The 55,355-nt window shown below is 61.9% G+C and carries 61 protein-coding genes and 1 tRNA gene (1 of these 62 cut by a window edge); 38 read left to right on the top strand and 24 right to left on the bottom strand.

The features are described 5' to 3' along the window. Positions 1-2,201, bottom strand: the 5' portion of a protein-coding gene (uvrA, locus tag NLY43_RS02035; RefSeq protein WP_023706186.1) for an excinuclease ABC subunit UvrA. The gene continues 721 nt to the left of window position 1, outside the view; 2,201 of the gene's 2,922 nt are visible here — the first part of the coding sequence; its start codon is at positions 2,199-2,201; its stop codon lies beyond the left edge, outside the window. Between uvrA and NLY43_RS02030 the strand changes: the two genes are divergently transcribed. Further along, positions 2,190-2,528, top strand: a complete 339-nt coding sequence (locus NLY43_RS02030) for a hypothetical protein (protein WP_155923317.1) — start codon at positions 2,190-2,192, stop codon at positions 2,526-2,528. The genes uvrA and NLY43_RS02030 overlap by 12 nt on opposite strands. A gap of 457 nt (positions 2,529-2,985) precedes the next feature. Here NLY43_RS02030 and NLY43_RS02025 read toward each other — a convergent pair whose 3' ends face one another. From NLY43_RS02025 to NLY43_RS02010, 4 genes are all read right to left on the bottom strand, one after another. Continuing rightward, positions 2,986-3,267: a hypothetical protein gene (locus NLY43_RS02025; RefSeq protein ID WP_031199587.1), complete on the bottom strand. Its 282-nt coding sequence runs from the start codon at positions 3,265-3,267 to the stop codon at positions 2,986-2,988. 85 nt (positions 3,268-3,352) lie between these two features. Beyond that, positions 3,353-3,961: an ATP-dependent Clp protease proteolytic subunit gene (locus NLY43_RS02020; RefSeq protein ID WP_023712389.1), complete on the bottom strand. Its 609-nt coding sequence runs from the start codon at positions 3,959-3,961 to the stop codon at positions 3,353-3,355. A gap of 29 nt (positions 3,962-3,990) precedes the next feature. After that, positions 3,991-4,464: an SRPBCC family protein gene (locus NLY43_RS02015; RefSeq protein WP_023712388.1), complete on the bottom strand. Its 474-nt coding sequence runs from the start codon at positions 4,462-4,464 to the stop codon at positions 3,991-3,993. Beyond that, a complete protein-coding gene (locus NLY43_RS02010; RefSeq protein WP_023712387.1) occupies positions 4,461-4,775 on the bottom strand; it encodes an ArsR/SmtB family transcription factor in 315 nt (104 codons plus the stop codon). Before NLY43_RS02010 ends, NLY43_RS02015 begins: the two co-directional genes overlap by 4 nt. A 134-nt stretch (positions 4,776-4,909) precedes the next feature. On the opposite strand from NLY43_RS02010, the gene NLY43_RS02005 reads away from it, so the two are divergent. From NLY43_RS02005 to NLY43_RS01990, 4 genes are all read left to right on the top strand, one after another. Continuing rightward, entirely contained in the window at positions 4,910-5,311 is a 402-nt protein-coding gene (locus tag NLY43_RS02005) for a hypothetical protein (RefSeq protein ID WP_023670945.1), read from the top strand. A gap of 210 nt (positions 5,312-5,521) precedes the next feature. After that, on the top strand, positions 5,522-6,055 hold the full coding sequence (gene ssb, locus NLY43_RS02000) for a single-stranded DNA-binding protein (RefSeq protein WP_023670946.1): 534 nt from the start codon (positions 5,522-5,524) through the stop codon (positions 6,053-6,055). A 37-nt stretch (positions 6,056-6,092) separates the two neighbouring features. Continuing rightward, positions 6,093-6,518 carry a DUF2306 domain-containing protein gene (locus NLY43_RS01995; RefSeq protein WP_023712386.1) on the top strand — a complete coding sequence of 142 codons (426 nt, stop codon included), beginning with the start codon at positions 6,093-6,095 and terminating at the stop codon, positions 6,516-6,518. Further along, entirely contained in the window at positions 6,515-6,994 is a 480-nt protein-coding gene (locus NLY43_RS01990) for an OsmC family protein (protein ID WP_023712385.1), read from the top strand. The genes NLY43_RS01995 and NLY43_RS01990 overlap by 4 nt, the downstream gene beginning before the upstream one ends. Here NLY43_RS01990 and NLY43_RS01985 read toward each other — a convergent pair. From NLY43_RS01985 to NLY43_RS01975, 3 genes are all read right to left on the bottom strand, one after another. Beyond that, entirely contained in the window at positions 6,972-7,601 is a 630-nt protein-coding gene (locus NLY43_RS01985; RefSeq protein WP_023670949.1) for a MarC family protein, read from the bottom strand. The genes NLY43_RS01990 and NLY43_RS01985 overlap by 23 nt on opposite strands. A 106-nt stretch (positions 7,602-7,707) precedes the next feature. Next, positions 7,708-8,085: a VOC family protein gene (locus NLY43_RS01980; protein ID WP_023712384.1), complete on the bottom strand. Its 378-nt coding sequence runs from the start codon at positions 8,083-8,085 to the stop codon at positions 7,708-7,710. Positions 8,086-8,119: 34 nt separating this feature from the next. Then, complete coding sequence (locus NLY43_RS01975; protein ID WP_023712383.1) at positions 8,120-8,656, bottom strand: hypothetical protein; 537 nt, start codon at positions 8,654-8,656, stop codon at positions 8,120-8,122. Positions 8,657-8,743: 87 nt separating this feature from the next. Between NLY43_RS01975 and NLY43_RS01970 the strand changes: the two genes are divergently transcribed. Beyond that, positions 8,744-9,595 (top strand): helix-turn-helix transcriptional regulator, encoded by an 852-nt coding sequence (locus tag NLY43_RS01970; protein ID WP_023712382.1) that lies wholly within the window; start codon positions 8,744-8,746, stop codon positions 9,593-9,595. Positions 9,596-9,818: 223 nt separating this feature from the next. Beyond that, the gene (gene gyrA, locus NLY43_RS01965; RefSeq protein ID WP_023696506.1) at positions 9,819-12,608 is read left to right on the top strand and encodes a DNA gyrase subunit A; all 2,790 of its coding nucleotides are present in this window, start codon (positions 9,819-9,821) and stop codon (positions 12,606-12,608) included. 56 nt (positions 12,609-12,664) lie between these two features. Here the strand turns inward: gyrA and NLY43_RS01960 are convergent, their stop codons facing one another. Continuing rightward, positions 12,665-12,811 carry a hypothetical protein gene (locus NLY43_RS01960; RefSeq protein ID WP_023712381.1) on the bottom strand — a complete coding sequence of 49 codons (147 nt, stop codon included), beginning with the start codon at positions 12,809-12,811 and terminating at the stop codon, positions 12,665-12,667. Between the two features lie 194 nt (positions 12,812-13,005). On the opposite strand from NLY43_RS01960, the gene coaD reads away from it, so the two are divergent. From coaD to tgt, 7 genes are all read left to right on the top strand, one after another. Then, positions 13,006-13,506 carry a pantetheine-phosphate adenylyltransferase gene (coaD, locus tag NLY43_RS01955; RefSeq protein WP_023696507.1) on the top strand — a complete coding sequence of 167 codons (501 nt, stop codon included), beginning with the start codon at positions 13,006-13,008 and terminating at the stop codon, positions 13,504-13,506. 168 nt (positions 13,507-13,674) lie between these two features. After that, on the top strand, positions 13,675-14,169 hold the full coding sequence (locus tag NLY43_RS01950; protein WP_245260490.1) for a peptidylprolyl isomerase: 495 nt from the start codon (positions 13,675-13,677) through the stop codon (positions 14,167-14,169). A gap of 43 nt (positions 14,170-14,212) precedes the next feature. Next, positions 14,213-14,725 (top strand): peptidylprolyl isomerase, encoded by a 513-nt coding sequence (locus NLY43_RS01945; protein WP_023670956.1) that lies wholly within the window; start codon positions 14,213-14,215, stop codon positions 14,723-14,725. Between the two features lie 12 nt (positions 14,726-14,737). Next, the gene (locus NLY43_RS01940) at positions 14,738-15,187 is read left to right on the top strand and encodes a DMT family transporter (RefSeq protein ID WP_023684639.1); all 450 of its coding nucleotides are present in this window, start codon (positions 14,738-14,740) and stop codon (positions 15,185-15,187) included. Further along, positions 15,187-16,275, top strand: coding sequence for a tRNA preQ1(34) S-adenosylmethionine ribosyltransferase-isomerase QueA (gene queA / locus NLY43_RS01935; protein ID WP_023712379.1), 1,089 nt, complete (start codon positions 15,187-15,189; stop codon positions 16,273-16,275). Before NLY43_RS01940 ends, queA begins: the two co-directional genes overlap by 1 nt. Continuing rightward, on the top strand, positions 16,265-16,534 hold the full coding sequence (locus NLY43_RS01930; RefSeq protein ID WP_023684641.1) for a hypothetical protein: 270 nt from the start codon (positions 16,265-16,267) through the stop codon (positions 16,532-16,534). Before queA ends, NLY43_RS01930 begins: the two co-directional genes overlap by 11 nt. Next, positions 16,527-17,657, top strand: a complete 1,131-nt coding sequence (gene tgt / locus NLY43_RS01925; protein WP_023712378.1) for a tRNA guanosine(34) transglycosylase Tgt — start codon at positions 16,527-16,529, stop codon at positions 17,655-17,657. Before NLY43_RS01930 ends, tgt begins: the two co-directional genes overlap by 8 nt. A gap of 7 nt (positions 17,658-17,664) precedes the next feature. Here tgt and NLY43_RS01920 read toward each other — a convergent pair whose 3' ends face one another. After that, positions 17,665-18,087: a DUF4864 domain-containing protein gene (locus NLY43_RS01920; RefSeq protein WP_023670961.1), complete on the bottom strand. Its 423-nt coding sequence runs from the start codon at positions 18,085-18,087 to the stop codon at positions 17,665-17,667. Between the two features lie 192 nt (positions 18,088-18,279). Between NLY43_RS01920 and NLY43_RS01915 the strand changes: the two genes are divergently transcribed. The 18 genes from NLY43_RS01915 to NLY43_RS01830 all read left to right on the top strand — a co-directional run bounded on the left by NLY43_RS01915 (position 18,280) and on the right by NLY43_RS01830 (position 36,343). Continuing rightward, positions 18,280-18,891 (top strand): DsbA family protein, encoded by a 612-nt coding sequence (locus NLY43_RS01915; protein ID WP_023693402.1) that lies wholly within the window; start codon positions 18,280-18,282, stop codon positions 18,889-18,891. A 68-nt stretch (positions 18,892-18,959) separates the two neighbouring features. Continuing rightward, positions 18,960-19,196, top strand: a complete 237-nt coding sequence (locus NLY43_RS01910; RefSeq protein WP_023670963.1) for an Lrp/AsnC family transcriptional regulator — start codon at positions 18,960-18,962, stop codon at positions 19,194-19,196. Positions 19,197-19,469: 273 nt separating this feature from the next. Further along, on the top strand, positions 19,470-20,882 hold the full coding sequence (locus NLY43_RS01905; RefSeq protein WP_023670964.1) for a circularly permuted type 2 ATP-grasp protein: 1,413 nt from the start codon (positions 19,470-19,472) through the stop codon (positions 20,880-20,882). Positions 20,883-21,025: 143 nt separating this feature from the next. Next, complete coding sequence (locus NLY43_RS01900) at positions 21,026-21,967, top strand: alpha-E domain-containing protein (RefSeq protein WP_023693403.1); 942 nt, start codon at positions 21,026-21,028, stop codon at positions 21,965-21,967. An 85-nt stretch (positions 21,968-22,052) separates the two neighbouring features. Continuing rightward, positions 22,053-22,847: a transglutaminase family protein gene (locus tag NLY43_RS01895; protein ID WP_023670966.1), complete on the top strand. Its 795-nt coding sequence runs from the start codon at positions 22,053-22,055 to the stop codon at positions 22,845-22,847. Positions 22,848-22,879: 32 nt separating this feature from the next. Beyond that, positions 22,880-23,611 (top strand): proteasome-type protease, encoded by a 732-nt coding sequence (locus NLY43_RS01890; RefSeq protein WP_023712377.1) that lies wholly within the window; start codon positions 22,880-22,882, stop codon positions 23,609-23,611. 89 nt (positions 23,612-23,700) lie between these two features. Beyond that, on the top strand, positions 23,701-25,116 hold the full coding sequence (locus NLY43_RS01885; RefSeq protein ID WP_023688617.1) for a pyridoxal phosphate-dependent decarboxylase family protein: 1,416 nt from the start codon (positions 23,701-23,703) through the stop codon (positions 25,114-25,116). A 14-nt stretch (positions 25,117-25,130) separates the two neighbouring features. Next, a complete protein-coding gene (locus tag NLY43_RS01880) occupies positions 25,131-25,577 on the top strand; it encodes a hypothetical protein (protein ID WP_023696515.1) in 447 nt (148 codons plus the stop codon). A gap of 115 nt (positions 25,578-25,692) precedes the next feature. Then, a complete protein-coding gene (locus tag NLY43_RS01875; RefSeq protein ID WP_023670971.1) occupies positions 25,693-26,460 on the top strand; it encodes a DeoR/GlpR family DNA-binding transcription regulator in 768 nt (255 codons plus the stop codon). A gap of 117 nt (positions 26,461-26,577) precedes the next feature. Then, positions 26,578-28,098 (top strand): glycerol-3-phosphate dehydrogenase, encoded by a 1,521-nt coding sequence (glpD, locus tag NLY43_RS01870; protein WP_023712375.1) that lies wholly within the window; start codon positions 26,578-26,580, stop codon positions 28,096-28,098. A gap of 38 nt (positions 28,099-28,136) precedes the next feature. Next, positions 28,137-29,216, top strand: coding sequence for an ABC transporter ATP-binding protein (locus NLY43_RS01865; RefSeq protein ID WP_023670973.1), 1,080 nt, complete (start codon positions 28,137-28,139; stop codon positions 29,214-29,216). Positions 29,217-29,226: 10 nt separating this feature from the next. Further along, entirely contained in the window at positions 29,227-30,318 is a 1,092-nt protein-coding gene (locus NLY43_RS01860; RefSeq protein WP_023684651.1) for an ABC transporter ATP-binding protein, read from the top strand. After that, positions 30,319-31,185, top strand: a complete 867-nt coding sequence (locus NLY43_RS01855) for a carbohydrate ABC transporter permease (protein WP_023723402.1) — start codon at positions 30,319-30,321, stop codon at positions 31,183-31,185. A 1-nt stretch (position 31,186) separates the two neighbouring features. After that, positions 31,187-32,101 (top strand): carbohydrate ABC transporter permease, encoded by a 915-nt coding sequence (locus tag NLY43_RS01850; protein ID WP_023670976.1) that lies wholly within the window; start codon positions 31,187-31,189, stop codon positions 32,099-32,101. A gap of 67 nt (positions 32,102-32,168) precedes the next feature. After that, a complete protein-coding gene (locus NLY43_RS01845) occupies positions 32,169-32,456 on the top strand; it encodes a DUF2160 domain-containing protein (protein ID WP_023670977.1) in 288 nt (95 codons plus the stop codon). A 77-nt stretch (positions 32,457-32,533) separates the two neighbouring features. Beyond that, entirely contained in the window at positions 32,534-34,261 is a 1,728-nt protein-coding gene (locus tag NLY43_RS01840; RefSeq protein ID WP_023670978.1) for an ABC transporter substrate-binding protein, read from the top strand. A gap of 89 nt (positions 34,262-34,350) precedes the next feature. Beyond that, positions 34,351-35,844 (top strand): glycerol kinase GlpK, encoded by a 1,494-nt coding sequence (gene glpK / locus NLY43_RS01835; RefSeq protein ID WP_023706204.1) that lies wholly within the window; start codon positions 34,351-34,353, stop codon positions 35,842-35,844. A gap of 22 nt (positions 35,845-35,866) precedes the next feature. Further along, positions 35,867-36,343, top strand: coding sequence for a DUF6882 domain-containing protein (locus NLY43_RS01830; RefSeq protein WP_023712373.1), 477 nt, complete (start codon positions 35,867-35,869; stop codon positions 36,341-36,343). Between the two features lie 90 nt (positions 36,344-36,433). Here NLY43_RS01830 and NLY43_RS01825 read toward each other — a convergent pair whose 3' ends face one another. After that, positions 36,434-36,925 carry a BA14K family protein gene (locus NLY43_RS01825; RefSeq protein WP_023706205.1) on the bottom strand — a complete coding sequence of 164 codons (492 nt, stop codon included), beginning with the start codon at positions 36,923-36,925 and terminating at the stop codon, positions 36,434-36,436. 322 nt (positions 36,926-37,247) lie between these two features. On the opposite strand from NLY43_RS01825, the gene NLY43_RS01820 reads away from it, so the two are divergent. Then, positions 37,248-37,323, top strand: a tRNA-Lys gene (locus NLY43_RS01820). Positions 37,324-37,370: 47 nt separating this feature from the next. Here NLY43_RS01820 and NLY43_RS01815 read toward each other — a convergent pair. The 6 genes from NLY43_RS01815 to NLY43_RS01790 all read right to left on the bottom strand — a co-directional run bounded on the left by NLY43_RS01815 (position 37,371) and on the right by NLY43_RS01790 (position 43,200). After that, the gene (locus NLY43_RS01815) at positions 37,371-38,432 is read right to left on the bottom strand and encodes an ABC transporter ATP-binding protein (RefSeq protein ID WP_023706206.1); all 1,062 of its coding nucleotides are present in this window, start codon (positions 38,430-38,432) and stop codon (positions 37,371-37,373) included. Positions 38,433-38,471: 39 nt separating this feature from the next. Continuing rightward, the gene (locus NLY43_RS01810) at positions 38,472-39,293 is read right to left on the bottom strand and encodes a carbohydrate ABC transporter permease (RefSeq protein ID WP_023684659.1); all 822 of its coding nucleotides are present in this window, start codon (positions 39,291-39,293) and stop codon (positions 38,472-38,474) included. Further along, positions 39,294-40,232: a carbohydrate ABC transporter permease gene (locus NLY43_RS01805; RefSeq protein WP_023712372.1), complete on the bottom strand. Its 939-nt coding sequence runs from the start codon at positions 40,230-40,232 to the stop codon at positions 39,294-39,296. Next, complete coding sequence (locus NLY43_RS01800) at positions 40,232-41,569, bottom strand: ABC transporter substrate-binding protein (protein ID WP_023706208.1); 1,338 nt, start codon at positions 41,567-41,569, stop codon at positions 40,232-40,234. Before NLY43_RS01800 ends, NLY43_RS01805 begins: the two co-directional genes overlap by 1 nt. A 63-nt stretch (positions 41,570-41,632) precedes the next feature. After that, on the bottom strand, positions 41,633-42,292 hold the full coding sequence (locus NLY43_RS01795) for a GntR family transcriptional regulator (RefSeq protein ID WP_023706209.1): 660 nt from the start codon (positions 42,290-42,292) through the stop codon (positions 41,633-41,635). A gap of 23 nt (positions 42,293-42,315) precedes the next feature. Continuing rightward, complete coding sequence (locus NLY43_RS01790) at positions 42,316-43,200, bottom strand: dihydrodipicolinate synthase family protein (RefSeq protein WP_023712371.1); 885 nt, start codon at positions 43,198-43,200, stop codon at positions 42,316-42,318. A 237-nt stretch (positions 43,201-43,437) separates the two neighbouring features. Between NLY43_RS01790 and NLY43_RS01785 the strand changes: the two genes are divergently transcribed. From NLY43_RS01785 to NLY43_RS01770, 4 genes are all read left to right on the top strand, one after another. Beyond that, positions 43,438-44,580 carry a hypothetical protein gene (locus NLY43_RS01785; RefSeq protein WP_023712370.1) on the top strand — a complete coding sequence of 381 codons (1,143 nt, stop codon included), beginning with the start codon at positions 43,438-43,440 and terminating at the stop codon, positions 44,578-44,580. Positions 44,581-44,756: 176 nt separating this feature from the next. Further along, a complete protein-coding gene (locus NLY43_RS01780) occupies positions 44,757-44,996 on the top strand; it encodes a class I SAM-dependent methyltransferase (protein WP_023713238.1) in 240 nt (79 codons plus the stop codon). Positions 44,997-45,234: 238 nt separating this feature from the next. Beyond that, positions 45,235-46,017, top strand: a complete 783-nt coding sequence (locus NLY43_RS01775; RefSeq protein ID WP_198020860.1) for a glycosyltransferase family 2 protein — start codon at positions 45,235-45,237, stop codon at positions 46,015-46,017. Between the two features lie 17 nt (positions 46,018-46,034). Beyond that, positions 46,035-46,691, top strand: coding sequence for a TVP38/TMEM64 family protein (locus NLY43_RS01770; protein WP_023712368.1), 657 nt, complete (start codon positions 46,035-46,037; stop codon positions 46,689-46,691). An 8-nt stretch (positions 46,692-46,699) separates the two neighbouring features. Here NLY43_RS01770 and NLY43_RS01765 read toward each other — a convergent pair whose 3' ends face one another. The 3 genes from NLY43_RS01765 to NLY43_RS01755 form a co-directional block, all read right to left on the bottom strand. Continuing rightward, positions 46,700-48,025, bottom strand: coding sequence for a hypothetical protein (locus tag NLY43_RS01765; protein ID WP_156933248.1), 1,326 nt, complete (start codon positions 48,023-48,025; stop codon positions 46,700-46,702). Between the two features lie 135 nt (positions 48,026-48,160). Then, on the bottom strand, positions 48,161-48,880 hold the full coding sequence (locus tag NLY43_RS01760; RefSeq protein ID WP_023688604.1) for a Stf0 family sulfotransferase: 720 nt from the start codon (positions 48,878-48,880) through the stop codon (positions 48,161-48,163). Continuing rightward, positions 48,877-50,190 carry a glycosyltransferase gene (locus NLY43_RS01755; protein ID WP_023712366.1) on the bottom strand — a complete coding sequence of 438 codons (1,314 nt, stop codon included), beginning with the start codon at positions 50,188-50,190 and terminating at the stop codon, positions 48,877-48,879. The genes NLY43_RS01760 and NLY43_RS01755 overlap by 4 nt, the downstream gene beginning before the upstream one ends. A gap of 50 nt (positions 50,191-50,240) precedes the next feature. Between NLY43_RS01755 and NLY43_RS01750 the strand changes: the two genes are divergently transcribed. Beyond that, entirely contained in the window at positions 50,241-51,149 is a 909-nt protein-coding gene (locus NLY43_RS01750; protein WP_245263954.1) for a hypothetical protein, read from the top strand. Positions 51,150-51,160: 11 nt separating this feature from the next. Here the strand turns inward: NLY43_RS01750 and dprA are convergent, their stop codons facing one another. From dprA to NLY43_RS01730, 4 genes are read right to left on the bottom strand one after another with little or no spacing between them, the layout of a single operon-like run. Beyond that, positions 51,161-52,288: a DNA-processing protein DprA gene (gene dprA / locus NLY43_RS01745; protein ID WP_031199582.1), complete on the bottom strand. Its 1,128-nt coding sequence runs from the start codon at positions 52,286-52,288 to the stop codon at positions 51,161-51,163. Beyond that, a complete protein-coding gene (gene plsY, locus NLY43_RS01740; protein ID WP_023696534.1) occupies positions 52,285-52,890 on the bottom strand; it encodes a glycerol-3-phosphate 1-O-acyltransferase PlsY in 606 nt (201 codons plus the stop codon). Before plsY ends, dprA begins: the two co-directional genes overlap by 4 nt. Positions 52,891-52,945: 55 nt before the next feature. Further along, a complete protein-coding gene (locus tag NLY43_RS01735; protein WP_023712364.1) occupies positions 52,946-54,232 on the bottom strand; it encodes a dihydroorotase in 1,287 nt (428 codons plus the stop codon). Beyond that, complete coding sequence (locus tag NLY43_RS01730) at positions 54,229-55,191, bottom strand: aspartate carbamoyltransferase catalytic subunit (RefSeq protein WP_023712363.1); 963 nt, start codon at positions 55,189-55,191, stop codon at positions 54,229-54,231. The genes NLY43_RS01735 and NLY43_RS01730 overlap by 4 nt, the downstream gene beginning before the upstream one ends. Positions 55,192-55,355 lie beyond the last annotated feature (164 nt).

Below are 55,355 nucleotides of genomic sequence, written 5' to 3'. Positions count from 1 at the left end.
TCGCGGATCGGTGTGAAGGCGCCGGTGTAGGTGGCCGGGTTCGAACGCGGTGTGCGGCCGATCGGCGACTGGTCGATGTCGATGACCTTGTCGAGGAATTCGAGGCCCTCGATGCGGTCGTGATCGGCCGGATGCTCGCGCGAGCCCATGATGCGGCGCGACGCCGCCTTGAACAAAGTCTCGATCAGGAAGGTCGATTTGCCGCCGCCAGACACGCCGGTGACGGCGGTGAAGGTGCCGAGCGGGATTTCGGCAGTGACGTTCTTGAGATTGTTGCCGCGCGCGCCGACGATCTTCAGCCGGCGGTTCTTCTTGGCCTCGCGCCTGACACCGGGCGTGGCGACTTCGAGCGCGCCCGACAGATATTTACCGGTGATCGAATTAGGATTGGCCATCACCTGCTGCGGCGTGCCCTGGGCGATGATCTCGCCGCCATGGATGCCGGCGGCCGGACCCATGTCGACGACGTAGTCGGCATGCAGGATGGCGTCTTCGTCATGCTCGACGACGATCACCGTGTTGCCGATGTCGCGCAGATGCTTCAGCGTGTCGAGCAGGCGGGCATTGTCGCGCTGGTGCAAGCCGATCGACGGCTCGTCCAGCACATAGAGCACGCCGGTGAGGCCGGAGCCGATCTGCGACGCCAGCCTTATGCGCTGGCTCTCGCCGCCCGACAGCGTGCCGGAATTGCGCGACAGCGTCAGATAGTCGAGGCCGACATCGTTGAGGAAGCGCAGCCGGTCGCGGATCTCCTTGAGAACGCGCACCGCGATCTCGTTCTGCTGGTCGTTGAGATGTGGCGGCAGTTCGGTGAACCATTTGTCGGCGTTGCGGATCGACTGCTCGGTGACCTCGCCAATGTGTTTTCCGGCGATTTTGACCGCCAGCGCTTCCGGCTTCAGCCGGTAACCCTTGCAGACCGGGCAGGGCGTCGCCGACATGAAGCGCTCGATCTCCTCGCGCATCCAGGCGGATTCGGTTTCCTTCCACCGCCGTTCGAGATTGGGAATGACGCCCTCGAACGTCTTGGTGGTCTTGTAGGAGCGCAGGCCGTCATCATATTGGAAGGTGACCTCGCGCTCGCCGGTGCCGCGCAGGACGGCTTCCTTGGCCTCTTCGGTCAGGTCTTTGAACTTGTCGCCGAGCTTGAAGCCGTATGCCTTGCCCAGCGCTTCCAGCGTCTGGGCGTAATAGGGTGAGGTCGACTTCGCCCACGGGCTGACGGCGCCGTCGCGCAGCGAGACGTTTTCGTCCGGCACGATCAGGCTGGCGTCGATGGCGCGCTGGTTGCCGAGGCCGTCGCAGGTCGGGCAGGCGCCGAACGGGTTGTTGAACGAGAACAGCCTGGGCTCGATCTCCGGAATGGTGAAGCCGGAAACCGGGCAGGCGAATTTTTCCGAGAACAGGATGCGCTCATGCGTCTCGTTCTTCGATTTGTTGACCGAGTCCTCGCCGGTCTGGCTGGCGTCGAGCGGCCGGTCGGCGAACTCGGCCACCGCCAGCCCTTCCGCCAGCTTGAGCGCCGTTTCGATGGAATCGGCAAGCCGTGTCGCCAGGTCGCCGCGCACGACGATGCGGTCGACGACGACATCGATGTCGTGCTTGTACTTCTTGTCCAACGCCGGCACATCGGCGATCTCATAGAAGACGCCGTCGACCTTGACGCGCTGAAAGCCCTTCTTCTGCAGCTCCAGCAGTTCCTTGCGATACTCACCCTTGCGGCCGCGCACGATCGGCGCCAGCAGGAAAAGGCGCGTGCCTTCCTCGACCGCCAGCACCCGGTCGACCATCTGTGAAACCGTCTGGCTCTCGATCGGCAGGCCGGTCGCCGGCGAATAGGGGATGCCGACGCGCGCGAACAGCAAGCGCATGTAGTCGTAGATCTCGGTGACGGTGCCGACTGTCGAGCGTGGGTTCTTCGACGTGGTCTTCTGCTCGATCGAGATGGCCGGCGACAGCCCGTCGATCTGGTCGACATCCGGCTTCTGCATCATTTCGAGGAACTGGCGCGCATAAGCCGACAGGCTCTCGACGTAACGGCGCTGGCCCTCGGCATAGATGGTGTCGAAAGCAAGCGACGATTTGCCGGAGCCCGACAGGCCGGTCATGACGATCAGGCTGTCACGCGGCAGGTCGAGATCGACATTCTTCAGGTTGTGTTCGCGTGCCCCGCGAATGGAAAGGTATTTATGGTCGGCCATCGCCGGTCGCCGCCTCAGGTCTGGTGTCAGTGGGATCGGCGGGTTTTCCCGGCCATTCCCTATGTAGGTATTTTTGCCGCCACGTCGAGAGACGCCACACTTCTCGACCAAGGCCGTTTAACCGTCTTTCGCGCGAAGGGGCAAGCGGAAAGAACAAAGGCCGAACACGCTCCTGACAAAGCTGTGCAGAAACTGACAAGGGTGTTTCAGAAACTGACCGTGACGCAAGCTCCCGGCGATCACATTTTCCGTAACCGGCTATTCAAGGTTGACGTCGTCGAATCGGGGGCGCACTCTGCCGGAGTCAACGGAGCCGGCCGTCTTTGATGGCCTCGCCGCCCATAGCGGCCTGCGAGACGCCGCAGGTTTTTGCGATTTGTGCTTCGGATTGACACCTGTCGCAACGGACATAGGAGCGGAGCATGACGCCACCGGATAGTCCCTTGAGGCTCCACCTGCTAGTGGAGCCGCGGCGGGCATAAGTGCCAGGTAGTTTCGAGGCATTGAAGTGTATGTGTCCAAATGGACGCATCGCGACAATCCAACAAACCACCCGACAAACCGTGACCTGCCGAATCCCACAAAAATCAGAGACGGCTAGTCGGATCGTCGGCTGAACGCCGCGAAGCATCCGAAATCAAAGTCGGTATAACACTACCGGCCAGTTTGGATTTGGAATCCAAAAAAAGCCCCGACCGTTAGCGGAAGCAACGGCGGGGCTGTTCTTTTGTGAGGAAGTCGTCGGCGCAGGGTTTCTCTCCCGTATAATAACTGGGAGAAGGGGCTACCGGTGCGGCGGCTTGATCCCACCCGTGCCGACATCGACAGTGATGTTGCCGGAAATCCTGACATCGGTGTCGCCGATCTTGAACGTGCCGTTCTCGCCGGCAGGCAGCGCGTCGTCCGGCTCCGGCTGCGGCGCGGGCTTGGCGATGCGGTAGTCGCCGGCCACGCCGGGCAGGGCGCCTTTCGGCGACGTGCTGCTGCTGTCCCCGGCAAATGCCATGCTCGATGTCGCCGCCGTGATGGCAATGGCTATGGTCAGTCTGTTCAGGTGGTAGCGCATGGCAAGACTATAGTGCCGCGCTCAAGGCGAGGCCAGACCAGCGGTGTTGAAATGAGGGAACACCGGCCTGCATTCAATCCGCCGATCAGGCCGCCGCCTTTTTGCGGGTGTCGAACACATGGTCGACGAGGCCCCACTCCTTGGCCTCCTTGGCGGTCATGAAGAAATCACGGTCGAGCGTGCGTTCGACCTCTTCATAGGTGCGGCCGCAATGCTGCGCATACAGTTCCGTCATGTGCCGTTTGGTGCGCAAAATGCCTTCGGCATGGCGCTGGATGTCGGAGGCCTGGCCCTGGAAGCCGCCCAAAGGCTGGTGCAGCACGATGCTGGCGTTGGGGAGCGCGATGCGCCGCCCCGGCGTTCCCGCCATCAGCAGGAAGGAGGCCATCGACGCGGCAAAGCCCATGCACACGGTCGACACCGGGCAGCTGACATATTGCATCGTGTCGTAGATGGCGAAACCGCTGGTCACCACGCCGCCCGGCGAGTTGATGTAGAGCGAGATCTCCTTGTCGGGATTGTCCGATTCCAGCGACAGGAGCTGGGCGCAGACCAGCGCCGACATGCCGTCATTGATCTCGCCATTGACGAAGATGATGCGCTCGCGCAGCAGCCGCGAGAAAATGTCGAAGGCGCGTTCGCCGCGGCTCGATTGCTCGATCACCATCGGCACCAGATTGGCAAAGCCGCTCATCTCATTGTCTCCGTTTTGATTTTTCCGGTTCAGGCAGCGCGCAGCAACAGGCGCGGCGCGTTGGCGGCGACTGGCGGCTTGGGCTTGTATGCGCGCAGCGAGAGCCGGCAGGCGGCGCCCGCCATCGCCACCGCAGGCGTTGCCGCCGCGGCAAACCCGTCATGAACAATGCGCAAATGCGTGCCACCGGAAACAGTGCGGGCAAGCGTGAAGGTCACGATACTGTCCAGCCCATTGGCATCGCCGGTTTCAGAACGCTCGCGCCAGGAATAGCGCAGCAGGCGCCCCGGTTCGGCATCGAGCACTTCGCACTCGATCGGCTTCTCAGGCCCGGCAAAGGCAAAGCGGCTGCCGGTTTCCGGCTTGATGTCGTTCGGCATCATCCATTCCGCCAAAAGCTCCGGCACGGTCAGCGCCCGCCACACTTTTTCCGGTGCGTCCGACAGATCGCATTCGAAGGCGAGGGCATCCTTGGCGGTCTGCGTCTGCTTTTCGTCGGTCATTGGTCCATGTCCTTCAAAACGGCCTTCAGTCTTTCGATGCGCTCCGGCCAGAATGCGCGGTAGCGTTCGATCCAGCCGAGCAGCGGCTCGAGCCCTTGCGGATCGGCGCGATAGTAGGCGTTGCGGCCGGCCCGCCTTTCGCTGACCAGGCCGGCGCCGCGCAGCACGGCAAGGTGCTGCGACACCGCCGGCTGCGACACGCTCATGCCGGTGCGCAACTCCGAAACGCTCATCTCGCCGGAAGTCAGCCGCTCATAGACGGCGCGTCGCGTCGGGTCGGCCAGGGCGCGAAAAATCTGTGCTTCGATCATGGCAAAAGCATAAGTAAATACTTATCGATTTGGCAAGGGGTGTTTTGAATGCCCCGTATTGATTGGATCCTGCCGGGCCTCTAATCCATGGGGAACAAGATGGGCCGATCATCGCGAGGCAGGAGTAGTAATTTATGAATTCCAACGTCGATCTTTCGTCCGCCGAGAACCTCAACGAGGCTCTGAGGCTCTATCGCCGCCTCGTCCTCGGTATAGGCGCCATAGCCGTCATCGGTTTCGTGGCCGTGATCTTGTTGGCCAAGCTGGGTACGGCGCTATCGCCGCCATACGGGATTTACATCTTCGGCGAAGGATTGGGGACCTGGGGCCTGATCGCGGTGGTAGCGGCGCTCGTCGCTCAGGTCTGGTGGCACGGGCGCGCGATCGGGAAATTGCTGAATGACCCGGCTCTGAAATCTGAACCTGCAGTCGGGCTGATGTCGGCACCAACCGTGATCGCACAGCGCGCCCATGCCATGGGCATGGAGTGGAGCGGCTTTTTCGGTCCGTTGCGACCAGCGAAAAAACGGCGCTGACGACACCGCTTCTCGCCGCTGCGTGTCAGCTAAATCCACGCGCCCGCGTCGGCGATTGCGGCCATTCCTTGACAATCCGTGGTTAACAGTATAGGAACGAAAAGGGAACAAAAACCTTGTGGGAAAAGCCAGCCGCGGCAAGCCAGGATTGTGCGCGGCCTGTAAGGTGAACGACTTGAAATTTGTTTCGGATGAGCACGGAGAAGTGTCATGGCGGGTAGCGTCAACAAGGTCATTCTGGTCGGTAACCTCGGCGCGGACCCTGAAATCCGCCGCCTGAATTCCGGTGATCCGGTCGTCAACATCCGCATCGCCACGTCGGAAAGCTGGCGCGACAAGAACTCCGGCGAGCGCAAGGAAAAGACCGAATGGCACAACGTGGTCATTTTCAATGACCAGATCGCCAAGGTCGCCGAGCAGTACCTGAAGAAGGGCATGAAGGTTTACGTCGAAGGCCAGCTGCAGACACGCAAATGGCAAGACCAGACCGGCGCCGACAAGTACACGACCGAAGTCGTGCTGCAGAAATTCCGCGGCGAGCTGCAGATGCTCGATTCTCGCGGCGAGGGCGGCGGTCAAGTCGGCAACTATGCCGGCGGCGGCGGCGCGAGCCGTGGCTCGGATTTCGGCCAGTCTGGCCCCAATGAGAGCTTCAACCGCGGCGGCAATAGCGGTGGCGGCGGTTCCAAGGGCGGCGGTGGCGGCGGCTCGTCGCGCGAACTGGACGACGAAATCCCGTTCTGAGCTGACGATAGTCAGCGATATCTGAGGAGAGGGTGCGGTGTCGCTCGGACCGCTTCTGTCGGCGAGCCCTCCCATTCCATGGCACGCCTTCGCGGCCCTTGCCGCGCTGGCCGTTGGCGCTACGCAACTGGCGCTGCCGAAAGGCACGACGTGTCATCGTGTCGTCGGCTATACTTGGGCGGCGCTGATGCTGGTCGTCGCCATCTCCAGTTTCTGGATCCAGCAGATACGCCTCGTCGGTCCGTTCAGCCCGATCCATCTCTTGTCGATTTTAGTGTTGATCGCCGTGCCGCTGGCGGTCTGGCACGCGCATATGCATCGGGTCGCCAAACATCGCAGGGTCATGATATCGCTGTATGTTTTCGCCCTGATCGGCGCCGGCGTGTTCACGCTGCTGCCGGGGCGGATCATGCACACGGTCGTCTTCGGCCAGTGGCGCTTTCTGAAAGGAAGATTGCCGTGAAAGCACGGATTAAATGGGTCGAGGAGCGCACCTTCGTCGGCGAGTCCGGCAGCGGCCACAAACTGGTGCTGGGGACCGCCCCCGGGCCGGAAGGCAAGACGCCAGGTCCGAGCCCGATGGAGCTGGTGCTGATCGGCACCGGCGGCTGCTCGGCCTATGATGTCGTCCACATCCTCGAAAAAGGCCGCGAGGCGATCGAGGACTGTTTTGTCGAACTCGACGCCGACCGGGCCGAAACCGACCCGAAAGTCTTCACCCGCATCCACATGCATTTCATCGTCACGGGCCACGCGCTGTCGCACGACAAGGTCCAGCGCGCCATCAACCTGTCGATCGAGAAATACTGCTCGGCCTCGGCCATGCTGGCCAAGACGGCTGTCATCACCCACGATTTCGAGGTCGTCGATACGGCGGTGGAGCAGGGAGCAGGGAGCAGGGAGCAGGGGCTGCCGTTTACCCCGCCATCAGCGCCTTGATGCCATCCGCGACGAACTGAACCGCAAGCGCGGCCAGGATGACGCCGAGCAGGCGGGTGAGGATCGAGCGGCCGGTCTGGCCGAGGATGCGGTCGATGCGCTCCGACAGCACGAACACCAGATAGGTGATGGCAAGGCAGACGAAGATGATGCCGACCAGCGCCGCTTGTGCTGCAAAACCCTGAAACGAGCCCGACAGTAGCACGGTCGCCGAAATCGCACCGGGGCCGGCGATCAGCGGGATCGCCAGCGGGAAGGCCGCGATGTTGTGGATCATGTCCTTGGTGATGGCGACGTCGCCGATCTTCTCCTTGCGGTCCTGGCGGCGCTCGAACACCATTTCGAACGCGATGAAGAACAGCAAAAACCCGCCGGCGACGCGGAAAGCCGGCAGCGTGATGCCGAACACCGACAGGATGGAGGCCCCGGCCACCGCAAACAGCGCCATCACCAGGAAGCCGATGATCGAGGCGCGCACCGAAACCTGCTGACGTTCCTCGCGGTTCATGCCGCGTGTCACCGCGAGGAAGAGCGGCGCGAGACCTGGCGGGTCGATGGTCACCAGAATGGTGACGAAGGCGTTGAACAGGCTGTCGAAACTCGGCATCGCTGACCCCTCCCGCCGGGCCGGACCCCTGCGCCACGATAGTGGTAGAGCAAAGCCTGGCCGGTGGGAACCGTCTGAGATGGCGATACCGGAGACGCCGGCAGTGTTAGGCGGCAGCGTTGCAACAGGCCTCCAGGCGATAGCCGTCGGGATCGACGATGAAGGCAGCGTAATAGTTCTCGCCATAGTCGGCGCGCAGCCCCGGCGCGCCATTGTCGCTGCCGCCTGCACGCAAGGCGTCGGCGTGAAAGGCGTCGACGCTCCGCCTGGTCGGCGCGGTAAAGCAGAAATGCAGACCGGACTTCTCGTCCGACGGCACTGGCTGCTCCGCGTCGTTCACCCACAGCCCGACGGCTTGCGCACCATAACCCAATGAGCCTGGCGACTGGCTGAGGCAGGAATAACCGAGCGGCTTTAGCGCGGCATCGTAGAAGGGGTTCGAAAAGTTGGTGTCGCGGACACCGATCGAGACATGGTCAAGCATGTTTTTTCAACCTTTTTTGCAATATGTTGCGTCATCAGTCCTGGGCGACGCGGCGCGCCAGGAACTCGACTTCGAGACGCCATGTCTTGCGATCGTCGTGCGAACGCTCGCCGAGCCAGCGGAAGCTGTCTTTGGTGATGCGTGAAAAGCTCCAGCGGACCGAGGAACCAGTGCCGTCGGCGCCGACCTGCACAATCGTGTCGCCTTCGGCGCGACCAAGCTGGCGGCTGTAGTATTGGTTGCGCGGGTCGCTCCAGAAGATGTGCCAGGCATCCGAGCCGGGATCATAGGCCCGCAGCGTTGTGCCATAGAAAGTCCATTTGCCGAGAGAAGGCGAGGGGCCGGCATCCCGCGCGGGCAGGATCCATACATCCTGGATCGCCCTGCCTTCCAGGACCCAGCCGAAATGCACCTCGCCGCGTCCGGTGAGAACCGTGCCGTCCTCGAGATGGCGCGTGGCATCGAATGTCCAGGCGCCGACGAAGCGGCCGTAGAGATCCAGCTTTTCAGCCAGGCCGGGATTGGGGCCGTCGCTGTGGAGCGCTTCGGCAAAGGAGGATGCACCGATCATACTTGCTGCCTTCGTTGTGTCAGGAGGCTGCAAGCGATAGGCCCCGGCAGGGTGTCGCGCTTGGGAAAAATTGCTATCTTTCAAGCCATGACGACGAGCCAACAAAACCTGGCATCGGGGCAGGGTTGGTATGTCTGTGACGTGCTGTGCACGGCCGGCGCCGGCGACCGCCCATTCGAGGAGGCGCACGACACCTTCTGCGTTGCCGCTGTCACCAGCGGCACCTTCCGCTACCGCACCAGGCAAGGCGCCGCCATGCTGGCGCCGGGCGCGATCCTGCTCGGCAATGTCGGCGCCTGCTATGAATGCGGGCATGAGCATGGCGCCGGCGACCGTTGCCTGTCCTTCCACTTCGCACCGGCCTATCTCGACCGCATCGCCAGCGACGTGCCCGGCGCGAGCAAGCCCGCCTTCGGCGTGCCGCATCTGCCGCCTTTGCCGGCGCTCGCATCGCTGCTGGCCGAGGCGGAAGCGGCGCGCGAGATGGTCGACATCGACGCCTTTGAAGAGCTTGGCCTGCGAATTGCCGGCGCAGCACTGGCTGTTGCCGGCGCAGCACTGCCTGTGGCCAGCGATGCGGTGCCTGGCGTTCGACCGCCGAGCCGCCGCGACCAGAAACGGGTTGCCGAGGCGGTGCGGCAGATCGAGCTCAATGCCGACAGGCCGGTCTCGCTTTCCGAGCTTGCCTGCGCGACGGCGACCAGCCCGTATCATTTCCTGCGCACCTTCCGGCAGGTCGCCGGCATGACGCCCTATCAGTTTCTGCTGAGAACCCGGCTGCACCGCGCGGCGGTGCGGCTGCGCATGTCAGGCGATGCCATCTCGGCAATCGCCTTCGAGGCCGGTTTCAACGATTTGTCGACGTTCAACCGCCGTTTCCGGCGCGTCATGGGTGAGACGCCTGGCCACTATCGCTCCCGGCGGGTGGCTACCCGCTGACGCGTCTGTCTGCCTCCAGATACGCTCTTGACTTGGAAAACTGTCCTTCGCAGGCTTTTGCCCCTGGCGGCGGCGAATGCGTTATGGCCAAATCGTCGCAATCAGAGGTATCCATTTGAATTTACCACTGAAATTGTCGTTGGAAAAGCAGCACGAATATTGGAGTTTCGGCCGTGCTTCCTATATAAGCGGTCAATGATTCCTGATTAGATTGTGATCCGATTTGACCGACCAAAAACCCCCGCGCGGCGCCGACGGCGGCCCCACCGGCATCGAGCCCATCTCCATCATCGAGGAGATGCAGAGCTCCTACCTCTCTTATGCCATGAGCGTGATCGTCAGCCGTGCGCTGCCCGATGTGCGCGACGGCCTGAAGCCGGTGCACCGCCGCATTCTCTATGCGGCGCATGAGAGCGGTTACCACTGGAACCGCAAATATGTGAAGTCGGCCCGCCCGGTCGCCGACGTGATGGGTAAATACCATCCGCATGGCGACGCCTCGATCTACGACGCCTTGGTGCGCATGGCGCAGGACTGGTCGCTGCGCGTTCCGCTGATCGACGGGCAGGGTAATTTCGGCTCCATCGACGGCGATCCGCCGGCGGCGATGCGCTACACCGAATCGCGGCTGACCAAGGTCGCACATGAGCTGCTGGAGGACATCGACAAGGAAACCGTCGATTTCCAGGAGACTTATGACGCCTCCGACACCGAGCCGAAGGTGCTGCCGGCTCGCTTCCCCAACCTTCTGGTCAACGGTTCCGGCGGCATTGCCGTCGGCATGGCCACCAATATCCCGCCGCATAATCTGGCCGAGATCTGCAACGGCGCCATCGCCATCATCGACAATCCGGCGATCGATTTGCCGGCGCTGATGGAGATCATTCCGGGTCCCGATTTCCCGACCGGCGGCATCGTGCTCGGCCGTTCCGGCATCTACAGCGCCTATGCGACGGGTCGTGGCTCCATCGTCATGCGCGGCAAGGTCAATGTCGAGCAGCGCGGCAACGACCGTGAATCGATCATCATCACGGAAGTCCCGTACCAGGTGAACAAGGCCTCGATGATCGAGAAAATGGCCGAGCTGGTGCGCGACAAGCGCATCGAAGGCATTTCCGACATTCGCGACGAAAGCGACCGCCAGGGCTACCGCGTCGTCATCGAGCTGAAGCGCGACGCTGTCGCCGACGTCATTCTCAACCAGCTTTACCGCTTCACGCCGCTGCAAACCTCCTTCGGCGCCAATATGGTGGCGCTGAACGGCGGCAAGCCGGAAGTGATGAACCTGACCGACATGCTGAAGGCGTTTGTCAGCTTCCGCGAAGAGGTGATTAGCCGGCGCACGAAATTCCTGCTGCGCAAGGCGCGCGACCGCGCCCACGTGCTGGTCGGCCTCGCCATCGCCGTCGCCAACATCGACGAAGTGATCAAGCTGATCCGCACCGCGCCCGATCCGCAGACGGCGCGCGAGCAGTTGATGGAGCGGCGCTGGCCCTCCGGGGACGTGGAGTCATTGATTCTGCTTATCGACGATCCGCGCCATCGCATCAATGAGGATGGCACCTACAACCTCTCCGAGGAACAGGCGCGCGCAATCCTCGAACTGCGCCTGCAGCGCCTGACCGCGCTCGGCCGTGACGAAATCGCCGACGAGCTGAACACGATCGGCGACGAGATCAAGGATTACCTCGACATTCTGTCGTCCCGCGCCCGCATCCAGCAGATCGTCAAGGACGAGCTTGCCGCCGTGCGCGACGAGTTCGGCACGCCGCGCCGCACCGAGCTCACCGACGGCGGCGCCGACATGGAAGACGAGGACCTGATCCAGCGCGAGGACATGGTCGTCACCGTCAGCCATTCCGGCTACATCAAGCGCGTGCCGCTGTCGCTCTACCGGGCGCAACGCCGCGGCGGCAAGGGCCGCTCCGGTATGTCGACCAAGGAAGAGGATTTCGTCACCCGGCTGTTTGTGGCCAACACGCATACGCCGGTGCTGTTCTTCTCCTCGCGCGGCATCGTCTACAAGGAAAAGGTCTGGCGGCTGCCAATCGGCAATCCGCAGTCGCGCGGCAAGGCGCTGATCAACATGCTGCCGCTGGAGCAGGGCGAGCGCATCACCACCATCATGCCGCTGCCCGAGGACGAGACCAGCTGGGGCGAACTCGACGTCATGTTCGCCACCACGCGCGGCACCGTGCGCCGCAACAAGCTGTCCGAATTCGTCCAGGTCAACCGCAATGGCAAGATCGCCATGAAGCTGGAGGAGGAGGGCGACGAGATTCTCGGCGTCGAGACCTGCACAGACAATGACGATGTGCTTTTGACCGCCAGCTCCGGCCAGTGCATCCGCTTCCGCGTTGGCGATGTGCGCGTCTTCCAGAGCCGCAATTCGGTCGGCGTGCGCGGCATAAGCATGGCCGAGACCGACCGCATCATCTCCATGTCGGTGATCGAGCATGTCGATGCTTCACCGGCGGAACGCTCCGCCTACCTCAAGCGGGCAGCACTGGAGCGGCGGCTTGCCGCCGAGGTGACCGGCGAGGAAGAAGAGATTGCACTCACCAATGAGGAGATTGGCGAGGAGACTGAGCTTTCCGACAGCCGTTACGAAGAGCTCAAGGCGCATGAGCAGTATGTGCTGACGGTGACCGAATATGGCTACGGCAAGCGCTCGTCATCCTACGATTTCCGCCTGACCGGACGCGGCGGCAAAGGCATCCGCGCCACCGACGTGTCGAAGGTGGCCGAGATCGGCCAGCTGGTGGCGACTTTCCCGGTCGGCAATGACGACCAGATCATGCTGGTTTCGGATGGCGGCACGGTCATCCGGGTGCCGGTCAACGGTATCCGTTTCGCCAGCCGCGCGACCAAGGGCGTGACCATCTTCAACACCGCCGAAGGCGAGAAGGTGGTTTCGGTCGAACGGATTTCGGAGCCGCAGGCCGACGAGGATGTCGAAGAGGGTGTCATTGAGGCCGGCGCCGGAGATGCCGTACCGGACAGCACCGAATAGGTTTGAGCAACAACGCCGGCCCGATGGGCCGGCGCAAACAAGAAACTAGCAATAAATCAGGGGCGATGGTGGGGCCAGCGAGCGCCGAAACCTTCGAACCGCTTTGTGCGGACACGGACGCGCTCTGCCTCGCTATGCAATCCGAATGCGGTGGCGATCAGCATGGCGACGGTCATTGCGGTGGCGAGCATGTAGATCAGCATGTGCGTGTTCTCCTGCGCCTATCCAACGGTTAGATCGGGTTTTGGTTTCATCTTCCGAAGTGCAAACTAGCGAACGCGGCGTGAAGTCTTCGTGATCAAGGCATTCATCTGTCGTTCATGTCTGCGAAAAGGTTCACGCAGATGTTCCCAATCGCATTTGCCTTCCGCCCAATGCCCCGCTAGAAGCACCTCCCATGACCGATCGCATCGCCCTTTATGCCGGCTCCTTCGACCCGCTGACCAACGGCCATCTCGATGTGCTGAAGGCATCGCTGGCTGTCGCCGACACGGTATATGCGGCGATCGGCACCCATCCCGGCAAGACGCCGCTGTTTTCCTTCGACGAACGGGTGAAGCTGATCGAGGCCGCGACGAACGCCGAATTCGGCCGCGACGGAGCCCGGATCAAGGTCGTCGCCTTTGACGGGCTGGTCATCGACGCGGCCCGCAAGCATGGCGCCTCGATCATGATCCGCGGCCTGCGCGACGGCACCGATCTCGATTACGAGATGCAGATGGCCGGCATGAACGAGACCATGGCGCCGGAACTGCAGACGGTTTTTCTGCCCGCCAGTCCATCGGTACGCACCATTACCGCCACACTTGTGCGCCAGATAGCCTCGATGGGCGGAGACATCCGTCCCTTCGTACCGGCCGCCGTTGCCGGCGCGCTCACCGCCAAATTCGCGAAATAGTGCATGTCGCCCAAAAGTGGATGCCGGTTTTGGGGCAACGACATGCACCCTAACAAAGACCTTCGGAGATCCCTTATGCAGCTGAAAAAGCTCGCCTCGTTCCTCGTCGTGCTTGCCGGTCTCGTGACCGCATCCGTTTCGGCCTTCGCCGCCGAACCGGAAAACACCATGGTCATCACCTTGAAGAACGGCGACGTCACCGTCGCGCTACGCCCCGACCTGGCACCCAAGCATGTCGCCCAGATCAAGAAGCTGGTGCGCGAAGGCGCTTATAACGATGTCGCATTCCACCGCGTCATCAACGGCTTTATGGCGCAGACCGGCGACGTCAAGTTCGGCAACATGAAGAAGGGGTTCAGCCCCGAGGCCGTCGGCACCGGCGGTTCAGACCTGCCCGACCTGCCGGCGGAATTCTCGCAGAGCGAACATTTTAAGCGCGGCACGCTCGGTATGGCCCGTTCGCAGGACCCGAACTCCGCCAATTCGCAGTTCTTCATCATGTTCGCGCCGGCGCCGAACCTCGATGGCCAGTACACCATCGTCGGCAATGTCGTCAGCGGCATAGAGCTGGTGGACAACATCAAGAAGGGCAACGAGGCGGACAACGGCACGGTCAGTGAGCCCGACCGCATGATCAAGGTACGCATCGCCGCCGACAAGTAAACCTATCAAATCATTCTGTTTTCTGAGATAAAGGATATCCGACATGGCTGAGATCAAGGACCGCGAAAACGCGCTCATCCTGGAAACGACCAAGGGCAAGGTCGTCATTGAACTGTTCCCCGACCTGGCCCCGGGCCACGTCGCCCGGATCAAGGAACTGGCCCGCGAAGGCGCCTATGACGGCGTGGTTTTCCACCGCGTCATCGAAGGCTTCATGGCGCAGACCGGTGACGTCAAGTTCGGCAATTCGACCAAGCCCACTTTTGCCCCCTCCCGCGCGGGCATGGGCGGCTCGGAAAAGCCGGACCTGAAGGCTGAGTTCTCCAACGCCAACCATGGTCGCGGCACCTGCTCGATGGCCCGTTCGCAGAACCCGAACTCGGCCAATTCGCAGTTCTTCATCTGCTTCGACGATGCCGCTTTCCTCAACCGCCAGTACACGGTCTGGGGCCAGGTCATCGAAGGCATGGACAATGTCGACAAGATCAAGCGCGGCGAGCCGGTGGTCGATCCCGACAAGATCGTGTCGCTGAAGGTCGCGGCCGACGTCAGGTAAGGACAAACGAAGATGATGGGCTTGGTCTGGTCGCTGCTCGGCATCCTGTCAGGCGCCTTCATCGCCGTCCAGGCGCCGATCAACTCGCAGCTGGCGCGCGGCCTGGGGCTCCCGGTCGCGGCTGCTGCGTTTTCGTTCCTGTCGGGCGCGATCGTGCTTGGTATCATCTCCATTGCCGTTGTGCGGCTGCAGGACATCTCGCTCGACTGGAAGGCGCCGGCGCCTTGGCTGTTCATCGCCGGCGGCATGCTCGGCGGTTTCTATGTTACCCTGTCAACCATTCTTACGCCGCGCATTGGTGCAGCCGCGTTGATGGCGTTCCTGGTTGCCGGCCAGTTGCTGGCCGGCATGCTGATCGATCGCGTCGGCTTTCTCGGCGTGGCGGTGCGCGAGATTTCGCTCGGCCGCATCGCCGGCGCGGTGCTGCTGTTGGCCGGAGCGCTGCTCGTCCGGCTCTACTGATGCGCGTCGATCTCTTCGACTTCGACCTGCCGGAGGAGCGCATCGCGCTGCGCCCGGCCGAGCCGCGCGACAGCGCCAGAATGCTGGTGGTCAGGCCAGGCGAAGACTTTGCGGACCGCGCGGTGCGCGACCTTCCGTCCTTGCTCAGAACGGGCGACGTGCTGGTCTTCAACGACACCAAGGTCATTCCTGCCCAGTTGAGAGGCATCAGGCGGCGCGGCGAAGCGCAGGCGCAGGTCGACGCCACGCTGCATATGCGCATGGCGCCGGACCGCTGGCTGGCCTTCATGCGGCCGGGCAAGCGCATCGCCGCCGGCGACCGCATCCATTTCGGCCATGACGGCAATTCCTGTTTTCTCGGCCAACTCGACGCCACGGTCATCGAGAAGGGCGACGCCGGCGAGGCGTTGCTCGGCTTCGACCTCTCCGGCCCATTTCTCGACGAAGCGCTGCGCGCCGTCGGCCACATCCCGCTGCCCCCCTATATCGCCTCCAAGCGCGACGACGACGCACGCGACCTGACGGATTACCAGACAATCTATGCCAAGGAGGAGGGCGCAGTCGCTGCCCCCACCGCAGGCCTGCATTTTACGCCGGAGCTGTTTGCCGCGCTGGATGCAAAAGGCATCGAACGCCGCTTCGTCACCTTGCATGTCGGCGCCGGCACCTTCCTGCCGGTCAAGGCGGACGACACCGCTGACCACAAGATGCATGCCGAGACCGGCTCGGTCAGCGAAGCAACAGCCGACGCTCTGAATGGCGCCAAGGCGCGGGGCGGGCGCATCATCGCTGTCGGCACGACCTCGCTGCGCCTGCTGGAGAGCGCGGCACGGCCTGATGGCTCGCTGACCGCCTGGTCCGGCCCGACCGACATCTTCATCACGCCGGGCTATCGCTTCCGCACCGCCGATCTGCTGATGACCAATTTCCATCTGCCGCGTTCGACGCTGTTCATGCTGGTTTCGGCCTTCAGCGGCCTAGATACGATGCGTGCGGCCTATGCTCATGCCATCGGGAACAATTACAGGTTCTATTCCTACGGAGATGCAAGCCTGCTTTATCGAGCGGAGATGAGCGATGGACGATGATCTGCAAGCCTTTGATCGCGAGAGCCTGATCGCCGAAGTGAAGAAACTCCGTGCCGGCATACGCCAGCATCGAGATTCTACCGGCCATGATTTATGCTGGCATCATCCCAACCTGTGGGACCTGCTGCCGGAAAAGACCGATCCATCGATTGCCGTGCCGCCATGGCCGAAATTCATGCGCGGCTGCATCCAATACCGCCAGTCGCTCGACAGGCAGGCGCCAGGCGCGCCTGTCCATGACAAGGAATTCAATGGCTGAGACATTCACCTTCAAGATCCTCGCCACCGACGGCAAGGCGCGGCGCGGTTCCATCACCATGCCGCGCGGCGAAATCCGCACGCCGGCCTTCATGCCGGTCGGCACCGGCGGCACGGTCAAGGCCATGTATATGGACCAGGTGCGCGGCGTCGGCGCCGACATCATCCTGGGCAATACCTATCATCTGATGCTGCGCCCCGGCGCCGAGCGCGTGGCGCGGCTTGGTGGGTTGCATGAATTCGCCCGCTGGCCGCAGCCGATCCTGACCGACAGTGGCGGTTTTCAGGTCATGTCGCTGTCGAAGCTCAGAAAATTGACCGAGAAGGGCGTCACCTTTCGCTCGCACATTGACGGCGCTGCCTACGAGATGTCGCCGGAGCGCTCGATCGAGATCCAGGGCCTGCTCGATTCCGACATCCAGATGCAGCTCGACGAATGCACAGCGCTGCCGGCCGACCTCAAGCAGATCGAGCGCGCGATGGAGCTGTCGCTGCGCTGGGCCGAGCGCTGCAAGACAGCGTTCGGCGATCAGCCCGGCAAGGCGATGTTCGGCATCGTCCAGGGTGGCGACAACGCAGCTCTCAGGGTGCGTTCGGCGCAGGCGCTGAGCGCGATGGAGCTGAAGGGCTATGCGGTCGGCGGCCTGGCCGTCGGCGAACCGCAAGCGGTGATGCTGGATATGCTGGAGATCACCTGTCCGGAATTGCCTGACAACAAGCCTCGATATCTCATGGGCGTCGGCACGCCGGACGACATCGTGAAATCGGTGGCGCGCGGCATCGACATGTTCGACTGCGTGATGCCGACCCGCGCCGGCCGCCATGGCCTGGCCTATACCAGGCGCGGCAAGGTCAATCTCAGGAATGCCCGCCACGCGGACGATCCGCGGCCGCTGGATGAGGAGAGCGACTGCCCGGCCGCGCGCGACTACTCACGCGCCTATCTGCACCATCTCGTGCGCTCGCAAGAGGCGCTGGGGGCGATGCTTCTGACCTGGAACAACCTGTCCTACTATCAGAAGCTGATGCAGGACATTCGCGCCGCGATCGAGGCCCGGGCCTTTGAGGCGCGCACGGCTGAGATTTCCGAGGCATGGGCGAGGGGTGATAGTCCGGTGCTGTAGCCGGGCCTCAGGTACTGAGCGAATTCGCTGCGCGCAAGCTGCAGCCGGTGATCTGAAAGCTGCCGTCGGGCTGCTGTTCCAGCGTGTAGACCGCCTCATAGTCCTTGCCGTCGGGTCCGACGATCAGCACTTGCTGGATTAGCGAAGTTGGCCCCATCTGCTCGACCTTGCCGAAGGAATAGCTCTGCGGCTGGCGCACCGGCGGATAGCCGTTGGTCACCATGTTCATGAAGGTGTCGACGGTCGGAAAGATGCGCTTCACATTCGGAGCGGCGAAACTGTACGCCTTGGCGCCATCATTGGCGATGAGTGCCTTCAACTGACCATCGATGACGGCCTGGCCGGCCTTGACTTCCGCATCACCGGCAAGGGCTGCCGAGACGAACAACGCGAACAGCAATGAAACGACTGCGAATGCGATGCGGCGCATGGCCTGTCTCCATTGTCCTCAACAAAACCTGTCCCAGGACGCATCATACCATACGCTTGGCGGAGCCTCACGGTTTCAGCAACCGCAATATTTGCCACGCAAGTGCCACAAGATCATGCTTAAGCCTCCTTTAACGCGAGGCGCGCATCGTAGGGACGGGTGGGGACCCGTTCGCGCAACCAGGGGACGACCATGTTCAAGCAGCCGATCGACCGGCGCCTTTTGCTGAAGGGCGCGGCAAGCCTCGCAGTTTTGGCTCCCTTGCCCGCCTGGGCAAGCACCGGGCCGACTGTCACGGAAGTCGCCTTCGATCCCGCCATTCCAGCGCTCGGCAACCCCGATGGCGACGTCACCATCGCCGAATTCGTCGACTATCAATGCCCGATCTGCAAGCTCGTCTTCGTCGAACTGAAGAAGTTGATGGAAGAGGACAACGGCGTCCGGCTTGTGATGAAGGACTGGCCGATCTTCGGCGACGTGTCGCGCGACGCGGCGCGGGTGACGCTGCTGAGCGGCGAACACTATGGCGCGGCGGTCGATGCGCTGATGACCAACCAGCGCGGCCTTTCGGAACGCCGCACCAACGACATCCTTTCTTCCGTCGGTGTCGATGTGGCGATGGTGCGTGCCGACCTCGCCATCCGTGAACCCGACATCGACGCTGCCCTTGTCCGCACCGAAGCCCAGGCGACGGCTTTCAAGCTGCGCGGCACGCCAGCCCTGGTCATCGGCGGCAACTTGTATCGGCGCGGCATGCCGGTGTCCGAACTGAGACAAGCCGTCGCCAAGGCGCGCTCGGCCTGATGCTTGAAAGCCGGGCGGCAGTCTGCCACAAGGGCCGCTTGTGTGCTGAAGCTTGATCGGGACCGGCAATGAAGACGTTTTTCATGCAGATAAAGTGCGATCTGGGCAAGTCCTATGAGGTCGCCAGCGCGCTCGCCGATGCCGAAATCGCCTCGGAAATCTACTCGACCGCCGGCAATTACGACCTGCTTGCCAAATTCTACGTCGACGACGAGGAAGATGTCGGCCACTTCGTCAACGAGAAGGTGCAGATTATTCCCGGAATCAAGGACACCTTCACGGTCGTCACTTTCCGCGCATTCTAAAGCAATTCCAGGAAAAGTGTGAAGCGGTTTTCCGTCCGGAATTGCGGCAAAGCAAAAAGCCATGGCAGGTCGCCGTTTCCATGAAACGGTGAACTGCTATGGCCGCATCAGGCACTTGCCCGGCGACAAGGCAGAGCCTGATTAAGGTCCTGTTCCGACTGCCCGAATTTTGGGCAGTCGGAACATACTGATCGCCGATATCCTCCAAATCACCGATTGCGCTTGATTTTCTCCCGCGACGCCAGTGAAATGGCGTCACAGGGGAGTATGCGATTGGCAGCGTTCGATGAAATGCTTCCGGAAGTTTCCGGGCTTAGACAACCGTATACGGCTTACGACCGCTGGCTGAAGGAGCAGGACCCGGCCAGGCTTACCGAAAAGATGCAGGACGCCGAGCGCGTCTTCCGCAAGACCGGCATTACCTTCGCCGTCTATGGCGAGCAGGAAGCCTCCGAGCGGCTGATCCCCTTCGACATCGTGCCGCGCATCATCTCCGGCAATGAATGGCGAAGGCTGACGCAAGGCATCGAGCAGCGCGTGCAGGCGCTGAACGCTTTCCTCGACGACATTTACCACCGCCAGGAAATCCTGCGCGCCGGCCGCGTGCCGAGGGAGCTGATCGCCAGGAACGAGGCGTTCCTGCCGGAAATGATCGGAGTGCGGCCACCGGCCGGCGTCTACACCCACATTATCGGCGTCGATATCGTCCGCATCTCGGAGAACGAGTTCTACGTGCTGGAGGACAATGCGCGCACGCCGTCGGGGGTCTCCTACATGCTGGAGAACCGCGAGACGATGATGCAGCTCTTTCCCGAACTGTTCCAGCAGATCAAGGTGCGGCCGGTGGAGAATTATCCGCAATTGCTGCGCCAGTCGCTGGCGGCAGTGCGGCCGCAAAGCACCAAGGGCGCACCGACCATTGCCGTGCTGACGCCGGGCAGCTTCAACTCCGCCTATTTCGAACATGCCTTCCTCGCCGACCAGATGGGCGTGCAACTGGTCGAAGGCCAGGATCTGCGCGTTGTAGACGGCCACGTCGCTATGCGCACGACCGAAGGCTACAAGCAGATCGACGTGCTTTACCGGCGCGTCGACGATTCCTTCCTCGATCCGCTGACCTTCCGGCCGGACTCGGCCCTTGGCGTGCCTGGCATCATGGACGTCTACCGCGCCGGCAACATCACCATCGCCAACGCGCCGGGAACCGGCATCGCCGACGACAAGGCGATTTATTCCTACATGCCCGACATCGTCGAGTTCTACACCGGCCGCAAAGCCATCCTCGGCAACATCCCGACCTGGCGCTGCTCGGAGCCCGACAGCCTGAAATACGTGCTCGAACACATCCATGAGCTGGTCATCAAGGAAGTGCACGGCTCCGGCGGCTACGGCATGCTGGTGGGGCCGGCTGCGACCAAGAAGGAATGCCAGGATTTCGCCAAGAAGCTGCAGGCGAAGCCTTCCAACTACATCGCCCAGCCGACGCTGGCGCTGTCGACCTGCCCGATCCTGACAGAAAAAGGCCTGTCGCCGCGCCATGTCGACTTGCGACCCTATGTTCTGGTCTCCGACCGAATCCAGATCGTGCCCGGCGGCTTGACGCGGGTGGCGCTGAAGGAGGGGTCGTTGGTCGTGAATTCCTCGCAAGGCGGCGGGACGAAGGATACGTGGGTGTTGGACGATTAGGTAGGCAGTAGGCAGTAGGCAGTAGGCAGTAGGCAGTAGGCAGTAGGCAGTAGAGGGACAAGAAATGCCATATTCCACAGAGATTCAAATGCTTACTAATCCCTACTCACTATTCCCTACTCACTAGCCCGAAGGGTCTTGCCATGCTTCTCGGCCGCACCGCCAACGGGCTCTACTGGATGAACCGTTATATCGAGCGGGCGGAAAACATGGCGCGTCTGGTCGATGCCGGCCTTCGCATGGCGCTGACCCGCACCCAGAGCGCGTCGGAAGAGTGGAATTCGGTGCTGCTCAGCGCCGGCTCCGACGTCACCTTCACGCAGAAATACAAGGACTACACCGCCGCCAATGTCGCCGACTTCCTGCTGCGCGACACCTCGAACCCGTCGAGCACGATGTCGGCGATCGAGACCGCTCGCAACAATGCCCGCATGGTGCGCACCGCGCTGACGCGCGAGACCTGGGAGAGCATCAACGAAGCCTGGATGGCCCTGAAGCGCATGCTGGCAAAGCCGATCGACGAGCGCGACCTGCCGAGTGTGCTCGACGCCATCAAACGCGAGACGGCGCTGATCCGCGGCTCGTTCTACGGCACGATGCTGCGCAACGAGATCTTCGACTTCTCACAACTCGGCACCTATGTCGAGCGGGCCGACAACACGGCACGCATCCTCGACGTGAAATACTACGTGCTGCTGCCGTCGATCTCCTGGGTCGGCTCGAGCCTCGACAACTACCAATGGGAATCGATCCTGCGCTCGGTGTCGGCGCACCGTTCCTATCGCTGGGTCTATGAGGCCGACTACAAACCCACCAACATTGCCGACTATCTGATCCTCAATGTGCGCATGCCGCGTTCGCTGACCTTCTGTTATCGTTTTCTTGCCGAGCATCTGAAGTTCCTCGGCGACGACTATGGCGACCGTCATGCCTGCCACGCCACCGTCGACAGGACACAGGCGATGCTGCAGGCAGGGTCGATCAAGGACATATTCGACGCCGGCCTGCACGAATTCCTGGCCAGGTTCATTCAAGACAACACCAAGCTTGGCGAAGAGATCGCACAAGATTACCGGTTCAATTGAGCATGATCGCGAACCGGAGGGCCGCGCTAGCGACAAGTGGGACCCGGTTTTCGGATAAGATCATGCTTACAAACGGAAAATAGGCATGCGGCTCAAGATCACCCACCGTACCGAATACCGCTACGACGCGCCGGTGCACTATCTGTTGCAGCGGCTACGCCTGTTACCGGTCAGTGGCCCGACGCAGACCGTTCTGTCCTGGGCGCTGAAGATCGAGGGCGCGCGCGAGGAAGTCCGCTTTAACGACCATTTCGGCAACGATAACAGGCTGTTGAGCGTCGAGGGCGAGCGCGACTTCATCACCGTCGAGGCCTCCGGCGAGGTTGTCACGCGCGACACAGCGGGCGTCTCGGGTCCGCATCACGGCTTTGCGCCGCTGTGGCTGTTCAGCCAGGAGACAGCTTTGACCATCCCCGGCGAGGGCATAAGCGAGCTTGCCGCGGCGGTCGGCAAAGGTACCGACATCGAAAGGCTGCATCGGCTGATGGCGCTGATCGTCGAGCGCGTCGCCTACACGCCGGGCACCACCAGCGTGACGACCCCGGCGGAAGAGGCATTGGCGCTGAAGACCGGCGTTTGCCAGGATCACAGCCACATCTTTGTCACCGCAGCCCGCGTCATGGGTTTTCCGGCCCGCTATGTCAGTGGCTATCTGATGATGGATGCGGCCATCGAGCAGGCGGCAAGCCATGCCTGGGCCGAAGCTCATGTTCAGGGTCTCGGCTGGGTCGCCTTCGACGCCGCCAACGGCATTTCCCCCGATGAACGCTATGTCAGGGTAGCCACCGGCCGTGATTATCGCGACGCCTCGCCGGTGTCGGGAATTCGACTGGGACAGGCGGAGGAACAGCTTGCAGTCACCGTCACGGTAGAGCAGTAGTCTCCGGCAAGATCGCTGCCTGAAGAGATTCCATGACTTATTGCGTCGGCCTCAAGATCGATCGTGGGCTCGTGTTCATGTCGGACACGCGCACCAATGCCGGGATGGATTCGATCTCCACTTTCAAGAAGATGCATGTCTGGGAAGAGCCAGGCGAGCGCGTCATCGTACTGATGTCGGCCGGCAATCTGGCTACGACGCAGGCCGTGGTCAGCCTGCTCGACGAGCGCACCAAGGCGGTGGCGGAACGCCACGCGACGCTGCTCGAGACCCCATCCATGTACCAGACGGTGCGGCTGGTCGGCGACACCGTCAAGGAAGTCATCGCCAGCTCGTCGCCTGCCGGCGAAAAGGCGGATTCCTATTTCAACGCCTCCTTCATCCTCGGCGGCCAGATCAAGGGCAGCCCGCCACGGCTGTTCATGATCTATCCCGAGGGCAATTTCATCGAATCGACCGACGACACGCCGTTCTTCCAGATCGGCGAGACCAAATACGGCAAGCCGATCATCATCCGTGCCTATGAAAAGACGATGAGCCTGGCTGAAACGGTCAAGCTCTTGCTGGTATCGTTCGATTCGACGCTGAAATCGAACCTGTCCGTCGGCCTGCCTCTCGACCTGCTGTTCCTGGAGGAGGACACGTTCACGGTGGGTTTGAAAAAGCGCATCGGCCAAGACGATCGATATTATCGTGCTATTTCCGAAGGCTGGTCGAACGCGTTGAAGACGGCCTTTGCCAGCCTGCCGGATTTTCCGGGGTAGCGCGGGAACCTTCGTCGCGGTTGCCTGTCTCTATTTAACATGTTAATCAAAATTCAAACGGCTGGCTGATCGGCGCGTCGGGAGGATCCATGGACAACGAGCAATTCCGCGACTGGTCGAGGCGCGCCGCCGACTGGGGCGCTGATTACCGCGCCGGCCTTCGCGATCGGCCCGTGCGACCTGCCATAGCGCCGGGCGAGATCTTCAGGAGCATCGAAGCTTCTCCGCCGGAGGCCGCGGAATCGATGGAGACGATCTTCGCCGATTTCGAAGCCAAGATCGTGCCCGGCATGACGCATTGGCAGCATCCGCGTTTCTTTGCTTATTTCCCGGCCAATGCAGCACCCGTCTCGGTGGTTGCCGAATATCTGGTCTCTGCGATGGCCGCGCAGTGCATGCTGTGGCAGACTTCGCCGGCGGCGACAGAGCTTGAGACGCGCATCGTCGACTGGATGCGCCAGGCGCTCGGCCTGCCCGAAGGCTTTTCCGGCGTGATCCAGGACTCCGCATCATCGGCGACGCTGGCCGCCGTGTTGACCATGCGCGAGCGCACGCTCGACTGGCAGGGCAACAAGAAGGGTCTTTCCGGGCAGGGCAGGCTGCGCGTCTATTCCTCCGACCAGGTGCACACCTCGATCGACCGCGCCATCTGGGTCGCCGGCATTGGCGAGGAAAACCTCGTCCGCATTCCCGTCGCCGGCACCTACCGCGCCATGGATACCGCGGCTTTGGAAGCGGCGATTGTTGCCGACCGCGCGGCCGGCCTATTGCCGGCCGGCATCATCGCGTGCGTCGGCGGCACCAGCACCGGCGGCACCGACGACATCGCTGAAGTGGCCGCGGTGGCCAAACGCCAGGGGCTCTATCTGCATATCGACGCCGCCTGGGCCGGATCGGCGATGATCTGTCCGGAATACCGGCATTTCTGGACCGGTGTCGAGGGCGCGGACTCGATCGTCTTCAACCCGCACAAATGGCTGGGCGCGCAATTCGACTGCTCGATCCAGTTCGTCCGCCAGCCGGAGGATCTCGTGCGCACGCTGGCGATCAAGCCGGACTATCTGAAAACTCGCGGCCATGACGGCATCATCAACTACTCCGAATGGTCGGTGCCTCTCGGCCGTCGCTTCCGGGCGCTGAAGCTGTGGTTCCTGCTGCGCGCCCATGGCCTCGAGGCGCTGCGCACCATGATCCGCAATCACGTCGCCTGGAGCGAAGGCATAGCAGCGCGCCTGGCCGAGGAGGAGGATTTCGAGCTCGCCAGCCAGCCGATGCTGTCGCTGTTCTCGTTCCGGCATCGCGCCGCATCCGGCGCTGACTGCGACGAGCACAATCTGCGTCTGGTCGACGCCATCAACAATGACGGCCGTATCTACCTGACGCAGACGCGTGTCGATGGGCGGGTCGCCATCCGCTTCCAGGCAGGCCAGTTCGAGACAACCGCGGCCGATGTCGATACCGCCTTCACTGTCATCTGCGAGTGTGCAAGATCCCCGAAGGACTGACAGGTATTGCCCGGGTGGTTGCCGCCGCCGGGGCAAGCCAGCAAGGACCTGCGAGCAAGCATATGGCCGGAAGGGCTGAAGGGGTTAGCCAGAATCTGACGGGCGTCTGGAGCGGGCGCTATTTCTATCCGCGCGAACTGCCGCCGGTTTCCTTCGTTGCAACGCTGATCGAGACGGCAACCGGCTTGACGGGCATGACCCACGAACCGGCGGCGACCAGCACGGCAAGATACGCAAGCCTGCAGGGGCAGCGAGAGGGCAACGCCGTCTCCTTTACCAAGACATACGACAAGGCCCAATTGAAGGCGCACCCGATTCACTACAGCGGCATCATCAACGGTGATGCAACCGAGATCAAAGGCACTTGGCGAATCCCGGGATACTGGTCCGGCAATTTCCTGATGATCCGCTCGCCAGGTAAAGTCGCGGCTGTCACCCGCAAGGTGGCGGAGCGGGTCTGAGCCGTATCTGCCCGGTTCGCCTTTGCAATCATCGATATTTCATTAGCCGGCGTCTCCCTTTTCATTGCTTTCGTTTTCAGCTACAAACAAGAAAAACGAAAACGGGAGGTTCTCAGTGTATTTGTCGCCGCGCCATGCCGAAATCATCCAGATGGCGAAGGACCATGGCCGTGTGCTGGTCGATGACCTCGCCACGCATTTCAACGTGACGCCACAGACCATCCGCAAGGACCTCAACGATCTCTGCGACCAGCGGCTGCTGACGCGCATCCATGGCGGGGCCCTGTTCCCGTCCGGCATCGAGAACATGGAGTATGAGGCGCGCCGCAAGATTGCCGCCGACGAGAAGGAGGCGATCGGCCGCGCGGCGGCCAGGCTGATACCCGACAACGCCTCCCTGTTCATCAACATCGGCACCACGACCGAGTCGGTCAGCAAGGCGCTGCTCGACCATACCGGGCTGATGGTCATCACCAATAATATCAATGTTGCCAACAGGATGCGCATCTATCCTTCGATCGAGGTGGTAATCGCCGGCGGCGTCGTGCGTGGCTCCGACGGCGGCGTTGTCGGCGAGGCCGCGGTCGATTTCATCAGGCAGTTCAAGGTCGACTATGCGGTGATCGGCGCCTCGGCCATCGACCATGACGGCGCGTTGCTCGATTTCGACTTTCGCGAAGTGAAAGTGGCGCAAGCCATTATCGCCAATGCCAGGCATGTCATCCTGGTCTCCGACCAGACCAAGTTCGAACGCACCGCGCCGGTTCGCATCGGCCATCTCTCGCAAGTCAACACCTTCATCACCGACCGTTGCGACATCCCGTCGGTGCGTAAGATCTGCGAGGAAGCGGAGGTTCAATTGATCGAAACGTCGCTCGGCTAGGCTATCGATCACGGTCCCGTTACATTTCGTTTGACATTCGTTCTTATTTCGAAATAATCCCGATACGGTTTCGTAACAACTCAAAAATGCTGCAATGCGAAATCGCGGGAGGGCTTTGTGGACGCAGTCCGTGACATCTTCGTCATCGGTGGCGGCATCAATGGCTGCGGCATCGCCCGCGACGCCGTTGGGCGGGGCTTTTCGGTATTTCTGGCCGAGATGAACGATCTTGCCAGCGGAACCTCCTCCGGCTCGACCAAGCTGATCCACGGCGGTCTGCGCTACCTCGAATTCTACGAGTTCCGGCTGGTGCGCGAGGCGCTGATGGAGCGCGAGGTTCTGTGGAAGAACGCGCCGCACATCATCTGGCCGATGCGCTTCGTGCTGCCCTACGCCAAGGGCCTGCGCCCGGCCTGGCTGATCCGGCTCGGCCTGTTCCTCTACGATCATATTGGTGGCCGCAAATTGCTGCCGGCGACCCGGACACTGGACATGTCCAAGGATCCGGCGGGCAAGCCGCTGAAGCCGCTGTTTCACAAGGCTTTCGAGTACTCGGACGGCTGGGTCAACGATGCCCGGCTGGTGGCATTGAACGCGCGTGACGCCGCCGACCGCGGCGCCACCATCCGCACCCGCACGAAAGTCGTCGGGGCGCGGCGCGAAGGCGATCTGTGGGCGATCCGCGTGGAAGACGTGCAGACGGGAGAGGCAGAGGAGGTCAAGGCCCGGCTGCTGGTCAATGCCGCCGGTCCGTGGGTCGACCACGTCCTGTCGACCACCGTGGGCCAGAACGACGTGCACAATGTGCGCCTGGTGCAGGGCAGTCATATCGTCATCAAAAAGAAGTTCGATGATCCGCGCGCCTACTTCTTCCAGAACAAGGACGGGCGCATCATCTTCGCCATCCCTTACGAGGAAGAATTTACGCTGATCGGCACCACCGATCGCGACTATCCCGGCGATCCGCATGACGTGAAGATCAGCGACACCGAGATCGACTATCTCTGCGCGGCGGCGAGCGAATATTTTGCTGAAGCCGTGACGCGTCCCGATATCGTCTGGACCTATTCTGCCGTGCGCCCGCTCTATGACGACGGCGCTTCGAAGGCGCAGGAAGCGACCCGCGACTATGTGCTGAAAGCCGATGGCGGCGGGGGCAAGGCGCCGATCGTCAACGCTTTCGGCGGCAAGATCACCACCTACCGCCGGTTGTCGGAATCGATGCTGGAAAAGGTCGAAGGTTTTCTCGGCAAGCGCGGCAAGCCGTGGACGGCGAACGCGCCCTTGCCGGGCGGCGATTTCCCGGCCACCGGTTTCGACGTCCAGGTGGCGAAGCTGAAGAGCGCCTATCCTTTCCTCGACCAGCGCCTGGCGCGTCGGTTGACCAGGCTTTACGGCACGCGCGCGCAAGTGCTGCTCGGCCTTGCCAAGTCGAACGCCGATCTCGGCCGCAATTTCGGCGCCGATCTCTATGAGGCCGAGGTACGCTACCTCAGCGAAAACGAATGGGCGCTGACCGCCGAAGATGTATTGTGGCGTCGCACCAAGCGGGGTCTGCATCTCAGCCGCGAACAGGCCTCGGCGCTTGACGAATTCATGCGCGGCATCAGCCGGCGCCATGTCGCGGCAGCGGAATAGGGAAGGCGATTGATGCACAAAGCCTGGGAGGAGGCATCATGCTGGAACTGAGAAACGTGACGAAGATGGTCGGCGCGGTGGAGCATATCCGCGACGTGTCGCTGACGCTTCAGCACGGCTCGCTCAACGTTTTGCTCGGGCCGACACTGTCGGGCAAGACCAGTCTGATGCGGCTGATGGCCGGACTCGACGTGCCGACCACCGGTTCAGTCTGGTTCGACGGCCAGAATGTCACCGGCATGCCGGTGCAGCAGCGCAAGATCGCCATGGTCTATCAGCAGTTCATCAACTACCCCGCGATGACCGTCTACGAGAACATCGCCTCGCCGTTGCGCGTCGCCGGCAACGACCAGGCCAAGATCGACAAGGAAGTCCGCAACGCGGCAGGGCTTTTGAAGCTCACACCCTATCTCGACCGCACGCCGCTCAGCCTGTCCGGCGGCCAGCAGCAGCGTACGGCGCTGGCCCGCGCCATCGTCAAGAATGCCAGCCTGGTGCTGCTCGACGAGCCGCTCGCCAACCTCGACTACAAATTGCGCGAGGAGCTGCGCGCCGAACTGCCCAAGATATTTGCCGCCGCCGGCACTATTTTCGTCTACGCCACGACCGAGCCGCATGAAGCCTTGCTGCTCGGCGGCAATACGGCGACGCTGTCCGAGGGGCGGATCACCCAATTCGGGCCGACCATCGACGTCTTCCGCAAGCCGATCGACCTGGTGACGGCGAAAACCTTTGCCGATCCGCCGCTCAACACCATCGTGCTGGCCAAGAAAGGTCCCGATTTCCTTCTCGAGGGCGGCGTCAAGCTGCCGGTACCGGCCGAACTCGCCGGCATTTCCGACGCCAACTACACGATCGGCTTCCAGCCGCATCATCTGTCGCTCGAGCGGCCCAACGCTGCCGCGGTGCCTGTGCGCGCCAAGGTGACGATCACCGAGATCACCGGCTCGGAAAGCTTCATCCATCTCGATTTTGCCGATGCGCGCTGGGTCATGCTGACCCACGGCATCCGCGATTTCGAGCCCGACGCCGAGATCGAGGTGTTTATCGATCCGCGCCACATCATGGTCTTCGACAGCAACGGCAGCGCCGTCGCCGCGCCGAAGCTTGCGGCCTGAGGGGGAAGAGATGGCGCGCATCGACGTCAACCATGTCAGGCACTCCTACCTGCCCAATCCGCAGAAGGATGCCGATTTTGCGCTGCGGGAAGTGCACCACACATTCGAGGATGGCGGCGCCTATGCGCTGCTTGGGCCTTCGGGTTGCGGCAAGACCACGCTGCTCAACATCATTTCGGGACTTCTGCACCCCTCGCACGGTGAGTTGCTGTTCAACGGCAAGGACGTCACCAATCTGTCGACGCAGGAGCGCAACATCGCGCAGGTGTTCCAGTTCCCGGTCATCTACGACACCATGACCGTCTACGACAATCTGGCCTTCCCGCTGCGCAACCGCGGCGTGCCGGAGGCCGATGTCGACCGCAAGGTGCGGGAGACGCTGGAGATGATCGACCTGGAGTCGTGGGCGAAGAAGAAGGCGAGGGGCCTGACCGCCGACCAGAAGCAGAAGATCTCGCTCGGCCGCGGCCTGGTGCGCTCGGATGTCAATGCCATCCTGTTCGACGAACCGCTGACGGTTATCGATCCGCACATGAAGTGGGTGCTGCGCTCGCAGTTGAAGCAACTGCACCGCCGCTTCGGCTACACCATGGTCTATGTCACCCATGACCAGACCGAGGCGCTGACCTTCGCCGACCAGGTCGTCGTCATGTATGATGGCGGCATCGTCCAGATCGGCACGCCGGCCGAATTGTTCGAGCGCCCGCGCCACACATTCGTCGGTTACTTCATCGGCTCGCCCGGCATGAACGTCATGCCGGTGGCGATCGACGGCAAGACCGCGACCATTGGCAGCCAGCGGATCGAGCTGCCCGGCGCGCCAAAGACCGCCGCTGGGAGCTCCGGCGCCATCGAACTCGGCATCCGCCCCGAATATGTCAGGCTCGGCCGTGACGGCATGGCGGTTAAAATCAGCAAGGTCGAGGATCTCGGCCGCCACAAGGTGGTGCGCGCCAGCCTCGAAGGCCGCGAGATCGCTGCCGTCATCGGCGAGGACGAGAGCGTGCCGGCCGACCCAAAGGTTCGTTTCGATCCGGCCGGCATCAACATCTATGCCGATTCCTGGCTGGTTGAGATGGGGCGTGTCGAGATGGGGGCATAGATGGAGAAGACCTGGAACAACAAGGCCTGGTTCCTGGTGCTTCCGGTGCTGGTGCTGGTGGCGTTCTCGGCCGTCATTCCGCTGATGACGGTCGTCAACTATTCGGTGCAGGACACCTTCGGCAACAACGTCTTCTTCTGGGCAGGCACCCAGTGGTTCGAGGAACTGCTGTCGTCCAGCCGCTTCTGGGAAGCGATGGTGCGCAACCTGATCTTCTCCTTCATCATCCTGGCCATCGAAGTGCCGCTCGGCATCTTCATCGCGCTCAACATGCCGAAGAAGGGCTGGGGCGTGCCGGTCTGCCTAGTGCTTATGTCGTTGCCGCTGCTCATTCCGTGGAACGTCGTCGGCACCATCTGGCAGGTCTTCGGCCGCAACGACATCGGCCTGCTCGGCTACTACGTCAACGCGCTCGGCATCGACTACAATTACGTGCAGGATTCGTTCGACGCTTGGGTCACCATCATCATCATGGACGTCTGGCACTGGACCAGCCTTGTCGTGCTGCTCTGCTATGCCGGCCTGGTTTCGATCCCGGATACCTTCTACCAGGCGGCCAAGATCGACGGCGCCTCGCGCTGGGCGGTGTTCCGTTATATCCAGCTGCCGAAGATGCAGCGTGTGCTTTTGATCGCCGTGCTGTTGCGCTTCATGGATAGCTTCATGATCTACACCGAGCCCTTCGTCGTCACCGGCGGCGGCCCCGGCAACTCGACCACGTTCCTGTCGATCGACCTCGTCAAGACCGCGCTCGGCCAGTTCGACCTCGGTCCGGCGGCCGCCATGTCGCTGGTCTACTTCCTGATCATCCTGTTGTTGTCGTGGGTGTTCTACACCGTGATGACCAACTACGACGCGGAGCGCTGAGATGAGCGGCGCCAACGAAAGAGCCGACAGAGTGAGCGAAACCACCGCTTCGGGAAAATTGGCGAGCACGCTTTCGCAGGATCAGGTCGCCCGGCTGATGCGCAAGCGCGGCGAGGAATCGCGCTGGTGGTGGATCGTGCCGACGATCTACATCATCGTGCTTCTGCTGCCGATCTACTGGCTCATCAACATGAGCTTCAAGACCAATGCCGAGATCGTCTCCTCGCTGACGCTCTATCCGCATCAGCCTACGATCGCCAACTACGTCACTATCTTCACCGATGCGTCCTGGTATTCGGGCTACATCAACTCGATCACCTATGTTGTCATGAACATGGTGATTTCCGTGGCTGCGGCGCTGCCGGCGGCCTACGCCTTTTCGCGCTACCGCTTCCTCGGCGACAAGCATCTGTTCTTCTGGCTGCTGACCAACCGCATGGCGCCGCCGGCGGTGTTCGCGCTGCCGTTCTTCCAGCTCTATTCGGCCTTCGGCCTGATCGACACCCACATCGCGGTGGCGCTGGCGCACTGCCTGTTCAACGTGCCGCTGGCGGTGTGGATCCTCGAAGGCTTCATGTCGGGCGTGCCCAAAGAGATCGACGAAACAGCCTATATTGACGGCTACTCCTTCCCGCGCTTCTTCGTCAGGATATTCATGCCGCTGATCGCCAGTGGCATCGGTGTCGCCTGCTTCTTCTGCTTCATGTTCTCATGGGTCGAGCTTTTGATCGCTCGCACGCTGACGACCACCGATGCCAAGCCCATCGCCGCCACCATGACCCGCACCGTTTCGGCCGCCGGCATGGATTGGGGCCTGCTCGCTGCCGCCGGCGTGCTGACGCTGATCCCCGGCGCGCTCGTCATCTGGTTTGTCCGCAACTACATCGCCAAGGGCTTCGCCCTGGGGAGGGTGTGATGAAACAAAAGCACGGGTTCATCCTCACCACCACCGCCAAGGGCTTTGCCCTGGGGAGGGTGTCACCATGAATCTCGACCTCACCTGGATGGCGTGGACGTGGCCGACGGCGGCGTTCTTCGGCACCATTCTTCTGCTGCTGTGCGGCATGGCGTTTTGGGAATTTGCCTCGCCGGGCGGCAATCCGCGCGTCGGCATCCTGCGCTTCGAGACGACGCGCGGCGACCGTCTTTTTCTGTCGCTGCTTGGCAGCGCCTTTATCCATCTCGCTTGGCTGGGTCTTGTCGGATCCAACCTGTGGTGGGCTCTCGCTCTCTCCGTGGTCTACGCCGTCGGCGTGTTCCGCTACGTATAGAGGGGGAAACTGTTGGATCGACCGCGTGCCGGTGGCCGTTCCAGATCGCACTTGAAACCTAAATGTGGAGGAAACCTATGCGACGGCAATTTTTAACATCAACAACTGCCCTTGTCCTGTTGCTCGGGGTAGGCAACGCCTACGCCGGAATGGATGAGGCCAAGGCGTTTCTGGACAAGGAAATCGGCCCGCTGTCGACGCTCGACCGGGCCGGCCAGGAAGCAGAAATGCAGTGGTTCATCGATGCCGCGAAGCCTTTCGCCGGCATGGACATCAAGGTCGTGTCCGAAACCATCGCCACCCACCAGTATGAATCGCAGGTGCTGGCGCCGGCCTTTACCGCCATCACTGGCATCAAGATCACGCATGACGTCATCCAGGAAGGCGACGTCGTCGAGAAGATCCAGACCCAGATGCAGACCGGCCAGAACCTTTATGACGGCTGGGTCAACGATTCCGACCTGATCGGCACCCACTGGCGCTACCAGCAGGTCCGCAACCTGACCGACTGGATGGCGGGCGAGGGCAAGGACGTTACCAATCCGAACCTCGACCTGAAGGATTTTATCGGCACCTCCTTCACCACCGCGCCGGACAAGAAGCTCTATCAGCTGCCCGACCAGCAGTTCGCCAACCTCTACTGGTTCCGTTACGACTGGTTCAACGACGAGAAGAACAAGGCCGACTTCAAGGCGAAATACGGCTACGACCTCGGCGTTCCCGTCAACTGGTCGGCCTATGAGGACATCGCGGAGTTCTTCACCGGCCGCGAGATCGACGGCAAGAAGGTCTATGGCCACATGGACTACGGCAAGAAGGACCCGTCGCTCGGCTGGCGGTTCACTGATGCCTGGCTGTCGATGGCCGGCAACGGCGACAAGGGCCTGCCGAACGGCCTGCCGGTCGACGAATGGGGCATCAAGGTCAACGAGAAATCACAGCCGGTCGGCTCCTGCACGGCGCGCGGCGGCGACACCAACGGCCCGGCTGCCGTCTACTCGATCCAGAAATACCTCGACTGGCTGAAGGCCTACGCTCCGGCCGAAGCCCAGGGCATGACCTTCTCCGAATCCGGCCCGGTGCCGGCACAGGGTGCGGTCGCGCAGCAGATATTCTGGTACACCGCCTTCACCGCTTCGATGGTCGACGCCGGCGCCAAGGCGGTGCTGAACGACGACGGAACGCCGAAGTGGCGCATGGCCCCGTCGCCGCATGGCGTCTACTGGAAGGACGGCATGAAGCTCGGCTATCAGGACGTGGGTTCCTGGACGCTGATGAAGTCGACGCCGACCGACCGCGCCAAGGCCGCCTGGCTCTACGCGCAGTTCGTGACCTCGAAGACGGTCGACGTGAAGAAGAGCCATGTCGGCTTGACCTTCATCCGCGAAAGCACGATCCACGACAAGAGCTTCACCGAACGTGCGCCGAAGCTCGGTGGTCTGATCGAGTTCTACCGCTCGCCGGCCCGCGTTCAGTGGTCGCCGACCGGCACCAACGTGCCCGATTATCCGAAGCTGGCACAGCTCTGGTGGCAGGCGATCGGCGATGCCTCGTCCGGCGCCAAGACGGCGCAGGAAGCCATGGACTCGCTCTGCGCCGAGCAGGAAAAAGTCATGACCCGCATCGAGAAGTCGGGCGTCCAGGGCGATATCGGCCCGAAGATGGCCGAAGAGCATGACCTCGCCTACTGGAACGCCGACGCGGTCAAGAACGGCAATCTCGCGCCTCAGCTGAAGATCGAGAACGAGAAGGAAAAGCCGATCACCATCAACTACGACGAACTGGTGAAGAGCTGGCAGAAGTAATCTTGGCGTACGCGCCAGGATCATAGTGAACGGGGAGGCGGCATCTTGCCGTCTCCCCTGTTTGTATAGGCGAGCTACCGGGAGGACTAATGACCGGATACATCCTTGCAATCGACCAGGGTACGACATCGACCAGGGCGATCCTGTTCGACGGCGCGATGAAGGTCGCCGGCAGCAAGCAGCAGGAATTCACGCAGCATTATCCTGCCTCCGGCTGGGTCGAGCATGATCCGGAAGAGATCTGGGCAAGCGTCGTCGCGACGGTCAAAGGCGCGCTGAAGGCCGCCGGCCGCGAGGCCTCGGATGTGGCGGCGATCGGCATCACCAACCAGCGCGAAACCGTCGTCATCTGGGACAAGGCGACCGGCAAGCCGATCCACAATGCCATCGTCTGGCAGGACCGCCGCACCGCGCCGCTGTGCCAGAAGCTGAAAAAACACGGCCTGGAGAAAAAGTTCACCAAAAAGACCGGCCTGCTGCTCGATCCCTATTTCTCCGGCACCAAGATCGCCTGGATGCTGGACAAGGTAAACGGTGCGAGAAAGCGCGCCGAAAAGGGCGAACTGCTCGCCGGCACTATCGACAGTTTTTTGATCTGGCGGCTGACCGGCGGCAAGGTGCATGCGACGGATGCCACCAACGCCTCGCGCACGCTGGTCTATAACATCGAGAAAAATGTCTGGGACGACGAGCTGCTCTCCATCCTGCGCATCCCGGTGGCGATGCTGCCTGAGGTCAAGGATTGCGCCGACGACTACGGCGTGACGGAAAAAAGCCTGTTTGGCGCCGAAATCAAAATCCTTGGCGTGGCCGGCGATCAGCACGCAGCGACCATAGGCCAGGCCTGTTTCGAGCCAGGCATGATGAAATCGACCTATGGCACCGGCTGCTTTGCGCTGCTCAACACCGGCGCCGATCTAGTGCGCTCGAAGAACCGGCTGTTGACCACCATCGCCTATCGGCTGAACGGCAAGACTACCTATGCCTTGGAAGGCTCGATCTTCATCGCGGGTGCCGCCGTGCAATGGCTGCGCGACGGCATCAAGGTGATCGGCAAGGCCGAGCATAGCGGCGTTTTGGCGGCAACCGCCGACCCCACGCAGAACGTCTATCTGGTGCCGGCTTTCGTCGGTCTCGGCGCGCCGCATTGGGACGCCGAGGCGCGTGGCGCGATCTTCGGGCTGACCCGCAACTCTGGCCCGGCGGAGTTCGCCCGCGCGGCGCTGGAATCCGTCGCCTACCAGACGCGCGATCTCCTCGACGCCATGCGCAAGGACTGGAAGGGGGCGTCGGCCAAAACCGTGCTTCGCGTCGACGGCGGCATGGTGGCCTCCGACTGGACCATGCAGCGGCTGGCCGATATCCTCGATGCGCCGGTCGATCGCCCGACCATTCTGGAGACGACGGCGCTGGGTGCGGCGTGGCTTGCCGGCTCGAAAGCAGGCGTGTGGCCGAAGGCGAAGGATTTTGCCAAGAGCTGGGCGCTCGAGCGCCGCTTCAAGCCGGACATGGATGCCACGGTGCGCTCGGCAAAGCTCGCGGGCTGGCGCAATGCGGTGCGCCGGACGCTGAGCGCGCGGTAGTAAATCATGGCGGGGGAAGGGGATGAATCCACACTGGTATGGGGCCTGGCGCGACGAGGCTGTCGAACAATTGGATGCAAAGAATGCACGCTTGCAGCAGGAGTTCCGACTCGGCAGTTGGCCTCGCTATGACTATGATCTGACAGAAGGAAAGCTTCTGTTCTCGGACAACGGCATCACCAAGGTCGTCGCCGAAATCCAAATCGCCGGATCGACGAGTGCCAAGGCCAGCAACTGGCTCTGGGCTTGGGCAAATTCAAACCTGCCTGGCGACCTGCTTGCCGACGCAGAGCTGGTTCGGTCTTTCGGACAGGAGCATTCCATTGATGAGTTGGCTCAACCCTATGCGATAGATTTGAACAACGACTTGGAAGTGCTCGGCTGGAAAATGACCGCAGCTGCGGTTCGAATCTGCAACGGCCTCGGCGCATACCGTTCTCCGCGTGGTGAAGCCGGAGCCCTGTATCTGATCTTCAAGAGCGTCAATTGGGCCAGCTAATCCGCCGCGCCCGTACCCAAGCAACCTACGGAAAAGCCCGCGCCGTTGCCGGCGCAGGCTTTTCTACTCAACACTTGGTACCAACTCAGCTCAATAGGGCGAATTGCACTGTTGACGCGGGCCGTAATTGGGCTGGAATGTGTTGTCCGAAGCGCGGTACGACCGATAGCGGTCGTAGCACCACTGCACATGGGCATCGCCGCGGTTGTTCTCGCTGTTGACGATCGCACCGGTGATCAAGGCGCCGGTGGCGAAGGCAGCCAGCGGGAACCAGTAGTCGCCGTGACGGCGATAGCCGCGGTGATATTCGCGATAGCCGCGATGGCCATTCCAATAGCTGCCGCCATCATTGTTGCGCGAGAACTGGCGGCCTACGCGGAAATCGCGATTGCCGGAATTGCGGTTGCCATGGCGCATCCACCGCCAGTTGTCATGACGAGAATCGCTCACATTCACGATGTCGGACGAAGTTGCTGATGACTGGGGCACGAACATCTGGGCGGCATTGGCCGGCATAGCGGCGGCCGCGGCAAACGAAATTGACAGGGTGGTCGCCAGTAGACCCGTTGCGATCTTGTTCATGATCTTCTCCTTGAAGGGTGGTTGACGTCCCTTGTGAGACGAAAACGGCCCGCTCGTGCGATGGTTCCCACCAAAACAGTAAGTTGCTGATTTGTAATGTTTCTCGAATTCGGCGCGTGAGAAAAGGCGCGTCTCGCGCGCCAACAGATCGAAGCGGCGACCACGTTGCGGGAGCGGCTCACCGGGCTGGTGACGACGCAATTTGCGGCGCGTCTGGCGATGGCTGAAACCCCGGTCGAAGGGCCATCTTTTTCCGGTTGACCGGTCGCGGCACTCTCCCTATGTTCCGCGCAATTTCGAGGGCGGCCTTTAGAGCCCGCGGGAGCGCGTAGCTCAGCCGGTAGAGCAACTGACTTTTAATCAGTAGGTCTCGGGTTCGAACCCCGACGCGCTCACCAGAAATATTTCGTGCGGAAGTTGCCCTGTCAGCAGCCCCCATCGCCCCCTACAATCGCCGCCCGGTCTTGACGTCGAACAGATGAGCGCAGGCGCGGTCGATCTCGATGCGCATCTGCTCGCCCTGTTTCAGTGCCAGCCGCTCGCGGAAAAGGCAGGAGATTTCTTCTCCGGCGCAGTCGACCCGGGCAAAGATTTCCGAACCCGTTGCTTCCAGAAGCACGATCGTGCCGGGGATTCCTTTGGCGGTCGTCGCTCGGATGTGTTCGGGGCGGATGCCGTAGATGAGGTCGCGGCCGGGTATGTTGGTCAGGTCGATGCCTTCTGGCAGCGGCAAGATCAGTCCACCGGCGCTGCGGAAAACACCTTCCTCGACATGGCCTCGAATGAAATTCATCGCCGGCGAGCCGATGAACCCGGCAACGAAGAGGTTGGCCGGGCGATCGTAGAGATCGAGCGGCGCGCCGATCTGCTCGACAAGGCCGTCATGCAGCACGACGATCTTGTCGGCCATGGTCATGGCCTCGATCTGGTCGTGGGTAACGTAGATGGTGGTGGTTCCCAGCCGCTGGTGCAGCGCCTTGATCTCGCCGCGCATCTGCACGCGCAATTTGGCGTCGAGATTGGACAGCGGCTCGTCGAACAGGAACACCTGCGGGTCGCGCACGATGGCGCGGCCCATGGCGACGCGCTGGCGCTGGCCGCCGGAAAGCTGACGCGGATAGCGGTCGAGCAGCTTGTCCAGGCCGAGAATGCTGGCGGCCCTGCCGACGCGGCCGGCGGTGTCGGCCGGATCGGCTTTCTTGATCTTCAGGGCAAAGCCCATATTGTCGGCCACCGTCATATGCGGATAGAGCGCGTAGTTCTGGAACACCATGGCGATGTTTCGGTCGCGCGCCCTGAGATTGTTGACGAGGCGATCGCCAATGGCGATCCTGCCGCCCGAGATCGTTTCCAGTCCGGCAATCATGCGCAGCAGCGTCGACTTTCCGCAGCCCGACGGCCCGACCAGGATGACGAATTCGCCATCGGCGATGTCGACGCTGACATCGTGGATGATCTTGGCGGCTCCGAAAGCCTTCTGAACGTTGTTGATTGTTACCGATGCCATTGGATTTCTCCCGGAAATGAGTGATGTCGGGGCCGTGCCTCAGCCGCCCTTGACGGCGCCTGCGGTCAGCCCGGCGACGATCTGCCTTTGCGCGAACAGGGTCAGCACCAGCACCGGCAGCGTCACCACAAGTGCTGCGGCGGCGAGCGGACCCCAGCTCACCTGCTCGTAGGAAAGCATGTTGTAGACGGCGACCGGCAGCGTGCGAGTCTCGCGGCTGGCGAGCACAATGCCGAAGACGAAATTGTTCCATGAGAAGATGATCGACAGGATGAAGGCGACGACAATGCCCGGCTTGGCGATGGGCAAGGCGACCAGCCGGAACACCTGCCAGGAACTGGCGCCATCGATGTTGGCCGCTTCTTCCAGCTCCATCGGCGTGGTCTCGAAATAGCCGATCATCACCCAGACCACGATCGGCACCGTCACCACCAGATGGATGATGATCTGCGGCCACAGCGTGCCGAGAATGCCGACCCACTGGAACAGCAGGAACAGCGGAATGAGATAGGAAAGCCCCGGCGTCATGCGGGCGATCATGATGACCACCGCCGAGCGTTCGGCCTTGAGCCGCGCGATGCCATAGCCCGCCGGCACGCCGATCAGCAGCGCCAGCAACGTTGCCGTGCCCGTCACCAGAACCGAATTCCAGAAATAGAGCAGGAAATTGTTCTCCTCGAATACCTTCACATAGTTCGACCAGGCGAGATGTTCCGGGATCAGAATCGGCGGGTAGGCACCGTTGTCGATCTCGAACTTCAGCGACAGCGAGACCATCCAGAGGAAGAACAGGATCGCCGGCGAGACGAAGACCAGAGCCGCGAAAAACAGCCCGATCCGGTTGAGCAGCCGTGAACTCATCTATTTGCCCTCCACCCCGATCCATTGGGAGCGCTGGCGCAGCATCAGCAGGATGAAGGACAGCGCGACGATGACGATGAAGAACACCACGGCCATGGCCGAGCCATAGCCGATGTCGTAGTAGGAGAAGGCGGTGTTGTAGAGATAGATGTTGATGGTTTCCGAGGCCGTGCCCGGTCCGCCCTGGGTCATCGCGTAGATGATGTCAAAACTCTTCAGCGCATCGATGGTGCGGATGATCATCGCGATCATCAGGAACGGCGCGATCATCGGCAAGGTGAGATAGCGGAATTGCTGCCAGGCGTTGGCGCCATCGATCTCGGCGCTCTCGAAGGGCTCGCGCGGCACGGAGGCCAAGCCGCCCAGCACGATCAGCATCACCAGCGGCGTCCACTGCCAGGTCTCGACCGCAACCAGGGACGGGATGACCGTCCTGGCATTAAAGATCCATTCCTGCGCCGGGATGCCGACCAGCGACAACAGATAGTTGAGCACGCCAAGCTGGGGATGGAACATCATCGTCCAGACCAGCGCCACGGCGACTGGCGTTGCCATCATCGGCATGACGAAGACGCCGCGCAACAGGCCGCGCAGCGGAAATTTGGCGTCGAAGATCAGCGCGGCAAGAGTGCCGAGGAACATCGGTGCCGCGACCGAAAGCGCCGTGTAGGTCAGCGTATGGAAAAGCGATTCCCAGAAGCGTTGGTCGACGGCCAGCCGCAGGTAATTTTCCATCCCGGCAAAGCTTCGCGCCTGGCCGAGGGTCCAGCGGTTGACGCTCATCCACAGCGTGAAGGCCCAGGGAAAGACGATCACGGCGCCGACGACGACGAGCGCCGGGACGACGAAAGGCCAGTAGTTGGGAGCCAGACGGATGGTCTGGTTCCCTTCGATGGCTTGCGTCGTCACCCCGGCGCGTTCTGGGGTGATGGCGGACATCAGCCTTGCTCGCTCCGGTCGAGCACCGGCTGGAACTGCTCGGTGGCCTGCTTCAGTTCCTCTGCCGGATCGGCGCCGGCGATCAGATTGGTCAGCGCCACGCCATAGATATCGCGGAACTCGGTGACCGGAATGATGACCGGCAGCGACAGCCGGCTGACATTGCCCGAGCCGACCACGGCATCGAGCCAACTCGCCGGCATGGTGACGCCTTCGCGCACCTTGGGATCTTCCAGCACCGACTTGCGGAACGGCACGCCGGCACCCGCCTGCAGCAGGCGCGCGCCCATGGCGGGCGAAATCGCCCACTGGCAGAAGAGGTAGGCGGCCTCCTTCTTCTCGCTGGCGGCCGTCACGCCGAGGCCGTCGCCAAAGGTGCCGGCGGCATGCGCCTTGGGCCCCTTGGGCATGACGCCGTAGCCGACCTTGCCGACCACTCGTGACTTTTCCGGATTTTCCATTGGCGGGGCAAAGCCGACGCCATCGAACCACATCCCGATCTTGCCTTGCAGGAAGGCGGACTGGGCTTCGGCCCAGTTGAATCCGGTGACGCCTGGAGGCGCCGACTTGGTCATCAGCCGCTGGTAGAGGCTGGCCGCCTCGACCGCCTCGGGCGAGGTCGTACGCAGCTTGCCCTTGTCGTCGAGCGGCGTCATGTCGTAGCCGAGCATAAGCGACGTCCACACCGGCGTGTTGGCGTTCTTGAGGCCGCGGGCGACAAAGCCGTAGGTGTTGGTCGATGGGTCGGTCAGCGCTTCGGCGGCCGCCACCAGTTGCTCGAAGGTTTCAGGGTATTTGAGGCCCTTGGCCTCGAACAATTCCTTGTTCCAGTAGACGATCCAGTAGTCGACTGAGAACGGCAGCGAGCGCAACACGCCCTGGCCGTCCTTGGCAAACAGCATGCCGGCATCGGCGAAATCGGTTTCCACCAGCGCAGGATCGGTCAGGGTCGGGTCAGCGAGATAGCCTGATATGTCGGCCAGCCAGTCGCCCTTTTCGAACTGGCGCTTCTGCACGTGGTAGCTCAGATGCACGACGTCGAAGCTCGGTTTGCCGGAGCTCAGTTCGATCACCGTCTTCTGGCGCTGCTGCTGTTCCGGCGTCGCTTCGGCATTGACCTTGATCCCGGTCAGTTCCTCGAACTCGGCGATGTATTTTATCAGCGTGTCGCTGCGCGGGCTTTTCACCAGATTGACGTCAAGCGTCGTTCCCGCAAAGCGCTTCCAGTCGACGCCGGCGGCAAAGCTTGGGCGAACGCCCGCAAAGCCGGCGGCGGCAAGCGCCGCGGTTCCCTGAAGCAGTTGCCTCCTGGTTGGGTTGAACAGATTGGACGACATGTCTTCCTCCCGGTTGTTGTCGTTGTCGATTGCATCGCGGACCGCGGTGCGGCTCAGGTTTCCTCAGATCTGCAGCGCCAGCCGGCGCGCCTTGTCGATATGCAGACTGATCGCCTCGACCGCCTTCCCTGGATCGCGGCTCTCCATGGCTTCGATCACCGCCAGGTGCTCGCGCATCACCGGCACGACGCGCCCGTCGATACGGAACCGCTCCTGGTGGATCAGGCGGATCTTCACCGAATTGACCAGATAGGCCTTGGCGATGATCTCGTTGCCCAGCGCATCGATGAACGTGTCGTGCATGGCCCAGTCGATGGTCTGCGCCTTGGCCTCCATCTCCGGCGTCGGGGTCTGCGCCAGCGCCTGGGCATGCATGTCCTCATGCTCGCGCCGCAAGCGGGCAAGCTCGGCATCGGAGGCGCTGACCGTAAACAGCGCCACCGCTTCACGCTCCATGAACAGGCGGAACTGAAAGGCCTCGCGGATCAGGCTGATATCTATATGGGCGATCTGCATGCCGCGCTGCGGAATGGTCGTCAGCAGTCCTTCCGCCTCGAGACGCGGCACGATCTCGCGAATGGCGCCGAGCGGCAGTCCGGTGAAGGCAACCAGCTCACGTTGCGACACGAACTGGCCTGGCTTGAAGTCGCGCGCCAGCAAATGCCGCGTGAAGCTGGCATAGGCCTTCTCCCTGAGGGTGGTCGGTTCGTTGCCGTCTTCCATTTCGGCGCGCTTCCCTTTGCCGGTCAGGCCGGTTCCCTGGCAAACAAGCTGTCATAGGCTGAGGCAAGCTGCTGCTGCCCTTGCAACGCGATCGGCTCCAGCGGCGGACGGACCGCCAGCCAGCGCTCGTCGCCGGTCTTGCGCGCCACCATCACCTTTACCGCCGGGGTGACCGGATATTTGAGCAATTCGAGCACAAAACTCTCGACGCGAGGATCGTCGCGCCCGTCCTCGGCCATGGCGCGGATTTCGCCCGGGACGAAATTGGCCATGCCCGAGATTGCGCCTTGAGCACCCAGTCGCACCGCACGCGCCAGATGCCTTTCATCGCCGATCAGGATCACCAGATCGCCATGGGCGGCAAGCAGCGCCTCGCTGTAGCTCCAATTTCCACCGGAATCCTTCACCCCGGCGACCACGTCGGGAAAAGCAGTGCGCAACCGGCCGATCAGGCCAAGCGAAAGCTGCACCATGGTAACCGAAGGGATGTTGTAGAGCAGCACGTCACGGGCGAGGGGGCCGAGCGCGGCAAAGACGGCGGAGAACCAGCCGAAAAGGCCCTCCTCGCCGACATTCTTGAAGTAGCTCGGCGGGGCCAGCAGAATGTTTCGGGCGCCTCGCTGCAAGGCATGCTGTGCCTGTTCGGCGGCGTCTTCGGCGGCGTCGACCAGCACGCCGGCAACGAGTTGATGCGGCAAGATTCCAGCAGCCAGCATGGCTTCGGTCACCGACCGCCGCTCCGTCGTGCCCACCGACGCGCCTTCCCCTGTGGTGCCGAAAAGCGTCACGCTGCCGCAACCCTGCGCCAGGCAACTTTTGGCCTGAGCGATCATGGGAGCGGTGGCGATCTGCCCGCGGGCATCGAAAGGCGTGGCGAGAGCGGCCGAAAGGCCAAAGCGTGATGTCACCGGAAGGTCTCCGAAGTAGGTGTGTATGCCGTGCTAGCACACTAACATGTTAGTCGTAAATTGGGGTGGTGCGCTTTTTTAACGGCGGAGGGCCTTCACAGGTTCGAAGCCCATGGCGGATCGAGACCATTGGCGAAACAGCAGGATGGTCCAGTGTTCGGGCGCGGAGCGGCAGCTCCAAGCTTGTCCCCATTCCAGTCGATGGCTAAACTCAGCCTTCCCAGGGGAGGTTCTGACATGACACTTCAGCTTTCGGCGGATGCTGTCGCTCCTAAGGCGGCGGCGCCTCAAAAATACCTCTTCGGCCCGGTCGCCGATTTCCTCATGCTGGGCGGCAGCGCCTTTCTCATCCTGCCGGTGCTGTTTCTCGTTCCGCTCGAATATGAAGGTCCGGTGGCCGCAACGATGGTCTTCGTGGCCTATCTCGTGAACTATCCCCACTTCGCCCACTCCTACCAGCTCTTCTACCGCAATTTCGGGCGCAAGGTGACGGGCGACGGCTACGACAGGAGCCTGCAGCTCCGCTACATCTTCGCGGGCATTGTCGTGCCCCTGGTCATGGCCGGGTTCTTTGCCTATGGCGCCGCGGCGGCGAACACGCGCCTGCTCGGCTATGCCACCAACGCCATGTTCTTTTTCGTCGGTTGGCACTACGTCAAGCAGGGCTACGGCATGCTGATGGTGGATGCGGTGCTGAAGCGCAAATTCTTCGACGACCGCGACAAGAAGGTGCTGCTGGTGAACTCCTATGCGGTGTGGATCCTGGCATGGCTGCAGACGAATACGGCGGTCACCCAGGGCAAATATTATGGCCTGGACTATTACACATTCGCGGCCCCTTCCTGGGTCACCAACATCGCCATGCTGGCGGCCGTTGCGTCGACGGCGGCCACGCTCTTGATGCTGGTCAATCGTTGGCGGAAGAACGGCGGCGGCCTGCCCTATAACGGTTTGGTGGCCTATGTGGCGTCGCTCTATCTCTGGATCCTGATTGCGCGCGTAAACCCGCTTTGGCTGCTGATCGTGCCCGCGCTCCACTCGCTGCAGTATCTCGCCGTGGTCTGGCGCTACCAGACGAACGTCGAGCGCGACAGTTCCGATGCCGAAAGCGATCCGCAGCCGAAAATCCTGTCCTTTCTTGGCCCTCTCTACAGGTTTCGGCTCCTCGGCTTCATCGTCGGCGGCACGGCCCTTGGCTATCTCGGCTTCTGGCTGATCCCATCCGCGCTGACGGCTTTGATTCCCTATGACAGGCAAGTCCTGGGGTCATCCCTGTTCTTCTTCATCGTGCTCATCTTCATCAATGTGCACCATTATTTTCTGGACAATGTGATGTGGCGCCGTGGCAATCCGGAGGTATCGAAGTATCTGTTCCGCTGACTGATGCGCAGACTGTCGAGCCCGGTTTTCGTCAGCTGTCGAGTATGCCATCGCGAACGTGATCGTCAGTGCAACGGAGAGCCCTGGAATGGCGGAGTGCTTTTCCGAGAGCCGCCTGGAAAATACCCTGCGGTGGCATCTGTACCGCCGTTGGCGCCGCCGGCGTGCCATCGATCATGAAGATGGACATTGAGGGCAGCGAAGCCGAATGCCTCGAAGCATCCCGCGAAGCTGGGCTGCAAGACGCTATCGGCGCCATTCTGGTTGAAACGCACGACCGGGTGTCGCCAGACATAGCGCGTCGGGTGGAGCGCATTCGCCAGCGCATCGCCCAGGAAACATCCGAAACATCAATCTGGAATGGATCTGACTGCGCGCCGTCGTTGCCCGGCAACCGACGGCCCCAGTTTGCTTGATCGGCTAACTTTAGGACAACCCGACCAGGGAAAGCGCCTTGCGCCGGACCCGCTTTGCCAGCAGGCGCGCGAGTTCTGCCGTCGACTGGATTGGCGGCTCGACATAAACCGGGACCTCGACCACCACGGTCTCTCGTTCCGGCGTCGTTTGGTGCGGACGGAAACATTGCGTGGCGTTTTTGCCGCACGTGGATCGGGAAATGCTAGGCCGGCTTGCGCTATAGGACGTTTTCCGGCAATGGAAACGCAACATCGGGGCGCTGGCGTAGAAATGATTGATGGATTGCGTGTGGCGGTGATCATGCCCGCCTATAATGCGTCGGCTACACTGGAGAAGACCTACTTCGCCTTGCCGATGCAATTGATCGACGACGTTATTCTCACGGACGATCTCTCGAAGGACGATACTGTCGGCATTTCGCGACAGCTCGGCATTCACACAATCGAGCATTCGATCAACAAGGGCTACGGTGGCAATCAGAAGACTTGTTACGATGCGGCGCTGCAGCGCGATGCCGATATCGTCGTGATGCTTCATCCCGATTATCAATATTCGCCCAGGTTGGTGCCGGCCATTGCCTCGATGGTCGCCTCTGGCGAGTATGATTACGTCTTTGGTTCGCGCATCTTGGGCAAGGGTGCCCTGCGCGGCGGCATGCCGGTCTATAAATATATCGCCAATCGCTTTCTGACCCTGGTTCAAAACATCCTGATCGGTCAGAAAATGTCGGAGTTTCACACTGGCTTTCGGTGCTGGAGCCGGAAAGCGTTGACCGAGATTCCTTATCACCGGTGCTCGGACGACTTTGTGTTCGACAATGAGATGGTCTGCCAGGCCGTCTATCTCGGCCTGCGTGGTGGCGAGATGTCCTGTCCGACGAGATACTTCCCGGAGGCGTCGTCGATCAACTTTCGGCGTAGCGTCGTCTATGGCTTGGGTGTCTTGAAAACCGCGGCGAAGTTTCGCCTCAGCAAACTGGGCATTCGACAAGATCCGTTATTCGTCGGGAGCAATATCTGATGAGGCGTCGGACACGAATGGCCCTCGGTGTGGCGGGCCTTGCGATGGTTCTCGTCCCCGCGGCGCTGTCGGGCTATCTCGACGATATCTTGCGGATCGCCAAAGCGAGCGTTCAGCAGACAGGGCTGTTTGGTTTCGTTGCGCTGGTCGTGATGCAGTTTCTAGTGGCCGCCACCGGCATATTGCCGGCGTCCCTGCTCGGGATCGCAGGCGGAGCGGTTTACGGATTCGCCGGTGGATCGGCAATGGCGCTCGTCGGGACTTTGGCCGGCGGCATCGTCGGCTACTACGTAGGCCGAAAGGGTCTCCAAAACGTTCCTTTTACCAACACGAAAATTGTTGGCGGCCTCGACAAGGTCAAACAGTTCCTTGCCGCTGACGGCTGGCGATCGGTTTTTCTGATCCGCCTGTCACCGGTCGTTCCCTTTGCCGCCACAAGCATTGCGCTGGGCGCGAGTGGAATTCGCCTCGCCGACTACGTGATAGGAACCGCAGCGTCGCTTCCCGCCCTTTTTGGTTATGTCTATGTCGGTTCATTGCTCGGCAATGCGGCGTCTCTCGAATCGCCTGAGTTTCACCAGGTTTTTTTGCTGATGCTGGCGGGAGGCGTTATTGCAGGCGCGACGTTGGTCGGCAGGTTCGTCATGTATAAGCACAATTCCGAAACAACCTGATGTGCTTGTTAGCAGTGGTATTCTCCACAGTCCGGTAGCTGCACTCCGCCTGCTCCGGGGTAATTTACAAGCGTTTGCGACGGTGACGTGAGATGGGTCGTTGCCTGCGAGGACCAACTGGTGTGGGACGGTGTGAAGAACAAGCCTTCGACCATGGCGTTGTAGTCTCGATTTGCGAGGACCGCGCATAGGCAAATAGCAACCGCCGCGACCCTTGTAACCAACCTCCACGAAGACGCCCAAATCGCCAGAACGATCAGAAGTGTTGCGACTGGCGCGAAGTAATACCTGAAGCCAGATCCTGATTGGAGCAGTGACTCGGCACCTCCGACGGCGAGAATCGCAGTAGCCGAAAATTGCAGCGCAACGATCGGGACGAGCAGCAGGATGGGCTGGCGGCGGGCGAGGAAAACTGCAGCTCCAAGCACGCCAAGGAAGACGATGGCAGCTGCTATCAGTTCAAGCGTACCCGGTGTCAAGTTGCTGAAAAACAAGGCCGGCCAAAGGATCGCACCACCCACCTTGAGCAGGAACAGGTCCGGCAAGCTTGCAAAACCGAGGAACGTGAACGGCCGTACGGCCAAGCCGGTATTCGTTGCCGGCAACAGTGCGCAGCCGATCTGCGTCGCCAATCCAGGAATAGACCAAACCAGAGGTCGGACAAGATAAGGCTGCCGTAGCACAAAGCCGGCAGCCGCCCATATGATAAGCGCGAAAGCTGCGGGGGTTCCTGTGAACGGCAGCACTAGAAGAAGACCGATATGAACGCGATTGAGCGGCTGTTTGAACGCTAACGACCCAAAAACAAGCGCGGCATAAACAGGTCCCCAGCCTTTGATGTGCAGTGCCGTTCCGAATGTTTCCGATGCAGTGACGCAATAGAGCGCGGTCGCAACCGCCAACAGGATTCCGGTTCGCCACGATATCGATTGCGTTGTGCCGGCGACAACAAATGGAAACAGCAAAGCCACCAGAAGACCGGAGCCGGTGTCAACGACCGGCCACCACTGAAGTCCGGCCGACACCGCAACGGCTGAAGATAGGTTTGCCGCTAGATCGTAGTAATTGCTTGCCGGGTTGAACAGAGCGGCTAACGGACCGTTCGCATAGGCATAGCCGAAGTACAGAGGGCCAATTTCAGCCCAAACCCTGTAGAAGGTAAGCAACGCCGGGGCTCTTGCCGCGACCAGGATCGCAAACAGTATCCCTGCGACGATGGTACACTCGGTCTTGCCCCTGGGGGATAACGAATCGTCTGCCCGGACATAAAGGAAGCTCAACCCTGCAAAGGCGAGAAACTCAACCAAAGTAAATGCACTGAACGGTGTCGACATCTGCCCCCCGGCTGGATGGCGTGGCGCCCCACGCGGTCTGGGGCGGTGATACAGACGGGATGGCGAAGAGTAAATGGCTACTTTTGCTACCCGCTCAGCGGCGCTCCAGACAGCCCGAAGACGAATTCTGCGGAGCTAGATCAAGTCCAGGATGTTCGGGTCGCCGCGCTCTGCCCGGAAGCGGTCTGCCCATTCGAGGTTTGATGCATCCCTTTGCAGCTCAACGGTCACGTTGCCGGGGTCCAGCTTGGAGGGCGGCTTCAGGCCCATCAGCTCGGCGACCTGACTGACGGCGTGGCGAGGGTCCTCGATCATTGTCTCGTATTCGAACCGCAAGGGCTCGATACCGGTGCGCGCAAAGAACATCTCCCAGCGGGCTCGTTCACGAGCAAGGGCGTTGAGCTGGCTCTGGATCAGTCCAGCGTCGAAGACCGGCTTCTGGGCCATCGGTTGGCTCGATCGGTATTGTCCTGTCTGCAGCGCGCGTGCCCAGGAAATCGCTTGGCCAAGCAAGTCGCGTCTGGTGAGCAGCACGAAGCGAAGATTGGGAAGGGCATCGACCCAGTTCACCTCGCCCGAAATCCAGTCGTGCTGGTGGGCAAATAACTTCAAGCCGTAGATGCCGTTGGGAGTGGCGCCCATGGTAAGGATTTTCCAGACCTGGCCGGCGATATCCTTGGGGTAGTCCGGGTCATCGAAATAGCGCCGCCCGCCCCAATTGAAATATTCCAGCGGATGTCCGAGCAGGCCCGTGCCGCTCAGATGCTGGCACAGGAAATTGCTGCCGGATCGTGGCGAGGTGCAGATGCTGTAGCCACTCAATTTATCGCGGTCCAAGCCGTCGAGCCCTGTCAATGTCCGACCCCTTTACGCGCCCGAAAGAGAAGCTTTCTGATGAACAGGGGGATCATACCGTTGTACAGCCGCTTTATCTCGTCCACAAAATTTGAAAGGTTCGAAAGCTGTTCCTCCACCCGGCTCAGCACAGCCGGGTTGTCGCCCAGCGCGGCGGCGCGCGAGACAGCCTCGTCCAGAACAAGCTGCTGGGTTCTGGCGATCTGTTCGCCAAGCTTCTCCAAAACTCGCGAGTTTGCGTGGGACTGAGCCAGAAGCGTCGCCAATTCGGGCGCATCCGGCCAGCCGTGCAATTCTTTCACGATGTGAAACCATCTTCGGCGTGGATGCGAGACCCCGATCTCTTCGATCCACACGGCGGTCGCAAGCGCGCGCTCATCGGGATCCAGCCCCCTGTCGGATCGCAGCACCTGATCATAGATGCGCACATGTTCCTCGACAAAATACGCATCGCCGGCCGCCTTCCGAAAATAGGTGGACACCGCCGCGGCATCGTTCGCATCGACACCGGATATCGCGCCCAGAAGATTTTCGACCGTGGTCGGCTTGGTCAAAAGCCCAACGCCCAGATTGAAGCGACGCCATGCCTCCATGTTTGCGCTGCTGAGCAATCCCGCGAAACCGCGCGCGTCGCAAACCACGACGGAACAGCCGACCGCAGCTGCCTCGATGGCCATCCGGGCGGTTGCGAACACGATGTCGTAACCAAGCAGATCCTGTTCCAGCTGCTGCGAAAACCGCCCGGTGGCTGGACCTAGCTCATCCAGCTGGATGCCACTTCTCGCACAGGCCTCACGAACCGCCGCCTGGTGCTCGAAATTCTTGGTCAGCAGCAGGCCTCGCGCGGGTCTGGCGGGGAGCGGTGGGCGCTGTTTGAAGCGATTGAGATCGACCGCGTTGTAGACAAGGCTCATCTGGTCGGCCGGTATGCCCCTCGACAGGCATTTGGCTCGGCACGCCTCGTCGACCGCAATCCAATGGCGTATCTGGGGATGCAGCATCGGCGCTTCGACTTCAAAGAAGGCGCTGTGACAGGAAAATACCGCTGGCACGTCGGGAAACCTGGCGAGCGCAGTCAGGCAGGGCGTCAGATGCTGGGCGTGAATGACATCGGGCCTTTCGACGATCTCGGCAATCCGATCGACGACATGATGCCCGCGCCGACGCATTCTATCGGCCATGTCGCCCAGAGTGGGAGCCAGCAGCATGGTCTGATGGCCGGCGCCGCGAAGCCCGTCGGCCAACAGTTCGACGACCGCTTCCGATCCGCTGTTTCGCGACAGGGAGAGATTGGTGATAAGAATTCGCAACGGGCGATTCCTTGCTTGCGCACTACATCTGATATGAGAGAGAAAGGCGCATGAGTTTCTGGCAGCGTCTTAAGTTGAAGCCGCTGACCAAACAAGCTTCGTCAGCATTGTCGCCGCCAAGGTTTGCGCCTGAATTTGTCCCCAGGCCATTCGGCTCGATCGGACCAGAAACTGGATTGGAGCCATTGTTGCCTGAAAAGTCAGGAGAAAAACTGGAAAACGTGCTGATCCTCGCTCACCCCGGGCACGAACTCAGGATCCACCATTGGCTCGAGATCGCCAAACCAAGGGTCTATCTTCTGACCGACGGATCAGGCGGCAAGGAAACATCGCGAACCCGCTATTCGCGCGATCTGGTCGAAGCTGCGGGCGCGACACGCGGCGCGGTGTTTGGGGAAATTCCGGATGGCGCCTGGTACGAAGCGCTGCTGGCCGGGAACCATGATTTCCTGATCGACGTGTTTTCGAGAGTGCGCGCCGATCTAACGACCGCAAAGAGTGTCCAGATCGTATCGGATGCGGTCGACGGCTATAATCCCATACATGATCTTGCCTTTGCGTTTGGCCAGGCCCTCTGCCGAGGACTGCGAAAGACGGCACAGGTCGGCAAACAGCTTTGTTCCGCTGCGGTTCCAAATGTGGCGGGACGTGTCGAATCGGCAATTCAGCTTTCCCCGGCCGCGCGGGCGCGGAAGATAGCGGCTGTTGAAAACTATAGTCCCCTCGCCGATGAAGCGCGTCGGATACTCGAGAGGGATCCGCAATGCTTCGACAGGGAAAATCTGATGTCCCAGGATTTTGACTGGAATTCCTCCTGGACACCGGAGTGGGAGCGCATTGGTAAACAGCGCGTTGCCGATGGCCGCTACCGCCAATGCATTACATACAGGGATAATGTCCAACCCGCCGCGCGGCGCCTCATGTCTGAAAGTGCTGCGGTATTTGCGGCCGCAAACTAAGTCTCAGGCTTTCACGAAACCAGTGAGACATTGCCGCCGGCATGGCGCTCGATGCGGCCGGCAAGGTCGAGTTCCAGCAGCACCATGGAGACTTGCGCGGCGTTGAGGCCGGTGTGGCGGATGATCTCGTCCACGCCCACCGGCGTTGGGCCTAGCACTTCGAGCACGCCGCTGCGTTCGTCCTCACCGGGCGGGGGAGTTGCCGAAAAATCGGGTGCCTTTTCTGGCGGCGCAATGCTTCGCGTTCGCGTGCCCGCCAAGGGTGCGATCGCACCGGAAACATCGGCCGCCTCGGTGACCAGGGTGGCGCCGTCCTTGAGCAGGCCGTTGGAGCCGGCGCAGCGCGGATCGAGCGGCGAACCCGGTACGGCAAAGACCAGCCGGCCCATCTCGCCGGCCAGGCGCGCGCTGATCAGCGAGCCGGAGCGTTGCGCAGCTTCGATGACCACCAGTCCGAGGGCGGCGCCCGCGACAAGCCGGTTGCGGCGCGGAAAATCCTGCGCCCGCGGCTGCCAGCCGAACGGCATTTCCGAAATAACGGCGCCGCCACGCTCGGCAATGTCTTCGCACAAGCCGATATTTTCGGGCGGGTAGGGGACATCGAGCCCACCGGCCAGCACACCCACTGTACCAGTCGAGAGACTGCCCTGGTGTGCTGCCGTGTCGATGCCGCGCGCCAGGCCGGAAACGATGACGTAGCCGTCGCGGCCAAGATCCGCCGCCAGCATGCGCGCCATCTTGATGCCGGCGAGCGACGCGTTGCGGGCGCCGACGATGGCCACCGCCGGCAGGCGAAAGACGGCTGCCTCGCCCTTCACGGCAATCAGTGGCGGCGGATTGTCCATGTTTTTCAGCATCGGCGGGTAGTCGGCCTCGCCGATGCCGACGAAGCGGGCGCCGTTTTCACTGGCTGCGTCGAGTTCCGCTTCGGCTTCCTCCACGGAAGGAATGCGCATGATCCTTTTGGCTCCGCCCGAAATCATCAGCTCGGGCAGCATCTCCAACGCCGCCTCCGCCGAACCAAAGCGGTTGATCAATTCGCGAAACGAGGCCGGGCCGACATTTTGTGTGCGGATCAGCCGCAGCCAGCTCAGCCGCTGCCGGTCGCTGAGGCGCGGCCCGGCGGCGGGCTTGCTCAACCCTTGGCTCCGATCTTGCCTTCGGTGCCGGCAAGAAGGCGCGAAATGTTGGCGCGATGTTTGAAAATGACGATCAGGCTCATCACCAGGAACAGCCCGGCGGTCTCAGGTGTGCTCCAGAAATAAAGCGCGATCGGCACGATGACCGCCGCCGTCAGCGCTGCCAGCGAGGAATAGCGAAACAGAAAAGCCATCGCCAGCCAGACGACGATAAAAATCAGCGCCACATGCCAGCCGAGCGCGATCAGCACGCCGAGATAGGTCGCCACGCCCTTGCCGCCCTTGAAACCGAGCCAGACCGGAAACAGATGGCCAAGGAAGGCGCCAAGGCCCGCCCAGAGTCCAAGGCCGGCCCACAGTCCGTAGTCGTGTCCAAAATGGCGCGCGATCATCACCGCCGCCGTACCCTTCAACGCGTCGAGCACCAGCGTCGCGGCGGCGAGGCCCTTGTTGCCGGTGCGCAGAACGTTGGTGGCGCCGATATTGCCGGAGCCGATTTTGCGCACATCGCCGAGGCCGGCCGCGCGGGTGATCAAGAGGCCGAAGGGAATCGAGCCGAGGAGATAGCCGAACAGCAATGCCAGGATAACGTTATAACTCATTGTTTCCCCCGCATTTCCCCAGCAGAATATCGGTCGGCGACGTAGCGCGATCGCTCTAGGTGGAAAACACTGTGCGGCCCGCCACCAGCGTTTGCAAGACCATGCCTTGCAGCCGCGCACCTTCGAAGCAGGTGTTTTTCGAGCGCGAACGGATGCCGCTTTCACTGACGATCCAGGGTTCTTCGAGGTCGATCAGGGCAAGATCGGCCGGCGCTCCCGGCTTCAGCGTGCCGCCCGGCAGGCCGAACAGTCTTGCTGGTGCGGTGGACAGTGTTTCGATCAGCCGAAGTAGCGGCACGTCGCCATTGTGGTAGAGCCGAAGCGCTGCTCCAAGCAGCGTCTCCAGCCCGATCGCGCCGGCAGCTGCATCGGCGAAGGGAAGGCGCTTGGTGTCGACATCCTGCGGGTCGTGCGAGGAGACGATGATGTCGATTGTGCCGTCCTTGACTGCCTCGATCATGGCCAGCCGGTCTTCCTCGGCGCGCAAAGGCGGCGTCAGCCGGAAGAAGGTGCGGTATTCCCCGACATCGTTCTCGTTCAGCGACAGATTGTGGATCGCCACGCCCGCCGTGACATTGGCCTGGTCGGCTTTCGCCCGCGTCACCGCTTGCGCTGCCATTGCCGTCGAGATCTTGGCCGCGTGATAGGCGCCGCGCGTCAGCCGCGCCAGCGCCAGGTCGCGCTCCAGTGGGATGGACTCGGCTTCGCGCGGAATACCGGCAAGGCCGAGCCAGCTGGCATACAGGCCTTCATTCATCACGCCTGCCGAAGCGAGGTCGCCATCCTGTGTCTCATGTGCGATGACGCCGCCGAAATCGCGGGCATAGGTGAGCGCCCGGCGCATCACCAGTGCGCTGGATATTGTGTGCCGCCCATCGGTGAAGGCGACCGCACCGGCCTCGCGCAACAGGCCGAATTCGGTCATCTCGCGACCGGCGAGGCCTTTGGTGATCGCCGCCGCCGGAAAGATGTTGACGCTTGCCGTGTCCCGGGCGGTGCGCAGCACGAATTCGACCAGCGCGACATTGTCGATCACCGGGTCCGTGTCGGGCATCATAACGACGGAGGTAACGCCGCCGGCCGCCGCCGCAACGCTGGCCGAAGCGATGGTCTCGCGATGTTCGCCGCCCGGTTCGCCGATGAAGACGCGCGCGTCGATCAGGCCGGGAATGATTGCCTTGCCGGCGCAGTCGACCACGGTGGCTCCCGCCGGCAGGCCCTGGTTCAGGGCAGCCTTGCCGGCGGCAACGATCTTTTTCCCCTCGACGATCACGGTGCCGACCTCGTCGAAGCCGCGTGACGGGTCGACGATGCGGGCGCGCTCAAAGACCGTCGTGCTCATGCGCTCCGGCCCTCGTTGCGGCGCGGGTCGAGCAGCGCTTCCATCACCGCCATGCGCACGGCGACACCCATCTCGACCTGTTCCTGGATGACGCTTTGCGGACCGTCGGCGATTTCGGACGCAATCTCGACGCCGCGGTTCATCGGACCGGGATGCATCACCAGCGCGCCGTCCTTGGCGGCCTTCAGCTTTTCGGCATCGAGGCCGAAATAGCGGAAATATTCGCGTACCGAAGGCACGAAGGCGCCTTCCATCCGCTCGCGCTGCAGGCGCAGCATCATCACCACGTCCGCGCCCTTGAGGCCCTCTGCCATCGAGCGCGAGACGATGACGCCCATTTTCTCGATGCCGGACGGCAGCAGGGTCGACGGCGCCACCACACGCACCTGCGCACCAAGCGCGTTCAACAGCATGATGTTGGAACGCGCCACGCGAGAATGCAGGATGTCGCCGCAGATCGCTACGATCAGTTTCGACAGCGGCCCCTTGGCGCGGCGGATGGTCAGCGCGTCGAGCAGCGCCTGCGTTGGGTGTTCATGCGCGCCGTCGCCGGCATTGACCACCGAGCAGCCGACCTTCTGCGCCAAAAGGGCGGCGGCGCCCGCAGACTGGTGGCGGATGATCAGGATGTCGGGGCGCATGGCGTTCAGCGTCATCGCCGTGTCGACCAGCGTCTCGCCCTTCTTCACCGAAGAGCTCGCCACCGACATGTTCATGACGTCGGCGCCGAGCCGTTTCCCGGCCAGTTCGAACGACGACTGCGTGCGCGTCGAGGCTTCGTAGAAGAGGTTGATCTGGGTGCGGCCGCGCAGCGTCGAGGTCTTCTTTTCGGACTGCCGCGAAATGGCGACGGCGCGATCGGCCCGGTCGAGCAGAAGCTCGATGTCACCGGGGGAAAGATCGCGGATGCCCAGAAGATGGCGGTGAGGATAAAGCGGCAGGGACGAAGCGTCGGTCATCTCAAGGCGCTGCTATAGGGGGGAGAATTCCTTGCCGCAAGCGTCAGCTTGGCATTACGGCCTTTCTCCCCGGTATTTTCGTCGCGCGCGCCGCCTGCCTTGGGCTATATCTAGCCGATTGCTTCGGATTCGAAGCCTTGTGATGATAAGTGCCTTTCTAGCGT

This window comes from Mesorhizobium sp. C416B (assembly GCF_030323165.1).
GTDB lineage: Bacteria > Pseudomonadota > Alphaproteobacteria > Rhizobiales > Rhizobiaceae > Mesorhizobium.
This window is presented reverse-complemented; position numbering and strand designations above follow the sequence as displayed.

Coding starts and splice junctions, on each gene's coding strand:
- NLY43_RS01975 (WP_023712383.1), bottom strand. CDS start 8,656: ATGATCGGTGCATCCTCCTTTGCCGAAGCGCTCCACAGCGACGGCCCC.
- NLY43_RS01800 (WP_023706208.1), bottom strand. CDS start 41,569: ATGTCGTCCAATCTGTTCAACCCAACCAGGAGGCAACTGCTTCAGGGA.
- NLY43_RS01730 (WP_023712363.1), bottom strand. CDS start 55,191: ATGACCGACGCTTCGTCCCTGCCGCTTTATCCTCACCGCCATCTTCTG.
- NLY43_RS02015 (WP_023712388.1), bottom strand. CDS start 4,464: ATGACCGACGAAAAGCAGACGCAGACCGCCAAGGATGCCCTCGCCTTC.
- NLY43_RS02010 (WP_023712387.1), bottom strand. CDS start 4,775: ATGATCGAAGCACAGATTTTTCGCGCCCTGGCCGACCCGACGCGACGC.
- NLY43_RS01825 (WP_023706205.1), bottom strand. CDS start 36,925: ATGAACAAGATCGCAACGGGTCTACTGGCGACCACCCTGTCAATTTCG.
- NLY43_RS01795 (WP_023706209.1), bottom strand. CDS start 42,292: ATGGAAGACGGCAACGAACCGACCACCCTCAGGGAGAAGGCCTATGCC.
- NLY43_RS01895 (WP_023670966.1), top strand. CDS start 22,053: ATGCGGCTCAAGATCACCCACCGTACCGAATACCGCTACGACGCGCCG.
- NLY43_RS01940 (WP_023684639.1), top strand. CDS start 14,738: ATGATGGGCTTGGTCTGGTCGCTGCTCGGCATCCTGTCAGGCGCCTTC.
- NLY43_RS01945 (WP_023670956.1), top strand. CDS start 14,213: ATGGCTGAGATCAAGGACCGCGAAAACGCGCTCATCCTGGAAACGACC.
- queA (WP_023712379.1), top strand. CDS start 15,187: ATGCGCGTCGATCTCTTCGACTTCGACCTGCCGGAGGAGCGCATCGCG.
- NLY43_RS01750 (WP_245263954.1), top strand. CDS start 50,241: ATGAGTTTCTGGCAGCGTCTTAAGTTGAAGCCGCTGACCAAACAAGCT.
- NLY43_RS02030 (WP_155923317.1), top strand. CDS start 2,190: ATGGTCGGCCATCGCCGGTCGCCGCCTCAGGTCTGGTGTCAGTGGGAT.
- NLY43_RS01865 (WP_023670973.1), top strand. CDS start 28,137: ATGCTGGAACTGAGAAACGTGACGAAGATGGTCGGCGCGGTGGAGCAT.
- NLY43_RS01830 (WP_023712373.1), top strand. CDS start 35,867: ATGAATCCACACTGGTATGGGGCCTGGCGCGACGAGGCTGTCGAACAA.
- glpK (WP_023706204.1), top strand. CDS start 34,351: ATGACCGGATACATCCTTGCAATCGACCAGGGTACGACATCGACCAGG.
- NLY43_RS01960 (WP_023712381.1), bottom strand. CDS start 12,811: ATGCTGATCTACATGCTCGCCACCGCAATGACCGTCGCCATGCTGATC.
- NLY43_RS01985 (WP_023670949.1), bottom strand. CDS start 7,601: ATGCCGAGTTTCGACAGCCTGTTCAACGCCTTCGTCACCATTCTGGTG.
- NLY43_RS01920 (WP_023670961.1), bottom strand. CDS start 18,087: ATGCGCCGCATCGCATTCGCAGTCGTTTCATTGCTGTTCGCGTTGTTC.
- NLY43_RS02005 (WP_023670945.1), top strand. CDS start 4,910: ATGAATTCCAACGTCGATCTTTCGTCCGCCGAGAACCTCAACGAGGCT.
- NLY43_RS01780 (WP_023713238.1), top strand. CDS start 44,757: ATGAAGATGGACATTGAGGGCAGCGAAGCCGAATGCCTCGAAGCATCC.
- NLY43_RS01910 (WP_023670963.1), top strand. CDS start 18,960: ATGAAGACGTTTTTCATGCAGATAAAGTGCGATCTGGGCAAGTCCTAT.
- NLY43_RS01860 (WP_023684651.1), top strand. CDS start 29,227: ATGGCGCGCATCGACGTCAACCATGTCAGGCACTCCTACCTGCCCAAT.
- coaD (WP_023696507.1), top strand. CDS start 13,006: ATGACCGATCGCATCGCCCTTTATGCCGGCTCCTTCGACCCGCTGACC.
- NLY43_RS02025 (WP_031199587.1), bottom strand. CDS start 3,267: ATGCGCTACCACCTGAACAGACTGACCATAGCCATTGCCATCACGGCG.
- NLY43_RS01810 (WP_023684659.1), bottom strand. CDS start 39,293: ATGAGTTCACGGCTGCTCAACCGGATCGGGCTGTTTTTCGCGGCTCTG.
- NLY43_RS01840 (WP_023670978.1), top strand. CDS start 32,534: ATGCGACGGCAATTTTTAACATCAACAACTGCCCTTGTCCTGTTGCTC.
- NLY43_RS01845 (WP_023670977.1), top strand. CDS start 32,169: ATGAATCTCGACCTCACCTGGATGGCGTGGACGTGGCCGACGGCGGCG.
- plsY (WP_023696534.1), bottom strand. CDS start 52,890: ATGAGTTATAACGTTATCCTGGCATTGCTGTTCGGCTATCTCCTCGGC.
- NLY43_RS01970 (WP_023712382.1), top strand. CDS start 8,744: ATGACGACGAGCCAACAAAACCTGGCATCGGGGCAGGGTTGGTATGTC.
- NLY43_RS01850 (WP_023670976.1), top strand. CDS start 31,187: ATGAGCGGCGCCAACGAAAGAGCCGACAGAGTGAGCGAAACCACCGCT.
- NLY43_RS01950 (WP_245260490.1), top strand. CDS start 13,675: ATGGTCATCACCTTGAAGAACGGCGACGTCACCGTCGCGCTACGCCCC.
- NLY43_RS01930 (WP_023684641.1), top strand. CDS start 16,265: ATGGACGATGATCTGCAAGCCTTTGATCGCGAGAGCCTGATCGCCGAA.
- tgt (WP_023712378.1), top strand. CDS start 16,527: ATGGCTGAGACATTCACCTTCAAGATCCTCGCCACCGACGGCAAGGCG.
- NLY43_RS01770 (WP_023712368.1), top strand. CDS start 46,035: ATGGCCCTCGGTGTGGCGGGCCTTGCGATGGTTCTCGTCCCCGCGGCG.
- NLY43_RS02020 (WP_023712389.1), bottom strand. CDS start 3,961: ATGAGCGGCTTTGCCAATCTGGTGCCGATGGTGATCGAGCAATCGAGC.
- NLY43_RS01815 (WP_023706206.1), bottom strand. CDS start 38,432: ATGGCATCGGTAACAATCAACAACGTTCAGAAGGCTTTCGGAGCCGCC.
- NLY43_RS01980 (WP_023712384.1), bottom strand. CDS start 8,085: ATGCTTGACCATGTCTCGATCGGTGTCCGCGACACCAACTTTTCGAAC.
- ssb (WP_023670946.1), top strand. CDS start 5,522: ATGGCGGGTAGCGTCAACAAGGTCATTCTGGTCGGTAACCTCGGCGCG.
- NLY43_RS01915 (WP_023693402.1), top strand. CDS start 18,280: ATGTTCAAGCAGCCGATCGACCGGCGCCTTTTGCTGAAGGGCGCGGCA.
- NLY43_RS01765 (WP_156933248.1), bottom strand. CDS start 48,025: ATGTCGACACCGTTCAGTGCATTTACTTTGGTTGAGTTTCTCGCCTTT.
- NLY43_RS01855 (WP_023723402.1), top strand. CDS start 30,319: ATGGAGAAGACCTGGAACAACAAGGCCTGGTTCCTGGTGCTTCCGGTG.
- NLY43_RS01900 (WP_023693403.1), top strand. CDS start 21,026: ATGCTTCTCGGCCGCACCGCCAACGGGCTCTACTGGATGAACCGTTAT.
- NLY43_RS01890 (WP_023712377.1), top strand. CDS start 22,880: ATGACTTATTGCGTCGGCCTCAAGATCGATCGTGGGCTCGTGTTCATG.
- NLY43_RS01785 (WP_023712370.1), top strand. CDS start 43,438: ATGACACTTCAGCTTTCGGCGGATGCTGTCGCTCCTAAGGCGGCGGCG.
- NLY43_RS01735 (WP_023712364.1), bottom strand. CDS start 54,232: ATGAGCACGACGGTCTTTGAGCGCGCCCGCATCGTCGACCCGTCACGC.
- NLY43_RS01885 (WP_023688617.1), top strand. CDS start 23,701: ATGGACAACGAGCAATTCCGCGACTGGTCGAGGCGCGCCGCCGACTGG.
- NLY43_RS01775 (WP_198020860.1), top strand. CDS start 45,235: ATGGAAACGCAACATCGGGGCGCTGGCGTAGAAATGATTGATGGATTG.
- NLY43_RS01805 (WP_023712372.1), bottom strand. CDS start 40,232: ATGTCCGCCATCACCCCAGAACGCGCCGGGGTGACGACGCAAGCCATC.